Origin of the sequence: Novosphingobium sp. BW1 (genome assembly GCF_008107685.1) — a bacterium.
Lineage (GTDB): Bacteria > Pseudomonadota > Alphaproteobacteria > Sphingomonadales > Sphingomonadaceae > Novosphingobium.
The window spans coordinates 55,463-110,030 of sequence record NZ_VIRF01000089.1 but is presented as its reverse complement, the minus strand read 5'-3'; the positions used below and the strand labels follow the sequence as shown (position 1 = coordinate 110,030).

The 54,568-nt window shown below is 65.3% G+C and carries 63 protein-coding genes (2 of these 63 cut by a window edge); 32 read left to right on the top strand and 31 right to left on the bottom strand.

Features of this window, described 5'->3' with window-relative positions; translation table 11 throughout:
* Positions 1-237 carry the end of a DUF2239 family protein gene (locus FMM79_RS17480; RefSeq protein ID WP_205466717.1) on the top strand. The gene continues 276 nt to the left of window position 1, outside the view, so 237 of the gene's 513 nt are visible here — the last part of the coding sequence; the start codon falls outside the window, past its left edge; its stop codon occupies positions 235-237.
* 96 nt (positions 238-333) lie between these two features.
* On the opposite strand, the gene FMM79_RS17475 is transcribed toward FMM79_RS17480, so the two are convergent.
* Positions 334-1,578, bottom strand: coding sequence for an aspartate kinase (locus FMM79_RS17475; protein WP_205466719.1), 1,245 nt, complete (start codon positions 1,576-1,578; stop codon positions 334-336).
* Positions 1,579-1,697: 119 nt separating this feature from the next.
* On the opposite strand from FMM79_RS17475, the gene ubiG reads away from it, so the two are divergent.
* The gene (ubiG, locus tag FMM79_RS17470) at positions 1,698-2,483 is read left to right on the top strand and encodes a bifunctional 2-polyprenyl-6-hydroxyphenol methylase/3-demethylubiquinol 3-O-methyltransferase UbiG (protein ID WP_148628707.1); all 786 of its coding nucleotides are present in this window, start codon (positions 1,698-1,700) and stop codon (positions 2,481-2,483) included.
* An 11-nt stretch (positions 2,484-2,494) separates the two neighbouring features.
* Positions 2,495-3,703 carry a hypothetical protein gene (locus FMM79_RS17465; RefSeq protein ID WP_148628706.1) on the top strand — a complete coding sequence of 403 codons (1,209 nt, stop codon included), beginning with the start codon at positions 2,495-2,497 and terminating at the stop codon, positions 3,701-3,703.
* A 151-nt stretch (positions 3,704-3,854) separates the two neighbouring features.
* Here the strand turns inward: FMM79_RS17465 and FMM79_RS17460 are convergent, their stop codons facing one another.
* Together FMM79_RS17460 and FMM79_RS17455 are read right to left on the bottom strand one after the other, a co-directional pair.
* Positions 3,855-4,202 (bottom strand): arsenate reductase, encoded by a 348-nt coding sequence (locus FMM79_RS17460; RefSeq protein WP_148628705.1) that lies wholly within the window; start codon positions 4,200-4,202, stop codon positions 3,855-3,857.
* On the bottom strand, positions 4,199-4,516 hold the full coding sequence (locus FMM79_RS17455; protein ID WP_148628704.1) for an antibiotic biosynthesis monooxygenase: 318 nt from the start codon (positions 4,514-4,516) through the stop codon (positions 4,199-4,201). Before FMM79_RS17455 ends, FMM79_RS17460 begins: the two co-directional genes overlap by 4 nt.
* A gap of 83 nt (positions 4,517-4,599) precedes the next feature.
* Here FMM79_RS17455 and aroC point away from each other — a divergent pair, with 83 nt between their 5' ends.
* From aroC to FMM79_RS17440, 3 genes are all read left to right on the top strand, one after another.
* On the top strand, positions 4,600-5,712 hold the full coding sequence (gene aroC, locus FMM79_RS17450) for a chorismate synthase (RefSeq protein ID WP_148628703.1): 1,113 nt from the start codon (positions 4,600-4,602) through the stop codon (positions 5,710-5,712).
* A 13-nt stretch (positions 5,713-5,725) separates the two neighbouring features.
* Positions 5,726-6,190 (top strand): YaiI/YqxD family protein, encoded by a 465-nt coding sequence (locus FMM79_RS17445; RefSeq protein WP_148628756.1) that lies wholly within the window; start codon positions 5,726-5,728, stop codon positions 6,188-6,190.
* A gap of 100 nt (positions 6,191-6,290) precedes the next feature.
* Positions 6,291-6,707, top strand: coding sequence for a membrane protease subunit (locus tag FMM79_RS17440; protein ID WP_148628702.1), 417 nt, complete (start codon positions 6,291-6,293; stop codon positions 6,705-6,707).
* Between the two features lie 22 nt (positions 6,708-6,729).
* Here FMM79_RS17440 and acpA read toward each other — a convergent pair whose 3' ends face one another.
* Positions 6,730-8,412, bottom strand: a complete 1,683-nt coding sequence (acpA, locus tag FMM79_RS17435) for an acid phosphatase (RefSeq protein ID WP_148628701.1) — start codon at positions 8,410-8,412, stop codon at positions 6,730-6,732.
* Positions 8,413-8,681: 269 nt separating this feature from the next.
* Here acpA and ahpC point away from each other — a divergent pair, with 269 nt between their 5' ends.
* From ahpC to FMM79_RS17420, 3 genes are all read left to right on the top strand, one after another.
* Positions 8,682-9,245 (top strand): alkyl hydroperoxide reductase subunit C, encoded by a 564-nt coding sequence (ahpC, locus tag FMM79_RS17430; RefSeq protein ID WP_039388232.1) that lies wholly within the window; start codon positions 8,682-8,684, stop codon positions 9,243-9,245.
* Positions 9,246-9,444: 199 nt separating this feature from the next.
* Complete coding sequence (gene ahpF / locus FMM79_RS17425) at positions 9,445-11,058, top strand: alkyl hydroperoxide reductase subunit F (RefSeq protein ID WP_148628700.1); 1,614 nt, start codon at positions 9,445-9,447, stop codon at positions 11,056-11,058.
* A 217-nt stretch (positions 11,059-11,275) separates the two neighbouring features.
* Positions 11,276-11,461: a hypothetical protein gene (locus tag FMM79_RS17420; RefSeq protein WP_148628699.1), complete on the top strand. Its 186-nt coding sequence runs from the start codon at positions 11,276-11,278 to the stop codon at positions 11,459-11,461.
* Between the two features lie 286 nt (positions 11,462-11,747).
* Here FMM79_RS17420 and FMM79_RS17415 read toward each other — a convergent pair whose 3' ends face one another.
* The 3 genes from FMM79_RS17415 to FMM79_RS17405 all read right to left on the bottom strand — a co-directional run bounded on the left by FMM79_RS17415 (position 11,748) and on the right by FMM79_RS17405 (position 14,368).
* Entirely contained in the window at positions 11,748-12,326 is a 579-nt protein-coding gene (locus tag FMM79_RS17415; protein ID WP_148628698.1) for a Smr/MutS family protein, read from the bottom strand.
* Complete coding sequence (locus tag FMM79_RS17410; protein WP_148628755.1) at positions 12,323-13,483, bottom strand: murein transglycosylase A; 1,161 nt, start codon at positions 13,481-13,483, stop codon at positions 12,323-12,325. Before FMM79_RS17410 ends, FMM79_RS17415 begins: the two co-directional genes overlap by 4 nt.
* A 192-nt stretch (positions 13,484-13,675) precedes the next feature.
* The gene (locus tag FMM79_RS17405) at positions 13,676-14,368 is read right to left on the bottom strand and encodes a Tim44/TimA family putative adaptor protein (RefSeq protein ID WP_148628697.1); all 693 of its coding nucleotides are present in this window, start codon (positions 14,366-14,368) and stop codon (positions 13,676-13,678) included.
* Positions 14,369-14,696: 328 nt separating this feature from the next.
* On the opposite strand from FMM79_RS17405, the gene secB reads away from it, so the two are divergent.
* The 3 genes from secB to trpS all read left to right on the top strand — a co-directional run bounded on the left by secB (position 14,697) and on the right by trpS (position 18,014).
* Positions 14,697-15,212: a protein-export chaperone SecB gene (gene secB / locus FMM79_RS17400; protein WP_039388241.1), complete on the top strand. Its 516-nt coding sequence runs from the start codon at positions 14,697-14,699 to the stop codon at positions 15,210-15,212.
* 150 nt (positions 15,213-15,362) lie between these two features.
* Positions 15,363-16,976 carry a murein biosynthesis integral membrane protein MurJ gene (gene murJ, locus FMM79_RS17395; protein WP_148628696.1) on the top strand — a complete coding sequence of 538 codons (1,614 nt, stop codon included), beginning with the start codon at positions 15,363-15,365 and terminating at the stop codon, positions 16,974-16,976.
* A gap of 18 nt (positions 16,977-16,994) precedes the next feature.
* Complete coding sequence (gene trpS, locus FMM79_RS17390) at positions 16,995-18,014, top strand: tryptophan--tRNA ligase (protein WP_148628695.1); 1,020 nt, start codon at positions 16,995-16,997, stop codon at positions 18,012-18,014.
* A 68-nt stretch (positions 18,015-18,082) separates the two neighbouring features.
* Here trpS and FMM79_RS17385 read toward each other — a convergent pair whose 3' ends face one another.
* Both FMM79_RS17385 and FMM79_RS17380 read right to left on the bottom strand, forming a co-directional pair.
* Positions 18,083-19,042 carry a glycoside hydrolase family 76 protein gene (locus FMM79_RS17385; protein ID WP_240339286.1) on the bottom strand — a complete coding sequence of 320 codons (960 nt, stop codon included), beginning with the start codon at positions 19,040-19,042 and terminating at the stop codon, positions 18,083-18,085.
* Positions 19,043-19,173: 131 nt separating this feature from the next.
* Entirely contained in the window at positions 19,174-19,815 is a 642-nt protein-coding gene (locus FMM79_RS17380; protein ID WP_148628694.1) for an MOSC domain-containing protein, read from the bottom strand.
* 313 nt (positions 19,816-20,128) lie between these two features.
* On the opposite strand from FMM79_RS17380, the gene FMM79_RS17375 reads away from it, so the two are divergent.
* Entirely contained in the window at positions 20,129-20,752 is a 624-nt protein-coding gene (locus FMM79_RS17375) for a DUF4136 domain-containing protein (RefSeq protein WP_371710955.1), read from the top strand.
* Between the two features lie 169 nt (positions 20,753-20,921).
* Complete coding sequence (locus tag FMM79_RS17370) at positions 20,922-21,098, top strand: hypothetical protein (protein WP_240339285.1); 177 nt, start codon at positions 20,922-20,924, stop codon at positions 21,096-21,098.
* Positions 21,099-21,289: 191 nt separating this feature from the next.
* On the opposite strand, the gene dut is transcribed toward FMM79_RS17370, so the two are convergent.
* From dut to FMM79_RS17340, 6 genes are read right to left on the bottom strand one after another with little or no spacing between them, the layout of a single operon-like run.
* Positions 21,290-21,760 (bottom strand): dUTP diphosphatase, encoded by a 471-nt coding sequence (gene dut / locus FMM79_RS17365; RefSeq protein WP_148628691.1) that lies wholly within the window; start codon positions 21,758-21,760, stop codon positions 21,290-21,292.
* Positions 21,744-23,384 (bottom strand): phosphopantothenate--cysteine ligase family flavoprotein, encoded by a 1,641-nt coding sequence (locus FMM79_RS17360; protein ID WP_148628690.1) that lies wholly within the window; start codon positions 23,382-23,384, stop codon positions 21,744-21,746. Before FMM79_RS17360 ends, dut begins: the two co-directional genes overlap by 17 nt.
* Positions 23,385-23,413: 29 nt before the next feature.
* Positions 23,414-23,647, bottom strand: a complete 234-nt coding sequence (locus FMM79_RS17355; RefSeq protein ID WP_148628689.1) for a hypothetical protein — start codon at positions 23,645-23,647, stop codon at positions 23,414-23,416.
* The gene (gene ubiB / locus FMM79_RS17350) at positions 23,614-25,182 is read right to left on the bottom strand and encodes a 2-polyprenylphenol 6-hydroxylase (RefSeq protein WP_205466715.1); all 1,569 of its coding nucleotides are present in this window, start codon (positions 25,180-25,182) and stop codon (positions 23,614-23,616) included. Before ubiB ends, FMM79_RS17355 begins: the two co-directional genes overlap by 34 nt.
* Positions 25,183-25,192: 10 nt before the next feature.
* The gene (locus FMM79_RS17345) at positions 25,193-25,924 is read right to left on the bottom strand and encodes a class I SAM-dependent methyltransferase (protein WP_148628688.1); all 732 of its coding nucleotides are present in this window, start codon (positions 25,922-25,924) and stop codon (positions 25,193-25,195) included.
* Positions 25,925-25,935: 11 nt separating this feature from the next.
* Complete coding sequence (locus FMM79_RS17340) at positions 25,936-26,895, bottom strand: DMT family transporter (protein WP_240339284.1); 960 nt, start codon at positions 26,893-26,895, stop codon at positions 25,936-25,938.
* A gap of 157 nt (positions 26,896-27,052) precedes the next feature.
* Here FMM79_RS17340 and mutM point away from each other — a divergent pair, with 157 nt between their 5' ends.
* From mutM to FMM79_RS17310, 6 genes are all read left to right on the top strand, one after another.
* Positions 27,053-27,865: a bifunctional DNA-formamidopyrimidine glycosylase/DNA-(apurinic or apyrimidinic site) lyase gene (gene mutM, locus FMM79_RS17335; RefSeq protein WP_148628687.1), complete on the top strand. Its 813-nt coding sequence runs from the start codon at positions 27,053-27,055 to the stop codon at positions 27,863-27,865.
* A 138-nt stretch (positions 27,866-28,003) separates the two neighbouring features.
* The gene (rpsT, locus tag FMM79_RS17330) at positions 28,004-28,264 is read left to right on the top strand and encodes a 30S ribosomal protein S20 (protein WP_148628686.1); all 261 of its coding nucleotides are present in this window, start codon (positions 28,004-28,006) and stop codon (positions 28,262-28,264) included.
* 554 nt (positions 28,265-28,818) lie between these two features.
* A complete protein-coding gene (gene dnaA / locus FMM79_RS17325) occupies positions 28,819-30,258 on the top strand; it encodes a chromosomal replication initiator protein DnaA (protein ID WP_148628685.1) in 1,440 nt (479 codons plus the stop codon).
* Between the two features lie 199 nt (positions 30,259-30,457).
* Positions 30,458-31,309: a GGDEF domain-containing protein gene (locus FMM79_RS17320; protein WP_148628684.1), complete on the top strand. Its 852-nt coding sequence runs from the start codon at positions 30,458-30,460 to the stop codon at positions 31,307-31,309.
* A 64-nt stretch (positions 31,310-31,373) separates the two neighbouring features.
* Positions 31,374-31,790 (top strand): DUF983 domain-containing protein, encoded by a 417-nt coding sequence (locus FMM79_RS17315; RefSeq protein WP_148628683.1) that lies wholly within the window; start codon positions 31,374-31,376, stop codon positions 31,788-31,790.
* A complete protein-coding gene (locus tag FMM79_RS17310) occupies positions 31,787-32,554 on the top strand; it encodes a HesA/MoeB/ThiF family protein (protein WP_205466713.1) in 768 nt (255 codons plus the stop codon). The genes FMM79_RS17315 and FMM79_RS17310 overlap by 4 nt, the downstream gene beginning before the upstream one ends.
* Before the next feature lie 129 nt (positions 32,555-32,683).
* On the opposite strand, the gene FMM79_RS17305 is transcribed toward FMM79_RS17310, so the two are convergent.
* Positions 32,684-33,415 carry an NAD-dependent deacylase gene (locus FMM79_RS17305; RefSeq protein ID WP_148628682.1) on the bottom strand — a complete coding sequence of 244 codons (732 nt, stop codon included), beginning with the start codon at positions 33,413-33,415 and terminating at the stop codon, positions 32,684-32,686.
* 36 nt (positions 33,416-33,451) lie between these two features.
* Here FMM79_RS17305 and dapB point away from each other — a divergent pair, with 36 nt between their 5' ends.
* From dapB to FMM79_RS17280, 5 genes are all read left to right on the top strand, one after another.
* Positions 33,452-34,180, top strand: coding sequence for a 4-hydroxy-tetrahydrodipicolinate reductase (gene dapB / locus FMM79_RS17300; protein WP_148628681.1), 729 nt, complete (start codon positions 33,452-33,454; stop codon positions 34,178-34,180).
* Positions 34,181-34,194: 14 nt separating this feature from the next.
* Positions 34,195-34,704: a potassium channel family protein gene (locus FMM79_RS17295; protein WP_205466711.1), complete on the top strand. Its 510-nt coding sequence runs from the start codon at positions 34,195-34,197 to the stop codon at positions 34,702-34,704.
* Complete coding sequence (gene nth, locus FMM79_RS17290) at positions 34,701-35,381, top strand: endonuclease III (protein ID WP_148628680.1); 681 nt, start codon at positions 34,701-34,703, stop codon at positions 35,379-35,381. Before FMM79_RS17295 ends, nth begins: the two co-directional genes overlap by 4 nt.
* A 119-nt stretch (positions 35,382-35,500) precedes the next feature.
* On the top strand, positions 35,501-36,439 hold the full coding sequence (locus tag FMM79_RS17285; RefSeq protein ID WP_148628679.1) for an ion transporter: 939 nt from the start codon (positions 35,501-35,503) through the stop codon (positions 36,437-36,439).
* 68 nt (positions 36,440-36,507) lie between these two features.
* Positions 36,508-36,921: a hypothetical protein gene (locus FMM79_RS17280; RefSeq protein WP_240339283.1), complete on the top strand. Its 414-nt coding sequence runs from the start codon at positions 36,508-36,510 to the stop codon at positions 36,919-36,921.
* 36 nt (positions 36,922-36,957) lie between these two features.
* Here the strand turns inward: FMM79_RS17280 and FMM79_RS17275 are convergent, their stop codons facing one another.
* Together FMM79_RS17275 and dapE are read right to left on the bottom strand one after the other, a co-directional pair.
* Positions 36,958-38,196: a dicarboxylate/amino acid:cation symporter gene (locus FMM79_RS17275; RefSeq protein WP_148628748.1), complete on the bottom strand. Its 1,239-nt coding sequence runs from the start codon at positions 38,194-38,196 to the stop codon at positions 36,958-36,960.
* Between the two features lie 81 nt (positions 38,197-38,277).
* On the bottom strand, positions 38,278-39,423 hold the full coding sequence (gene dapE, locus FMM79_RS17270; RefSeq protein WP_148628678.1) for a succinyl-diaminopimelate desuccinylase: 1,146 nt from the start codon (positions 39,421-39,423) through the stop codon (positions 38,278-38,280).
* A gap of 60 nt (positions 39,424-39,483) precedes the next feature.
* Here dapE and FMM79_RS17265 point away from each other — a divergent pair, with 60 nt between their 5' ends.
* Both FMM79_RS17265 and FMM79_RS17260 read left to right on the top strand, forming a co-directional pair.
* The gene (locus FMM79_RS17265) at positions 39,484-39,957 is read left to right on the top strand and encodes a cupin domain-containing protein (RefSeq protein ID WP_148628677.1); all 474 of its coding nucleotides are present in this window, start codon (positions 39,484-39,486) and stop codon (positions 39,955-39,957) included.
* 17 nt (positions 39,958-39,974) lie between these two features.
* Positions 39,975-40,856, top strand: a complete 882-nt coding sequence (locus tag FMM79_RS17260; protein WP_148628676.1) for a PhzF family phenazine biosynthesis protein — start codon at positions 39,975-39,977, stop codon at positions 40,854-40,856.
* On the opposite strand, the gene FMM79_RS17255 is transcribed toward FMM79_RS17260, so the two are convergent.
* The 10 genes from FMM79_RS17255 to rpmH form a co-directional block, all read right to left on the bottom strand.
* Positions 40,825-41,142 carry a glycine zipper 2TM domain-containing protein gene (locus tag FMM79_RS17255; RefSeq protein WP_240339282.1) on the bottom strand — a complete coding sequence of 106 codons (318 nt, stop codon included), beginning with the start codon at positions 41,140-41,142 and terminating at the stop codon, positions 40,825-40,827. The two genes, FMM79_RS17260 and FMM79_RS17255, sit on opposite strands and share 32 nt — an antisense overlap.
* Before the next feature lie 147 nt (positions 41,143-41,289).
* Positions 41,290-42,156 carry a S1/P1 nuclease gene (locus FMM79_RS17250; protein ID WP_371710954.1) on the bottom strand — a complete coding sequence of 289 codons (867 nt, stop codon included), beginning with the start codon at positions 42,154-42,156 and terminating at the stop codon, positions 41,290-41,292.
* On the bottom strand, positions 42,153-42,821 hold the full coding sequence (locus FMM79_RS17245; protein WP_148628674.1) for a glutathione S-transferase family protein: 669 nt from the start codon (positions 42,819-42,821) through the stop codon (positions 42,153-42,155). Before FMM79_RS17245 ends, FMM79_RS17250 begins: the two co-directional genes overlap by 4 nt.
* A gap of 87 nt (positions 42,822-42,908) precedes the next feature.
* Positions 42,909-43,910: an inorganic phosphate transporter gene (locus FMM79_RS17240; RefSeq protein WP_148628673.1), complete on the bottom strand. Its 1,002-nt coding sequence runs from the start codon at positions 43,908-43,910 to the stop codon at positions 42,909-42,911.
* 16 nt (positions 43,911-43,926) lie between these two features.
* On the bottom strand, positions 43,927-45,051 hold the full coding sequence (locus tag FMM79_RS17235; RefSeq protein WP_148628672.1) for a DUF47 family protein: 1,125 nt from the start codon (positions 45,049-45,051) through the stop codon (positions 43,927-43,929).
* Positions 45,052-45,206: 155 nt separating this feature from the next.
* Entirely contained in the window at positions 45,207-45,875 is a 669-nt protein-coding gene (yihA, locus tag FMM79_RS17230) for a ribosome biogenesis GTP-binding protein YihA/YsxC (RefSeq protein WP_148628671.1), read from the bottom strand.
* Positions 45,876-47,648: a membrane protein insertase YidC gene (yidC, locus tag FMM79_RS17225; protein ID WP_148628670.1), complete on the bottom strand. Its 1,773-nt coding sequence runs from the start codon at positions 47,646-47,648 to the stop codon at positions 45,876-45,878. It abuts the gene before it with no gap.
* Between the two features lie 24 nt (positions 47,649-47,672).
* Entirely contained in the window at positions 47,673-47,969 is a 297-nt protein-coding gene (gene yidD, locus FMM79_RS17220) for a membrane protein insertion efficiency factor YidD (RefSeq protein ID WP_371710953.1), read from the bottom strand.
* Complete coding sequence (gene rnpA, locus FMM79_RS17215) at positions 47,966-48,433, bottom strand: ribonuclease P protein component (RefSeq protein WP_148628669.1); 468 nt, start codon at positions 48,431-48,433, stop codon at positions 47,966-47,968. Before rnpA ends, yidD begins: the two co-directional genes overlap by 4 nt.
* Positions 48,434-48,655: 222 nt before the next feature.
* Positions 48,656-48,790: a 50S ribosomal protein L34 gene (gene rpmH, locus FMM79_RS17210; RefSeq protein WP_039388288.1), complete on the bottom strand. Its 135-nt coding sequence runs from the start codon at positions 48,788-48,790 to the stop codon at positions 48,656-48,658.
* Positions 48,791-49,048: 258 nt separating this feature from the next.
* On the opposite strand from rpmH, the gene FMM79_RS17205 reads away from it, so the two are divergent.
* Positions 49,049-49,384: a hypothetical protein gene (locus FMM79_RS17205; protein ID WP_148628668.1), complete on the top strand. Its 336-nt coding sequence runs from the start codon at positions 49,049-49,051 to the stop codon at positions 49,382-49,384.
* 7 nt (positions 49,385-49,391) lie between these two features.
* Here FMM79_RS17205 and FMM79_RS17200 read toward each other — a convergent pair whose 3' ends face one another.
* On the bottom strand, positions 49,392-50,156 hold the full coding sequence (locus FMM79_RS17200; protein WP_148628667.1) for an alpha/beta hydrolase: 765 nt from the start codon (positions 50,154-50,156) through the stop codon (positions 49,392-49,394).
* A gap of 166 nt (positions 50,157-50,322) precedes the next feature.
* On the opposite strand from FMM79_RS17200, the gene FMM79_RS17195 reads away from it, so the two are divergent.
* Positions 50,323-51,831 carry a YifB family Mg chelatase-like AAA ATPase gene (locus tag FMM79_RS17195; RefSeq protein ID WP_148628745.1) on the top strand — a complete coding sequence of 503 codons (1,509 nt, stop codon included), beginning with the start codon at positions 50,323-50,325 and terminating at the stop codon, positions 51,829-51,831.
* 3 nt (positions 51,832-51,834) lie between these two features.
* Here FMM79_RS17195 and FMM79_RS17190 read toward each other — a convergent pair whose 3' ends face one another.
* A complete protein-coding gene (locus FMM79_RS17190; RefSeq protein WP_148628666.1) occupies positions 51,835-52,395 on the bottom strand; it encodes an alpha/beta hydrolase in 561 nt (186 codons plus the stop codon).
* 191 nt (positions 52,396-52,586) lie between these two features.
* Between FMM79_RS17190 and FMM79_RS17185 the strand changes: the two genes are divergently transcribed.
* Genes FMM79_RS17185 through FMM79_RS17175 form a run of 3 tightly spaced genes read left to right on the top strand, consistent with a single transcriptional unit; the run spans position 52,587 to position 54,162 of the window.
* Positions 52,587-53,255 (top strand): hypothetical protein, encoded by a 669-nt coding sequence (locus FMM79_RS17185; RefSeq protein WP_148628665.1) that lies wholly within the window; start codon positions 52,587-52,589, stop codon positions 53,253-53,255.
* A 22-nt stretch (positions 53,256-53,277) separates the two neighbouring features.
* A complete protein-coding gene (locus tag FMM79_RS17180) occupies positions 53,278-53,490 on the top strand; it encodes a hypothetical protein (RefSeq protein ID WP_148628664.1) in 213 nt (70 codons plus the stop codon).
* A gap of 3 nt (positions 53,491-53,493) precedes the next feature.
* Positions 53,494-54,162 (top strand): DMT family transporter, encoded by a 669-nt coding sequence (locus FMM79_RS17175; protein ID WP_148628663.1) that lies wholly within the window; start codon positions 53,494-53,496, stop codon positions 54,160-54,162.
* On the opposite strand, the gene FMM79_RS17170 is transcribed toward FMM79_RS17175, so the two are convergent.
* Positions 54,159-54,568, bottom strand: partial view of a triacylglycerol lipase gene (locus FMM79_RS17170; RefSeq protein WP_148628744.1) — the 3' portion only. 331 nt of this gene lie beyond the right edge of the window; the window shows 410 of its 741 coding nt (coding positions 332-741); its start codon lies beyond the right edge, outside the window; the stop codon is at positions 54,159-54,161. The genes FMM79_RS17175 and FMM79_RS17170 overlap by 4 nt on opposite strands.

The following is a 54,568-nucleotide window of genomic DNA, read 5'->3' as shown; positions in this document are numbered from 1 at the left end:
CTTGTCGATGAGGCGCGGTGGGCCGATTGCGGGCGCACGGCCCTGCGCACCGCGCAGGAACGCTGTTACCGCGCGATGGCAGCCCTTGCCGGGGACTACCCGGGGTTCGAGGACGCGGCGCGCCAACTTTTTTCAGGCGACATGGGGGCCTTCGGCGAGGCCCTGGCGCGATGGCCGGTGGACGTGCGCACCTACCTCGTCGCTCTCGCCCAGGTCTGTGAGGAGGATTTTGCCTGAGGCTCACACGCCAACGGCTCGGAAAATCCCCTTCAAGGGTTTTTCCGAGCCGCTTGAAATGCGATGCCACTCCGGTCGCAGCCGGAGGCCCCGAGATCAGCCCTTGGCGTCGAGCCCGTAGGCCGAGTGCAGCACGCGCACGGCCAGTTCGGTTTCGTCAGCGTCGATCAGCACCGAGACCTTGATCTCGCTCGTGGTGATCGCCTGGATGTTGATGCCCCGGTCAGCCAGGGTCTTGAACATGGTCGCCGCAACGCCTGCATGGCTGCGCATGCCCACGCCCACGACCGAGATCTTGGCGACGCTGTCGTTCGAGATCAGGCGGTAGAAGCCGATCTGCTCCTTGCGCTCTTCGAGCATGGCCAGCGTACGCGCGAGATCGGCCATCGGCGCGGTGAAGGTGACGTCGGTCTCGCCCTTTTCCTTCGCCACGTTCTGGATGATCATGTCGACGTTGATGTTCGCCTCGGCAAGCGGGGTGAAGATCGAGGCCACCGCGCCCGGACGGTCGGGCACGCGGGTAAGGGTGACCTTCGCCTCGTTCTTGTCGGCGGCGATACCGGTGATCAGCTGGCGTTCCATGTCGCTTTCTTCCAATTCTTCATCGCTGACAATCATCGTGCCGGGCAGGTCGTCCGCCGAGGGGGCGTTCTCGTCGATGAACGAGGAGAGCACCTGCACGCGCACGTTTTCTTTCATGGCGAGCGAGACCGAGCGGGTCTGCAGCACCTTCGAGCCGACAGAGGCGAGTTCAAGCATTTCCTCGTAGGTCACGAGCGGCAGCTTCTGGGCCTTGGCAACGATGCGCGGGTCGGTGGTGTAGACGCCGTCAACGTCGGTGTAGATATCGCAGCGATCCGCGCCAATCGCCGCCGCAACCGCCACCGCCGAGGTGTCCGAGCCCCCGCGGCCAAGCGTGGTCACGCGCCCATCGGGGGAAACGCCCTGGAAGCCGGGAAATACGGCAATCTCGCCCGAGGCCATCGAGGCGAGCACACCTTCGGGGTCGATGTCCTCAATGCGGGCCTTGGCGTGGGCATCGTCGGTTTTGATCGGCGCCTGCCAGCCCAGCCACGAACGCGCCTTGCAGCCCATCGACTGCAGCGTCAGCGCGAGGAGACCCGAAGTCACCTGCTCGCCGGAGGAAACGACCACGTCGTACTCGGCCGGATCATAAAGCGCGTTGGCTTCGCGGCAGAAGTTCACCAGCCGGTCGGTCTCGCCCGCCATGGCAGAGACAACCACGGCCACTTCGTGTCCGGCTTCCTGCTGGCGTTTGACAATACCCGCCACGCGCCGGATTCGCTCGGTCCCAGCCATGGAGGTGCCGCCGAATTTCATCACGATACGGGCCAAGGTGTCAGTGCTCCCGTCAAAAAAGGGGATCGCGCGGCGGTTTGCGAAAATTTCAATCGACGCGCAATATGGATAAGGTTCGGGCGCGCTGTTAGGGGGGTCTTATGAACAATGCAACTCCCCGTGCGTCCGAGCAGGCAAAGCCGGACGCGACCACCCCGGCCACGATCCGCCCCGAGGAAGCCGCCCACTTCGGCGCCATGGCGGCGGAATGGTGGGATCCCAAGGGGTCCTCAGCCATGTTGCACAAGCTCAATCCGGTGCGCCTAGGCTTCATCCGCAAGGCGATCGATGCGCATTTCGGAGGTGATTCGCGCGCGCTCAAGCCTCTGACCGGACGCCGCGTGCTCGACGCTGGATGCGGAGCGGGCCTGCTGTGCGAGCCACTCGCGCGCCTTGGCGGCGAGGTCACTGGCGTCGACGCCGCGCCCGAGAATATCGCGGCCGCCTCCGCCCACGCCGAGGCTTCGGGCCTTGCCATCGACTACCGCTGCGGAGAGCTCTCCGGCCTGGGCCTTGCTGGCTACGACCTTGTCTGCTCGCTCGAAGTGATCGAGCACGTTGCCGACAAGGCTGCCTTCCTAAATGGGCTTGCCACCACCCTTGCCGAGGACGGCCTGATGATCCTTTCGGCCCCCAACCGCAGCGCGCTCTCGCGCCTTCTGCTGGTCGAGGGTGCCGAGCGGCTTGGCATGGTCCCGCGCGGCACGCACGACTGGTCGGCCTTTCCGACTTTCGAGGAACTGACCGAGCTTGCCCAAGAGGCGGGCCTCGAACTGGGCGAGCCCACCGGAATCTCATGGTCACCGGCGCGCGGGCTCCATCTCTCCGAGGATCTCTCGCTCAACTTCATCGTCACCGCGCGCCGCGCGGGCGTACCCGAGGGTTGAACCCGGCACCCATGGGCCAGCTTGGCATCGAGATCGCCCTCGCGCTTGCGGGGCTCGGCACCGCTGCGCTGCTCGCCTGGCCGCGCCTGTCGCGCGCCCGGCTGTGGCGCGCCGGGATCACCCCGCTGGCCTCGATCATCGGCAGCGGGTTCCTGATCCTCGGGCCGATCCTGACCGACAGCTTCGGCACTTGGGGCATCGCTGCGATGGCGCTTCTGTGCCTTGCCGGCTACCTTTTTGGCGCCGCGATCCGCACCAACATCGCCCGGCTAGAGGATGGCGCGCACGAGACGCGGCTCTCGAATGGGCTGGAGCGCATTTCCAGCTGGGCACTCGCGGCCGCCTATGTGATCTCGGTCGCCTACTACCTCAACCTGTTCGGTGTCTTTGCCGCACGCATCTTCGGCGCCCCTTCCGACACGCTCGCGCGGCTCATCACCACGGGGGCCTATGCATTGATCCTGGTGGCGGGCCTCACCAAGGGCTTCTCTCTTCTCGAGCGGCTCGAACAGCTAACCGTGTCGGTCAAGCTCATCATTATCGCCGCCCTTATCGGTGCGCTGGCGGTCCACGCCGGGATCGAATGGGAGACTGGCACGGTCATGCGCAGCGGCATGACGCTCTCGCCCTGGCCCGCCCTGCAGCTAATGTTCGGCCTCATCGTTACGGTGCAGGGCTTCGAGACCTCGCGCTACCTCGGCGATCACTATACCGCAGCCGAGCGCCAGCGTTCGATGAAGCTGGCCCAATGGATCGCCAGCGCCATCTACATGGCCTACGTCGTGCTCCTGGCCATCAGCTTTCGCAGTGGCAGCTTCGAACTCAGTGAAACCGCGATCATCGACATGATGCGCACCGTCTCGGCAATTCTGGGGCCGCTGCTCATCCTCGCAGCGCTCAGCGCCCAGTTCAGCGCTGCGGTGGCCGACACCAACGGCTCAGGCGGGCTTGTCAGCGAACTCACACACCAGCGCTTTGGCATGAAGCCGACCTATGTCCTGCTGATCGCGGCGGGCATCGCCCTCACCTGGCTGGCCGATGTCTTCGAGATCGTCAGCTTCGCCAGCCGCGCCTTTGCCTTCTACTATGCCATCCAGTCCGCGCTCGCCGCGATCCGCTCGCGCACGGCGGATGCTGGGCCTTTGCGCGTTGCCGGGTTCGGAGCGTTGACTGTGCTTGGCCTTGCCGCTGCGCTGTTCGGGACTTCGGTAGAAAGCTGAAAAAGCCAACAGAAAAAAGGATTTTCAAGGAGCCATCGCCCCTTGCCCCCGCAATCGGCGACTTTACCTTTCTCGACCACTGCAGCGCGACACTGGTGCGCCCGAGGGCGCTGGCCCTCGGATCTTAATCCTTCCGACTGGTAAACTTCATTCACTTCAGAACGGCTTCCCATTGCATCTGGTTGAAGCCGACCAGAATACCCTTGGAGTGCTCGACGACCGGGCGCTTGATGGTGCTAGTGTGCTCCGCCATGATCCGCACCGCCTTGGCCGCATCAATGTCGGCCTTGTCCTCATCCGACAGCTTGCGGAAGGTGGTACCCCGCTTGTTGAGGACCGTCTCCACGCCCTCGGCCTCGACCCAGGCTGCCAGCTTCTGCGGATCCGCGCCTTCCTTCTTGTAGTCGTGGAAGGTGTATTCGATGTCCCGAGCCTCAAGCCACTTGCGGGCTTTCTTCACGGTGTCGCAGTTGGGAATGCCGTAGACTTCAAGGCTCACGAAGAGGCCTCCTTGTTCTCAAATTCATGGATCCGCGGCGAATCGCACGCGAAGAGGGTATAGCTCTGATAGTAACGATGGCGTCCTTCGCCCTGCACGCGTGCATGTTCGGCCTGCCGGCCCCAGGCGCGTGCAGCCGCTTCGTCCGCCCATTCGGAGAGGGCAACGACCTCCCCGTCCTGCGCGGTGTAACTCTTGAAAGCGAGGAAGCCGGGTTGACGGCGCGCAAGGTCCTCCATCGCGGCGGCATCGCGCGCGTAGGCCGCACCGTCGATATCGGCGCGTTTGCGGTTGCGGAAGACGACGAGAAACATCGCGGCCCGAGATGGGGCCCGCAACAATCGTATGCAAGCGCTAATACTGGACAAACGATGCGTTGCGCGACAAAGCGCCCGCTATGTCCGTAAACACGTTTGGCCGCCTGTTCCGATTCACCACCTGGGGCGAAAGCCACGGGCCCGCCATCGGCGCCGTTGTCGACGGGTGCCCCCCGGGCCTCGCGCTCGACGAAAGCGTGGTGCAGCCCTTCCTCGACGCGCGCCGCCCGGGTACGAGCAAGTTCACCACGCAGCGGAAGGAACCGGACGCGGTCCGCATTCTCTCGGGCGTGTTCGAAGCACCGGACGGCGTGCAGCGCACCACCGGCACCCCGATCAGCCTGATGATCGAGAACATGGACCAGCGCTCGAAGGACTATTCGGACGTGGCCCGCGCCTATCGCCCGGGCCACGCAGACTACGCCTATGACGCCAAGTACGGCTTTCGCGACTATCGGGGCGGCGGACGTTCCTCGGCGCGCGAGACCGCCAGCCGCGTGGCGGCCGGTGCGGTCGCCCGCCTCGTCATTCCCGAAGTCACTATCGTCGCCTATGTCTCGGAGATCGGCGGCGACCTCATCGACCCGGCGAACTTCGACCTGGAAGAAATCGGCCACAACCCCTTCTTCTGCCCGGACCCGGCCGCCGCGAAGCGCTGGGAAGCGATCGTCGATGATGCCCGCAAGAGCGGATCGTCGGTTGGTGCGGTGGTTGAATGCTACGCCAGCGGCGTGCCCGCAGGCTGGGGCGCCCCGCTCTACGGCAAGCTCGATGCCGACCTTGCCGCCGCGATGATGGGCATCAACGCAGTGAAGGGTGTGGAGATCGGCGATGGCTTTGCCGCCGCGCGTCTGACTGGAGAAGGCAACGCCGACCCGATGCGCCCGAACACCGAGACCGGCCCCGACGGCGCGCCCGAGTTCCTTGCAAACCATGCAGGCGGCATCGCGGGCGGCATCTCGACCGGCCAGCCGGTCACCTGCCGCGTCGCTTTCAAGCCGACCAGCTCGATCCTCACCCCCCAGCCCACCGTCACCCGCCCCAACGACAAGGGCGAGCGCGAGGCGATGGAACTGTTCACCAAGGGCCGCCATGACCCGTGCGTGGGCATCCGTGGCGTGCCCGTAGTCGAAGCGATGATGGCGCTGGTGCTGGCCGACCACAAGCTGCTCCAGCGCGGGCAGTGCGGCTGACGACTTGCCCCAGATCCGGATCCTGATCGACGCCGACGCCTGCCCGGTAAAGGAAGAGACCTACAAGGTTTCGGCCCGCTACAAGGTGCCGGTCGTCGTCGTTTCGAACCAGATCATCCGCATTCCGCAAAGCCCCCTCATCTCACGCCAGATCGTGAGCGATGCCTTCGATGCGGCCGATGACTGGATTGCCGAGAACTGCGACAAGGGCTCGATCGTCATCACCGCCGACATCCTGCTGGCGGATAGGTGCCTCAAGGCGGGCTCCGAGGTGCTGGCGCCCAACGGCAAGCCCTTCACCCCGGCCTCCATCGGAGGCGCCATCGCCACCCGCGCGATCATGGCCGACCTTCGCGCCGGGGGGGATCAGATCGGAGGGCCACCGCCCTTTTCCAAGCAGGACCGCTCGCGCTACCTTTCCGCGCTCGACCAGGTAGTCACCCGCCTCGTCCGCGCGGCGCAGACCGGCCAACTATAAAGAATACAAGCTGAATACCGCACGCCCCTGATGCGCTTCCGCTTGTGTAGCGGGCCCATCCGGCTAGAGATGGCGCTAACAGCAACTGAGGGGTTCACACATGGGGCATACGTCCGACAGTCTGGTCAGGGTCGGTCTGGCACTTATCCTTCTGATTGTCGTGCTCGTCGGCGGAGGCCTCGGATCGTGCGCCGCCTACAATGGTCTGCGTGTCTGGAACGCGCAGGTCGCAGGTGAAGCGCAACTGGCTCAGGCAACACAGAACCGCCGGATCGCCGTACTCGAAGCGCAGGCCGCGCTCGACAGCGCCAAACTGAAAGCCGCCGCCGAAGTCGAGCGCGCCAAGGGCCTGGCCGAAGCCAACCGCATTGTCGCAGACAGCCCGGGCGGCCCCGAAGGCTACCTGCGCTATCTCTATATCCAGAACCTTGAGCAGTCCCGCGGGCAGATCATCTACGTGCCGACCGAAGGTGGCCTGCCGATCCTGGAGGCCGGGCGGCTCAATCCGTCCAACTGAGCCCACGCGTCCCTCCGGCGCATCACCCGAAGCGCAGGGCGCCCGTGAGATCGCCCGGCGGCGGGCCTCCGGCCGCGATCATTGCCTGCTCGCGCTCGGCAAGGCCGGGCAGCTTGCGCAGACCGAAGCGGCGGGTGAGGAAGCGCGCGATCGAGCCGGTGTCGTAGATCGTGTGATCAACCTCGCCCTTCTTCGCATGAGGGCTGACGACCAGCGCGGGAATGCGTGTGCCCGGCCCCCAGCGGTCGCCCTTGGGCGGCGCCACGTGGTCCCACCAGCCGCCGTTCTCGTCGAAGGTGATGACGACCAGCATCTTGTCCCACTGCGGCGAGGCTTTCAGCGCCTCGACGATGCCCGCGATGTGGCGATCCCCGGCGTCGACGTCGGAATAGCCCGCGTGCATGTTGAGGTTACCCTGCGGCTTGTAGAACGTGACGCTGGGCAGCGAGCCCGCCTTGGCATCCGCGAGGAAGCGGTTGGTCCGCGCCGTCTCGCCCGTACCAGCGTCGCGCAGGTGCGCCGCGCGCGCCTCGGTGCCCGGCGCGAACTGCGTGTAGTAATTCAGCGGCTGGTGGTGCGGCTGAAAGTTCGGGCGCGAGGGGAAGTCCCCGGAATTGAGGTGGCCCTCCAGCGCCTGAGCCCAGCCGCCCGCGTACCAGGCCCAGTCCACGCCCTTCTCGGAGAGCACATCGCCAATGGTGTCGTGGCTCTGGGGAACCAGCGTGTGGCTGCTTTGCGCATTGGCATAGCCCGGACGTTCGGGGTCCAGTTCATAAGTGGGGGCAAAGGGCGGCAGCATCGTATTGACCGCATAGAAATCGGGCGAGAGGCTGTTGGGCACGAAACGCACCGGGCCATCCATCGCGCTGGCCGGAGACTGCGCGGTCTGCTTCGGCACGATGCCCTTCGGATCCTCGCCTTCGAGCTGCGTTATCCGTCCCTTGGCCGGGCTTGCATCAGCCTCCGGATAGAACGGCGGGCGCGCGGCGATCAGGTACTGGTGGTTGAGGAATGAGCCCCCGAAAGCGCCCATGAAGAAGTTGTCGCACAGCGTGAAATCGCGCGCGATCTGCCACAGCCGCAGGTTCGCCGCGTTGTCGCCGTAATACCCCATGGGCAGCGCGCCCGCATCGCTCCAGGCGACGAACCCGTCGTTACGCCCGCCGTTGATCTGGAGCTGGTTATTGTAGAAGGCATGAACCAGATCGCGCGTTACCACGCCGTGGGGCAGCGGATCGCCGTCGGGGGTGGAGAGAACGAACGGCGCGTTCGCAAGCGGCGCCAGATCGTCGGGACCGATGGCGATGGCCTGATGCTCGACCACCTGTTCGTTGGGGACCATGCCTTCCCAGATCGGGGGCAGGGCTTCCAGGACCGAGCCGTCGCGGTCGCGCTGGCGCGCACGCTCGGTCGAAACCTCGGACAGCGGCTGCTCCAGCCCCGGAAAATCGCCGAAGAGATTGTTGAAGCTGCGGTTCTCGGCATAGATCACCACTACCGTATCGATATGCGCAGCCAGCTGGGCATCGCTAGGCGGCGGGGATGCCATGCCTTGTTGCGCTACGCTGCGCGCCGCAGCGTCTTCCGGCGTCAGCCCGCTGAGGGCAGCCGCGCCAGCCGCAGTGGCCATGCCGGTCAGCAGGCGGCGGCGGTCAGGATTGGCGGGTGCGCCGGGGCGCGGCTCGTCGCGGTGATTGTCTGCCATGGCGAAGGACTTAGCCGCCCCGAGCCCCAAGCTCAACGCGGCAATGACACGTGCAGTCGCACATTGTGGGCCCACCCCGCCGCGCGCTTGACCCAATGATGCCGGCACAAACCGCAGACCTCCGCCGATAATCGACTAATTCGCTAAATCGATCACCCGGTAATCGCGTAAATCGATCAACCCAATCGGATCATCCCGCTACAAAATGTGACCCGGTCCGCCTATCTCAGCCTCGTCAGTTCAACACACCCAAGCGAGGGAGATTTCTCATGGGTATCATCGGCAGCAAGATCCAGCCGTTCACCAACACCGCGTTCCAGCAGGGCAAGGACTTCTTCGACGTCTCCGAAGGCGACATTGCCGGCAAGTGGGCCGTGTTCTTCTTCTACCCCGCCGACTTCACCTTCGTTTGCCCGACCGAGCTCGAAGACCTCGGCGACCAGTACGAAACCCTGCAGGGCATGGGCGTGGAAGTGTTCGGCGTTTCGACCGACACGCACTTCAGCCACAAGGCCTGGCACGACACTTCGGAGAAGATCGGCAAGCTCAAGTTCGCCTTCCTCGGCGACCAGAACCACGAGCTGTCGAACAAGTTCGGCGTTCTGCGTGAAGCCGGCCTTGCCGATCGCGCCACCTTCGTCGTCGATCCCGACGGTGTCATCCAGATCATGGAAATCACCTGCGAAGGCGTCGGCCGTAACGCGGTCGAACTCGTCCGCAAGATCAAGGCTGCACAGTACGTGCGCAACAACCCCGGCCAGGTCTGCCCGGCCAAGTGGGAAGAAGGTTCGGAAACCCTCGCTCCCTCGCTCGACCTCGTCGGCAAGATCTAAGCCCGACGCGACAACGTATCGCCGGGCGGCCTGAGCGCCGCCCGCGATATCCGGGTCGCGTGCGGACGGTGCGCGGCCCGGGATCTCCCTTCCCCGGAAGCGCCCCCGTGCGCGGCCGGAAGCGAAGCGGCAGACCCCGGACCGCCACCTTCTCCTCCCTCACGCATTTTCTTTCTTCTCTCCCCGAAAGGACCCCGACATGCTTGACGCCAATCTGAAGCAACAGCTCTCCCAGTACCTCGGCATGCTGCGCGAACCGATCGAGCTCGTCGCCTCGCTTGGCGAGGATGCGAAGTCGGCGGAAACCCGCGAGCTGCTCTCGACCATCTCCGAACCGTCCGACAAGGTCTCGGTCAGCTTCGATGGCGATGATGCCCGCAAGCCCAGTTTCGAAATCCGCCGCGCGTCGAACCCGCAAGCCTGTGTGCGCTTCGCCGGTGTTCCGCTCGGCCACGAGTTCACCTCGCTTGTCCTTGCCCTTCTGTGGGCAGGTGGCCACCCGCCTAAGGTCGAAGAGGACGTGCTCACCCAGATCCGCGAGCTCGAGGGCGACTACGAATTCGAGATGTACTTCTCGCTCTCGTGCCACAATTGCCCCGACGTGGTGCAGGCGCTCACGCTGATGGCGCTCAACAACCCGGGCGTAAAGGCCACCCTGATCGAGGGCGGTGCCTTCCAGACCGAGGTTGAGGATCGCGGCGTCATGGCCGTCCCGGCCGTCTTCCTGGACGGCGCCATGTGGGGCTCGGGCAAGATGGACGTGGCCGAGATCCTCGCCAGGCTCGACACCAAGGCGGGCGAAAAGGCTGCGGCCAAGCTCGCCGAAAAGAAGCCTTTTGAGGCACTGGTGATCGGTGGCGGCCCGGCTGGCGCAGGCGCAGCGATCTACACGGCGCGCAAGGGCTTCTCGACCGGCATCGCCGCGGAACGTATGGGCGGCCAGGTGCAGGATACCATGGGCATCGAGAACTTCATCTCGGTTCCCTACACCGAAGGTCCCAAGCTCGCCTCCGCCCTCGACGCGCACATCGCCGAGTACGACATCGACACGATGCCGCTGCTGCGAGCCAAAAAGCTCATCCCGTCCAAGGACGTGGGCGGCTACCACGAGGTCGTCTTCGAGAACGGCGCCTCGCTCAAGGCCCGCTCGCTCATCCTCACCACCGGTGCGCGCTGGCGCCAACTGGGCGTGCCCGGTGAGGCCGAGTATCAGACCAAGGGCGTGGCCTACTGCCCGCACTGCGACGGCCCCCTTTTCAAGGGCAAGCGCGTCGCGGTCATCGGCGGCGGCAACTCGGGCGTCGAAGCGGCGATCGATCTTGCCAACATCGTGGGCAGTGTCACCCTTATCGAATTCGACACCCAGCTGCGCGCCGACCAGGTGCTGGTCGACAAGCTGAAGTCGATGAAGAACGTGACGATCCTCACCAACGCCCAGACCACCGAGGTCACCGGCGATGGCTCGAAGGTCAATGGCCTCAAGTACAAAGACCGCGCGAGTGACGAGGAAAAGACCATCGAGCTCGAAGGCATCTTCGTGCAGATTGGCCTGGTCCCGAACACCGAATGGCTGAAGGACAGCGGCGTCGAACTGTCGAACCGCGGCGAGATCGTGATCGACCATAAGGCGGCGACCAACATTCCGGGCATCTTCGCCGCAGGCGACGCCACCACGGTGCCCTACAAGCAAATCATCATCGCGATGGGCGAAGGCGCCAAGGCCGCCCTTTCGGCCTTCGACTTCCTGATCCGCAACGAGGCTCCGGCCGAAATCGCCCAGGGTGCACAGGAAGCGGCCGAAGCCGTCGCATGAGACCACACCGAACCCAGCGGACGTGAACAGGGGCGGGAGCGCGCAAGCGCTTTTCCGCTCCTTTTCCGTCGCAGGCCAAACCCGCAAGAATGCTGCACCTGCGAATGCAGCGAACCGAACCGCCTCTCAGGCCCGCCTGTAATCTGCAGGAAACCGGAAAAAAGTGCTCAGATTGCGGCGGGTTGAAATTTTCAGCTTCTGCGTGTATATCAGGCCCATGACCAACAATATTTCAGAATTCTCCCGCTTCACCTACCTAGACGAAAACTTTCAGGATCTGCGCGACTACTGCGAAGACAAGGGCATCTGGATTTGCCAGTCTTTGCGCCGTAAAGGCCCTCTTACTTTTGCGCTCGCAAGAAACGAGGAAGTAGCCTCCGAACTGAGCACCCGTTTCAGCTGATCCATTCAAAAGCCGCGCCCAAAAGGACGCGGCTTTTTCATTGCCCGCGTCTTGTCGATGCACACGCGGCAGGCATTTCCCAGAAAAACGAAGAACTTCCCGCAACTTCCCCTTCGGGGCAGAGATAAAGGCTGGAAGAATGATTCCGCAGGCCCTGCCCCTCGCCCCCCCCAAAAAAAAGCTGTTCACCGCACCTTGCGCGCGCCAGGCCGATTTACAACGGCGAAGCAGCCGATTGCGGCGTCAAAGGGGTGCTGCCCCCCTGCATCATCTCTTTCTTGGACCTTCAGCGACGCCGTTTGAGCACGATGTAGAGCGCGCCCAGCCCGCCATGCCGCCGATGCGCACCGCGAATGGCGACGATGTCACTCGCGTGCTCGCTTACCATCAGCCAATCCTTGATCTTGGCACGGATAGCGCCGCGCCGCTCGCCGCGATCCATGGCGTCGACCGGACGCGGCTTACCGGTGACGACCAGCACCACCCGCGCGCCCATGGCCTTGCCCTGCGACAGTCCATCCATGAGCCGCCGATACGCATAGTCCAGGTTCGATCCGTGGAGGTCGAGGCTGAAATCGGGAACGAGCGTACCCTTGGCAATCCGTCGCTCCCAGGAGCCGTCAAGATGCAACTGGGTCTCGCCCTTGGGCACTTTCACCGGAGCGGGCTTGGGCATCAACGGGGGCGGAACACGCCCCTTTACCTTGTTTGCGGCGACCGGCGGGGCGGGTTTCCCCTTCTCGGCAGGCACAGCTGCGTTAGAATACGGGCGCCGCATCGCAGGTTCAAGCGGCTTGACGGTGCGCGCGACCTCGCCCCAGAGGCGCGCCTCATCCTCACTCAGGCGGCGTCCCGGCCGTCTCACAGCGCGCCCAGACGCGCCAGGGTGCCCTTGGGCAGCAGGAGCAGTGCGCTCCCGCGCCCCGTCATGTCGCCTGCCGTCACACGCGCCTCCTCACCGTTGCCCCAGAACGTATCGAAGCGATTGGCCCCCTTGATCGCCCCGCCGGTGTCCTGCGCAACCCATAGGCCATCGGCCTCATGCCGGTCGAGATCGAGGAATACCGGGGCGCCCAGAGGCACGAACTTGGGATCGGTCGCGACCGAGACGTGCGCGCGGACCGTCACGCCGAGCGCACCCACGGGCCCGTCGCCGGTTAGTTCGCGGAAGAACACGAAGGAGCGGTTCTCACGCATCAGCGCGGCGCCCTCTTCCGGGTTCTCGCGGATGTACTGCATGATGCCCTGCATCGAGGCAGCATATTGCCCCGGCCCATCGCCCAGCAGCCCGCGCTGGCGCATCAGGCTGCCGATGGCGGTATACCCGTGGCCGTTCTGCCCTGCATAGCCGATGCGCATGACCTCGCCTTCCGGCGGGCGCAGCATGCCCGAACCCTGGACCTGGAGGAAGAAGACCTCGACCGGATCGCACGCCCAGGCGATGACAGGAGCACGGCCCTGAAGCGCCCCGTCTTCGATCGCGGCGCGGTCGTAATACCGGATGAAGTGCTCGTCCTCGTCATAGCGCCCGACCGGCATGCGCCCGTTGTCGAGCCGCTCCGCATCGCCCTCGCGTGCGCGCACGAGATCGTCTGGCATGCCGTAGACCGGCACGTCATAACCCGGAATATGATCGCGCGAACCCGCGATATCGGGCTCGTAGTACCCCGTCGCGAAGGCCGTACCTTCGCCTACGCGGACTGTCTCAAAGTAGGTCGCAAAGAAGCGCGACGCGTCCCCTTGGGACCAGGTTGCCGAAGCCGCGCAGGCCGGCTGCCAATCTTGGGGGCGGGTCAGGCCGCTCACATCCTCACGGACAAGGAGCTTGGCGCAGCTTTCGGCGAAACCGGCAAGCGCAGCGCCCGCATCCATCGCCCCTACCGGGAGCGAGGCGAAGGCTGGTCCCGGACGCAGGCCCGCCGCCAACGCATTGGTCGGCGCCGGGGCGGTCACGGAGCCCGGAGTTTCCATACGCCCCGCGCAAGAGGCCAGCAATACGGCAAGCCCACCCAGGAGCGCCATGCGGCCGAGCGCGGCATGCGAAGAGGCGAGGCAGCGCTCGAACAGGGACGCTGACAGGCGCTCTCGGACCACGGGGCAGACACTCCAGAAACATTCACATGAGACCCCGGATCTGCGGGGCCGACAAACGAAACGGGCAGTGAAGCGTTGCACCGCTTCCTGCCCGTTACCTGCGCACTCGCGCGGGAAAGATCAACCGGCGTCGGTTTCTTCGAGAATCCAGTCCGGATCGCTTGAACGCACCTGACGCGTGAAGGTCCAGACATCGACCGCCTCGATCGCATCGTCGAGCGAACCAGCCACGACATTGCCCTCGGCGTCGCGGGTCACAGCCGCAATGTCCGAACGAAAGCGCAGCGTGATGCGCGCCGTGCCGTCTTCCACGCCAGCCGCGACGATCTTGACGTCCTCGATCCGTACGAGACGGTTATCAAGGGTCTCGCCCGCCTCGATGCGCGCATCGATGGCGCTCTCAAAGCTTTCGTAGACCGGCGTATCGCACAAGGCACGCAGCTCGGCCTTGTCGCCCTTCCAGAACGACTCTAGCACGAGGCGGTAGGCGCCGCGGGCACCTTCGATGAAGGCCAGCGCATCGAAACGACGGTCCGCAGCAGCAATGGCAGCAAGGCCACGTTCGGCGGTGGGCGAGGTTACCGGCACTTGCTGGATGCGCGAGTCCTGCCCAGCCCTCTGGGACTGGTCGTCCGAGCGGAGTTCGGGGCGGCGAGGCGCTTGGGGCCGCGGCGCACCGGGCTGTCCCTGCTGCCCCTCGAAGCGTCCGGCAATGGGCTCTTCCTCATGCTCGGCTCGGCGGCCCAGCACGGAATAGAGCCGCAGGCCGAGAAACGCTGCGATCATGGCCAGGATGACGATTTCCGGTGTCACGTTCGTGTACCCATTCCTTCCTTCGGCCCCGCTACCAGGTACTTTGCGCCTGCGTTTGCTGGGACCGTAATCTTCGTAACATAACCCCATGTAGGTAGCATTGACAAATGAACAACGCGTGTGCGGCCGGATCGGGGCATTTTTTCGACATAGCGGGCCAAACCCGGGGCGAGAATGCACCTGCAGCCGTCTAACCGCACAACGGGCCCGCAACTGGGGTGTTCCACGAAGCGCAAAAATGCTCTAGCGCGCGAGAATCGCTTCCTTGCGGCGCCCTATCGCCCGAGGCAGCCGGACGATCAATGGATTAAAGCGGGAAATCACCACCATGGCCGATGAAGGCAACGTCATCTCCGATCTCAACCTCGGCAACGGGGGCGATGCAGGCCCCAGCGCCGGGATCATCTCGCAGTACATCAAGGATCTCTCGGTCGAGAATCCAAACGCGCCCCAGTCGTTCCAGTGGCAGGACACGCCCGCGATCGACGTGCAGTTCAACATTGCGGCCAAGGCCATCGAAGGCGAAGTCCACGAAGTCGAACTGAAAATCACCTGCGCGTCCAAGTGCGAAGCGGGCACGGCCTTCGTCGTCGACCTCAGCTATTGCGCACTCGTGGGCATGCGCGGCCTCGACGATGGCCAGGCCCATGCCTTCCTCTTCGCCGAAGCTCCGCGCATCCTCTTCCCCTTCGCGCGCCGTGTCGTGGCCGATGCCGTGCGCGACGCCGGTTTCCAGCCGCTCATGCTCGAGCCGATCGACTTCAACGGCCTCTACATCCAGCAGCTCCAGGCGCAGCAGCAGCAGGGCGCAACCGCGGGCGATCCGCCGATGGGCAACGCCTGATCGAAGACCCAAGCTGCGTACACATTGCGCAGACCTGATCTTTCGGGGGAGAGGACCATCCCTCCCCCGACGTTCCCCCGTGATGGAGGCCGGCCGGTCCGACAACGGGGTCACTCCGGCACCGGCGTGTAAAAGAGGGCATCTGAGGCCATGAGTCTTGTCCGCAACGTCGGCACCATCGGCGGGCTCACACTGCTGAGCCGCATCTTCGGGTTCGCGCGCGATATCCTCCTCGCCCGCGTCCTGGGCGCAGGGCTTGCCGCCGACGCCTTCCAGCTTGCTTTTGTCCTTCCCAACACCTTTCGGCGCCTCTTCGCCGAGGGCGCCTTCTCAGTCGCCTTCGTGCCGATGTACACACGCACACTGGCCGCGGATCCGTCCGAGGGCGGCGGCGAGGATGCCGCCAATCGCTTTGCCAGCGATGTCCTTTCGGTTTTTGTGTGGGTCCTGCTCGGGTTCTCGGCGATCGCGATGATCGCGATGCCCGCAATCGTCTGGCTGCTGGCGGGCGAATACCAAGCGGTCCCCGGCAAGTTCGAACTGGCCGTTGCGCTCAGCCGTACGACCTTTCCCTATCTCGGCCTTGTCAGCCTCGTTGCAATGCTTTCGGGCGTGCTCAACGCCCATTCGAAATTCGCGCCCGGCGCTTTCGTGCCGGTGCTCCTCAACGTGGTCCTCATCACCGGCATCGTCACCGGCTATTTTCTCGGCAAGGCAAGCGGTTCGGACCAGATCATCGCCTGGTGCGTCGCCATTGCGGTGAGCGCGTCCGGCGTCGCGCAGCTGGTCTACATGGCCTGGGCCACGCGCAAGGCGGGCGTGAAGCTTCAAGTCCGGGCCCCGCGTTTCACCAAGGACGTGCGCAAGCTGGGCATGCTGATCCTGCCCGCCACCTTTGGCGCGGGCGTTTACCAGATCAGCCAGTTTGTCGACACGTTCTTCGCAACGTCGCTCGAGCAGGGCTCGCTCACCCTCTTGAAATACGCCGACCGCCTGAACCAGATGCCGCTGGGCATCGTGGGCATTGCGCTGGGCACCGCTATCCTGCCCATGCTGGCGCGGCACATCCAGTCGAACGACGATGCCGGCGCGCAGCGTCTTCAGGCCAACGCGGTAGAGATCGCCTGCCTGCTAACCCTGCCTGCCGCCGTCGCGCTTTCCATCTGCGCTCCCGCCTTCGTCACCGCCTTCTTCGTAGGTGGCAAGATGACCCAGGCCCATGGCGACACGATGGCCGCCATCGTCGTGGCCCTGGTCTGCGGTTTGCCCTCCTACGTGCTGGTCAAGGTCTTCCAGCCCGCCTTCTTCAGCCGCGAGGACACCCGCACGCCAGTGTGGATCGCGGCCGGGACGCTGATCGTGAACATCGGCGTCAACATCGCGGTTGTCCCGCGCTTCGGCATCGTCGGCCTGGCTGGTGCTACTGCCTTCACGTCCACGCTCAACGTGGCAACGCTCTACACCATCCTGCAGCTGCGCGGCTGGTTTCACTTCACCGTTCGGCTCGGTTCGCGCATCGCGCGCCAGATCCTGGCCAGTGCGGTCATGGGCGCCGTGCTCTGGGTGCTGATGCCGCTGATGGCTGGGCGCTATGGCGGCAACGTCTTCGAGAAGGTCTGGTCCCTCGCCGCCCTGTGTGTCTCGGGCATAATCGTCTTTTTCGTGATCGCCTATCTCGTCGGCGCCCTCGACAAGGACCTCCTTGCCCAGCTACGGCGGCGCCGACCGGCCGCCAAAACCGAACCGGTCACTCCTACGGAATAACCACAGGCACGAAAATCCATGCGTATCGTCTCCGGCATCCAGCCCACGGGCAACCTTCACCTTGGCAACTACCTGGGCGCCATCACGAACTGGGTGAAGATGCAGGACGACATCGCCGCCGAGGGTGGGCAGAGCCTCTACTTTCTCGCCGACCTGCATGCGATATCAATGCCGCATGACCCCAGGACGCTTTCGGCCAACACCCGCGAGATGACCGCCGCACTCGTCGCCTGCGGGATCGACCCCGACCGCTCGATCCTGTTCAACCAAACCCAGGTCCCGCAGCACGCCGAGCTGCAATGGCTGCTGAACGGCACCGCGCGCATGGGCTGGCTCAGTCGCATGACCCAGTTCAAGGACAAGTCGGGCAAGAACCGCGAAGGCGCGTCGGTCGCGCTGTTCACCTACCCGGTGCTCCAGGCTGCCGACGTGCTGCTCTACCAGGCCACCCACGTTCCTGTGGGCGAGGACCAGAAGCAGCACCTCGAGCTCGCCCGCGATATCGCGCAGAAGTTCAACAATGACTTCGCGAGCGAGGACGCGCCGGTCTTCACCCTGCCCGACCCGATCATTCCCCCCGAGGCCGCGCGCATCATGTCTCTGCGCGACGGTTCGGCCAAAATGAGCAAGTCCGACCCCTCCGACATGGCCCGCATCAACCTCACCGATGATGCCGACACGATCATGAAGAAGGTCAAGAAGGCCAAGAGCGACGCGGAACCGCTCCCCAGCGAAAAGGCGGGCCTGGAAGGTCGGGCAGAGGCCAACAACCTCGTCGGCATCTACTCGGCCATGACCGGGCAGAGCGTGGAGCAAATCCTCGCAGATTTCGGTGGCGAAGGCTTTGGCAAGTTCAAGCCCGCGCTGGGCGAAGTGCTGGTGGAGAAGCTAGCCCCCATCAACGAGCGCTTCAACGAACTGCGCAAGGACTACTCTGCCCTCGACGCGATCCTCGCCACGGGCGCAGAAAAGGCTCGCACGCTGGCGCTGCCGACGCTGCACGCGGCCTATGATGCGCTGGGCCTCGTACGCGGCTAAGTGACGCACAAGGGATGGGTGCGAGAGCTACTGGCCTCGCCCCCTCTTCCTGTTCGTCTCCCAGACGCTCAACGCCCTGCCGCCAGCAGCATCGCGGCGCCGGACATCTGAGCGGCCGCGCCGTACTGGCCCTTGGCCCCAGTCCAGTCGGAATCGATGGGCCCTTCCCCCTGTGAACTGGTGCGCCAGATCGCCTGCGCATTGCGGCGGGCGGCCTCGCGCAAGGCCTCCTTGTCCGAGCCCTCGGGCAGGGCATCCATCAAGTAGGCAAGGTGGAAGGCAAAGATGCCCTTGAAGGCCAGCCCATCCGCGCCGATCTGCTCCACCGGCTCGCGCAGGGTGCCATTCGGATGGGTTAAGGTGGCAAGGGCACTACGGGCCGTTGCCACCGCCCGGGCGCGGTAGATCGGCGCGCCGGTTATCTCGGTGAGGTCGGAGAGACCCGAAAGTAGCACGCCCTGATTGTAGGTCCAGCGCGGCTGGCCATTGTTGCGGCAGATCCCGGTCCTCGCATCGATGACGAGCCCGTCGTTCACCAGCCCGTCTTCACCGATCATGCCCGAGGCCCCCAGCCACCCCCAAGTGCGCAGCGCCCAGGCGCGGTACTCCTCCTGCCCCGTTGCCCCGTAGAGGCGTGTCGCGGCGGTCAGCAGAAGCTCATTGGTGATCGCGTTCTTGTAGGTGCGCCGCGGGTTCCACCACATGCCGCCGCCGCAAGTATCATCCCAGTAGGTCCGCACCAGGCTGGCAAACGTGCGTGCGGCGTAGTCCAGCAGGGCCGGATCGCTCTCCATCTGCCAGCCATCGACACTCGCGATCACCGCCCAGAGCGCGTCGTCGTTGAGCGCAAGGCGGCTGTGGTTGCGCAGCGCCGCGTGGATGCGCGTGTCCCAGCGGGTATCGCCGGTGCGCGCGCGATAGGCCATGAGCACTTCGGCCAACACGAAGCGCTGCCAGCCGCCTGCGCGCTCCCAGTCACCTTCCGTCCCAAGGTCCTCACGCCACCAGCGCGCATCAAGGGTGCTCAAAGCCTGCCCCGCGCGCGCGTGCCACACCGCAGCCGTACCTGACGCTTCCTTCGGAGTCTGCGCGGCCCCGGCAAGCGGCACAAGCGAAAGTGCAGCACCAAGCGCCAAAGCGGCCCACCATCGCATCACCTTCACCCGAGCAGCTTCACGCGGCGTTTTGCCCAGGCCTCGGCCAGCGGCGTCACCTCACCCAGCGCGTCGAGCGCGGCACGGTTCTTCTTGTGATCTCCGGCGACAAGCAAACCAAAGACGCGCGCCACGCTCCAACCCGGATAAGGTCTCTCGACAAGCTCCAGCGCATCGCCAGCCGCAACCTCGCCCTCTTCCAGCACGCGGTAGTACCAGCCCGAACGCCGCGTCTCGACGACACCGGCCATAACCTTTGCGCCATCGAAGCGGTGATCGAGCTTCCAGCAGGGCTGGCGCCCCTGCGCCACTTCGACCAGCGCGCTGCCCATCCGGAAGCGATCCCCGATGCAGACCTCCCCTTCGCTCAAGCCCCGGGTTGAGATGTTCTCCCCGAAGGCCCCTTCGCCCTCGAGCAGCGGATGGCCGCCGAGTACTTCGCGCCAGTAGGCATAGTGATCGTGGGGATAGTGATGGATCGCCTTTTCCGGGCCGCCATGGACCGAGAGGTCGGCCTGCCGATCTCCTTCCAGCCCCAGCCAGCCGACCTTCACCGGCCCTTCCACGGCCCGCTTGGCGATGGCGCTATGTTCATCGGGCCCGCGAAAACGCGCCACCGAACCGCGATTGACCGAAAGAATACGCATGAACCGGACTCGCTTTCCCCGTGCAAAGTGCCTATATCACAGGGTGTTGCCTAACCCCTGTTCGACGTGCGGAAAATGGAAAATCGCGCAGGTCTGCCCGATTTACGCGTTTGCAGTTCACCGCAAGCCCGGCGCCATTCAACCGCTATTCAGACCCGGAACGGCAATGTCGTTAAGAGCCTCATCGGTTTGCCCCTTGCGCGGGGCCGGGAATTCAACCCTGCCGATTGCCCAGACAGAGGCCAGTGGAGTGAATAGGATGACCCAGAATTACGGCCAACCGGGACGCACCCCGCTCGCCGCGCACCTGCGCATGGCGCTGGCCGCGCTTATGCTCGTGGCGGTCAGCGCCTGCGCCACGCCTTTCAAGGCGGACGTCTCGCGCTTCCAGTCGCAGCTTCCCGCACCGGCAGGACAGACCTTCGCGGTCGTCGCCGACGACGAGAAGCTCGAAGGCGGCCTCGAATTCGCACAGTACGCAGGGCTCGTTGCCAAGCAGATGGCCGAGCTCGGCTACACGCCGACGCGCGATCGCGCGAACGCGGACATGATCGTGCGCTTCGACTACGGCATCGACACCGGCCGTGAACGCGTGCGCTCGCGCATGTCCCCCTACTACGACCCCTGGTATGGCTATGGCCGTTTCGGTGGCTACGGCCGCTTCGGGGGCTTCTACGGTGGTCCGTGGCGCTATGGTTTCTACGATCCCTACTTCGATGGCGGCGTGAATTCGTATACCGTGTTCACCAGCGGCATCGAAGTGAAGATCGACCGTGCCGCCGATGGCCAGCGCCTCTTCGAAGGCAAGGCCCAGGCGCTCTCCACCTCGAACAGCCTGCAATATCTGGTCCCCAATCTCGTCGAAGCGATGTTTACCGATTTTCCCGGGAACTCGGGCGAGACCGTCCGCATTACAGTGGCACCTGAAGACAAGTAACCTTGGATCTTCCACGATATTGACGGGCTCCCTACTGGGAGGCACCGAGGGGCGGGTCCGTCGCAAGGCGGGCTCGCCCTAAGTTTTTGGGCCCTTACTTCGGCCCTCTTCCCATCTCAGACTGGTCCGGACACGCCGCTTGGGAGAACCCGCGAGGATGAACACCTTCATGGCGATCATGTCCCAACTCTTCTGGGGCGTCACCGTGGGCGCGCTGGAAGCGGCCTTCGCGACCGTCGCGCGCGGCGCCTTTGCGGTGTTCGGGCTCGGCGGCGCAGGCTGGTGGATGGTGAAGCGTCGGCGTGAGCGGCAGGAAGGCCGCAGCAACGCCAAAAACGAAGACTGAGGGCAACCAGGCCCGATGACGCCTTCGGGAAATTCATCAGCGATATCACCCAGCCTACCGCCGCATACGCTAGCGAGGAAATGCAGAAGCGCTGGGGCCGGCGCGGATGCGTGCTTGGTCTAATCGGCCATGGAGCGGGCATTGCCGTCCTCGCCTGGTGGCTCACCCGCTAGGACGAACCCTGGCCGGTCTCAGTTGCCGAGCGCAGCCACTCCGCCGGTCGAGCCGAAGCCGCCCTCGCCGCGTATGGTCTCATCCAGTTCCTCGACCTCGAGCCAGCTTGCCTGGGTGACGGGCGCGAGCACGAGCTGCGCAATACGGTCACCCCGCACGATCGAAAAGTCCTCCTCCCCGTGGTTGATGAGGATGATCCTAAGTTCGCCGCGATAGTCCGAATCGATGGTGCCGGGCGTGTTCGGCACGGTGATCGCGTGCTTGAGTGCGAGCCCTGAACGCGGACGCACCTGGATTTCGAAGCCTTCCGGGATCGCCATGGCAAGCCCGGTTGCGACCGCATGGCGCCCGCCAGGTGCAATCGTCACGTCCTCGGCCGAGACCACGTCCATCCCGGACGCCCCCGCGGTCGCGTAGACCGGAAGCGGCAGCCCCTTGCCGTGGGGCAGGACCTTGAGCGGCACGGGAACATTAGCTGGCGAATGCATCTATCATCCTTTCAACGAGGAGGTGGGCGACCTCCTCCTTGGGCATTTCGGGAAGCGAGATCACGTCCTCGCCGCGCACGATGTGGACCGCGTTGGCGTCACCGCCCATGACATCGCCCGAAACGTCGTTGGCGATGATCCAGTCCGCGCCCTTACGCTTGCGCTTGTCGGTGGCGTACTTGATCACGTCGTTGGTCTCGGCGGCAAAGCCGATGAGGAGCGGCGGACGGTCCGGGCGTGAAGCCACAGTCGCCAGGATGTCCGGGTTTTCGGTCAGGAGCAAGGCGGGCGGGGCGGACCCGCGCTTCTTGAGCTTCTGGCCCGCGACGCTCACCGGGCGCCAGTCGGCCACGGCCGCAACCATCACACCGATGTCGGCGGGCAGCGCCTGCTTGACCGCCTCGGCCATGTCGAGCGCGCTTTCCACGTCGATCCGGTCGACGCCGGGCGGTGTGGGCAGATAGACCGGCCCGGCCACCAGCGTGACCCGCGCACCGGCCCGTGCGGCGGCAGCCGCGATGGCAAAGCCCTGCTTGCCCGAGGACCGGTTGGCGATGTAGCGGACCGGATCGATCGGCTCCCACGTGGGGCCCGCGGTCACCAGCACGTGGCGCCCCGAAAGCGGCCCCTCGCCCTGAATGAAGGGAGTCATATCGTACCCCCCACCGGCCAGCATAGTGGGATGGGCATAGGGCTCCTCGCCCGCAAGCGGCTGGGCGCGCATGAAGTCCCCATGCGCGGAGGTCAGGTGGTTCATCGCCTCGGGGTCGGTCGGCGGAGCGGCGCGGGCAGCGCCCTTCTTGGCCATGAGCGGTGAATTCGCGAGATCGGCAGGCACCACATCAGACGTACTCTCGCCAGCGCCAAGGTCCACCGCCTTCTTGGCCTTGCCCGCACCACCGCGCAGGATCATCCCGCCCGACAGGCCGCCAAGACCCATGCCGCCCTCGTCCTGTTCCTCCGGCTCTGGGTCATCGAACTCGGGCTGCCAGGCATGGCCGTCGTCGCCCGTCGCGGGAGGCAGGCCGGGGTAGCTCTGATCATAGGACATTTCGCCCGGAAGCGGGGCCACCTCGACCGGGCCAAGGCCCAGCCCCCAGGCAATGCGCTGCCAGATCGCGACCGGGTCGGGCAGACGGCCAGGGCCGTATTCACCACAGGCCATGGTGCCCTCGTCGGGCTCCATCACGTCCACGCCCGCATCGCGCAGGACCTGCACGTTGCGTGCGGTCGCCGAATGCTGCCACATGCGCACGTTCATCGCCGGAACCGCCATCACCGGCGCATCGGTGGCAAGCAGCATCGTGGTGGCCAGATCGTCGGCAATGCCCGAGGCCATCTTGGCGAGAAGATTGGCGGTCGCCGGACAGATGACGATGAGGTCGGCCGCGCGGCTCAGCTCGATATGCCCCATCTCGACCTCATCCTTGAGATCGAAGAGCGAGGTGTAGACCGGGTTTCCCGACAGCGCGGCCAGCGCCATGGGCGTGACGAACTGCGCGCCGCCCTCGGTCAGGACGCAGGTCACCTCGCCGCCTTCCTTGCGGATGTGGCGGACAAGCTCGCAGGCCTTATAGGCCGCGATGCCGCCGCCGATAACCAGAAGAATACGCGGTCCGTTCATGGTTCTGGCTTCTGCAACAGCACTCATCATCACGCAATCGGTTTGGAGGAAAAGAACGCAAGTACGCTGCCGCCCGTGGCGCGGGCCAGGCCGCTGCCGGGCGCGCTACGGCCTTCGGACAAGCGCCCTGTCGAATGCAAGGTTCCGACAAGGCCGCGCGGGACAGGCAAGTCCTCCTGCTCCACAGCAAAGCGCAGCGCGAACTCCCACAGGCCCCAGGCCCTGCGCGTTACAGCATCAAGTTCCAGTGCGTTACCGCCCATACGGCCATGCCCCCCGCAATTGCGGCGAGAATATAACCACCAAGGTGGTTATTATCGGGTTTACGCTTGCGCTCCCAGAGCAGATCGATCTCGGGAAGAGGAGCCTGTTCGGGCGCGCCGCCCTTGGGGGGGAAGCGCTCCTCGATCCGGCGCACCAGCGCGGGCAGGCGCGCGACTGTCGCCAGGTCCTCGCGCAGGCGGTCGGCGATGACGGCCTCCGGCCCCAGTTCGTCGCGGATCCAATCCTTCACGAAGGGCGCGGCCACGTCCCACATGTTGATCTGCGGGTCAAGCGCGGTCGCCAGCCCCTCGACCATGACCATGGTCTTCTGCAGCAGCAGCAGGTGCGGCTGCACCGCCATGTCAAAGTCACGGGTGATGGCAAAGAGCCCGTCGAGCATCTGCCCGACCGAAAGCTCGGACACCGGCTTGCCACGCATGGGCTCGCCCACCGCGCGCAGCGCCGTCGCGAAGTCCTCGACCGAATGGTAGCTCGGCACGTACTGCGCCTCGAAGTGAATTTCGGCGACGCGCTTGTAGTTGCCAGTGGTCAGGCCATAGAGGATCTCGGCCAGCCACAGCCGCGCCTGGCGGTTGATGCGCCCCATGATGCCAAAATCGATGGCCACGATCGTGGCGTCCTCGGGCGTGCCCTGCACGAACAAGTTGCCCTGGTGCATGTCGGCGTGGAAGAAACCGGCCGAGATCGCCTGCTTGAGGAAAGTGAGCACCAGCCGGTGGGCAAGTTCGGGCAGGTCGTAACCCGCCGCCTTCATCGCCACCAGGTTGCTCATCTTGATGCCGTCGATCCACTCCAGCGTCAGGACCTGGCCGTTGGTACGCTCCCAGTCGATGGAGGGGATGCGGTAGCCCTCGACCGCCTTCATCCCGTCGGCGAGCTCCGAGGCCGAGGCGGCCTCGCGTCTGAGGTCGAGTTCGCGCACGGTCCAGCGCTTGAGATTGGCGATCACCGCACGCGGGCGCAAGCGCGCGGCCTCGCCCCCGAAAGCTTCCAGGTGCGCGGCGGCCCACTCGTAGGTCTCGACATCGCGGTTGAACTGCTCGCGAATGCCAGGACGCAGAACCTTGACTGCCACCTTGCGCCCATCGAGCGTGGTCGCGGCGTGGACCTGCGCGATCGAGGCCGCGCCGATGGGCTGCTCCTCGAAGGTCGCGAAGACCTCTTCCAGGGGGCGCTCGAAGCTTTCCTCGACACGCTTGCGAATGAGCGCGAAGTCAACCGGCGGCAGGCTGTCCTGCAAGGTCAGCAGATTGCGCGCGGGTCCCTCGCCGACAAGGTCGGGCCGCGTCGCAAGCGCCTGGCCCAGCTTGATCGCGGCCGGGCCGATCGAACCGAAGGCGCCGGCGTAGTCGGGCTCGTCCCCCTGCTTGGCACCAAAGCGTGCGACGCGACACAGGCGCTTGACCGGTGCGGGCGCGTTGCGATCGTTCTCGATCCCGCGCAGCGCGCCATGGCGAGCGAGGACCCGGCCCCATTTCAGGAGCCTGCGAATATGCGTCAGTCGGGAGGTCACGATGCCTGTCTCAGACCTTCCAGCCCGAGTGGATCGCGACAAGACCGCCCAGAATCGGCTCGACCCTGGTGTGCTTGAAACCGGCCGCGCGGATCATCCCCTCGAACTCGGGCATGGGCGGGAAGCGGCGGATCGATTCGATGAGGTAGCGGTAGGAGTCCGCATCGCCCGCGATCATCTTGCCCAGCTTGGGGACCAGCTTGTGCGAGTAGGCGTCATAGACTTCCTTGAAGCCGGGCCATTCGGTGGTCGAAAATTCGAGGCAGAAGAAGCGCCCGCCATACTTGAGCACGCGGTGCGCCTCGAGCAGCGCCTTGTCGATGTGGGTGACGTTGCGGATGCCAAAAGCGATGGTGTAGGCGTCGAAGTGGCGATCCGGGAACGTCAGCTCCTCGGCGTTCTGGCGCGACCACACCAGCGTATCGATGCCGCGTTCCATCGCGCGTTCGATGCCGACATCGAGCATGTCCTGGTTGATGTCGGAGACGGTGACGACGGCGCCCTTGGCCTCCATGCGGAAGGCGATGTCGCCCGTGCCGCCCGCCATGTCGAGGATCTGCTCGCCCGCGCGGGGTTTTACCCGGCGCACGAAGTCGTCCTTCCACACCCGGTGCATGCCGGCCGACATGGCATCGTTCATGATGTCGTACTTGCGCGCGACGTTCGAGAAGATGGCACCGACCTTGCCGGCCTTCTCCTCGGCAGCGACCTCTTCGTACCCGAAGGAAACCGTTTCACTCATGACTCAGTCCTCTAGCCCCGTGGTGCGCGGAGCGCCACTGGTGATTTTGCACCTGCACGCAAGGCCCATGCACCCAGCACGATGCCCACGAGGATGAGACCCATGCCGATGCCATGGAAGAGCGCGATATCCTCGCCCAGCAGCAGCGCGGACAGCAGTGCACCGAAGAGCGGCATCAGCGTGATGCCTTGCCCCGCGCGCGCCGGGCCCAGCTGCATGGTCGCGGCGATGTAGATGAAATAGGCGAGTACCGAGGGAAACAGCCCGACGTAGACGAAAGCTCCTACCACCGGCCAGGACCAGGCGACGGCAAGCCCGCGAGATGCCTCGAAGGCGGCGAGCGGGGCCAGCGCGATGGCGCCCAGAAGGAAGGTCAGGAATACGAAGACCGGCGCATCGACCGCGGGCTTCTTGCGCAGGAGCACCGTGTAGAAAGCCCAGCACACCACTCCGCACAGGATCAACGCGTCGCCCAGCCCTCCGATAGCGAGCGCCTCCACCGCTGCCCAATCGCCGCGAAAGACGATGAAGAGTACGCCCAGCGTCGACACCGCCACGCCTGCGACCTGCAAAGCCGCCGGGCGCGCCCGGAAAAGCAGAAAGTCGAACAATAGCACGCAGGTCGGCACCGCAGCCTGGAGCAGCAGAGCGTTCGTCGCGCTGGTGTAGTGGAGCCCGGAGTAGACGAAGGAATTGAAGCAGACGACGCCCAGGAAGCCGAGCAGCACCAACCACCCTGCCCGCGCCCGGACCTGCGGCCACTGCGCACGCAGCTTGGGGAGCGCCAGCGGGGCCACGAACAGGACCGCGATCACCCAGCGCCCGAATGCCAGCGTGAAAGGCGGAATATCCTCGCGCACCGCACGCCCGACAATGGAATTGCCTGCCCAGAACAGCATGACAAGGCCCAGCATCAGGAAGGGACGCAGCGCGGAGGGAGACGAGGGCAGGGATGGGGAAGAATCGGCCATGGCGGGGGACTTACCTTGCCCGCACCGCTCTGGCGACGGCAAAGCGCCGGCCTCTTGGAAGAGCCTCTAGGAGATGCCCCTTACAAATTTGCAAGAGATAGCCCTCGCCTTCGCACCTCTCGCATCCTTCGCCAATCGTACCTACACAGGCAGAACCATGCCTGAACTCCCTGAAGTCGAAACGACCGTGCGCGGCCTTGCCCGCTTTCTCAATGGCGAGCGGATTGCCCGCGTTGCCGTAAACCGCCCGGACCTGCGCCGCCCCTTCCCGCCCGATCTCGTCCAGACGCTGACCGGCACGCGCGTGACCGGCATGGGACGACGCGCCAAGTACGGCCTTGTCCATACCGACCGCGAGGTCACCCTGGTCTTTCACCTGGGCATGTCAGGCCGCTGGAGGATCGAGCCCGAGCGCCCCGAGAAGCACGACCACCTCGTCCTCACCACAAGTGCCGGCCACACGCTCGCCCTCAACGACGCACGCCGCTTCGGCTCGGTCGATCTCGTGCCCAGCGCGGGTCTCGAAAGCTGGGGGCCGTTTGCGAAGATGGGTCCCGAGCCGCTTGGCCCAGACCTCACGCCCACCCATCTCAAGGCGGCGTTCCGGGATCGAATCGCGCCGGTGAAACTGCTCCTCCTCGATCAGGGGATCGTCGCGGGGCTCGGTAACATCTACGTGTGCGAAGCGCTGTTCCGTTCTGGCATCCGGCCCGACAAGGCGGCGGGCAAAGTCACCCTCCCCGCGCTCAAACGACTCGTCCCCGCGATTCGCGACGTGCTCACCGAATCGATCGCAGCGGGCGGCTCGACAATCCGCGACTACGCCCAGCCCACAGGAGAACTGGGCTATTTTGCGACTTCCTGGCAGGTCTATGGACGCGAAGGCGAAGCTTGCCTATGTGGCGGGCCGGTCCTGCGCTTCGTGCAGGGCGGGCGCAGCACCTTCTGGTGCCGGAAATGCCAGAAGTGAGCCATTCCCGACACGCGCTGTATCTTGACGAAATCGGGTCCCACCGCTATGGGGCGCGCTTTCCGGCGAATCCGTTCGCCAAATTTTCGAGATTCGACCAGGCAAGGGGCCGCGAGGCGGCCAGACAGAGGAACGTTAATGGCCAATACGCCGCAAGCCCGTAAGCGCATCCGTCGCAATGAGCGTCGTGCACTCATCAACACCAACCGCATGAGCCGCATCCGCACCTTCGTGAAGAAGGTCGAGAGCGCGATTGCCGGTGGTGACAAGTCCGCCGCTTCGGCCGCGCTCAAGGAAGCCCAGCCCGAGCTCGCCCGTGGCGTTGCCCGCGGTGTGCTCCACAAGAACACCGCAGCGCGCAAGATGTCGCGTCTGACGAAGCGCGTTTCGGCGCTCTGATCCTTTCCTGATTCGCCCGGAACGGACCTCCGATCCGGGCCGAAATCAGTACGAAAGTGGAACAAGGCCGGGGAGGCGATCCCCGGCCTTGTTGCGTTCCGAGCAGGTGTTTCCATCTCGTTTGACGAAAGCCTAGGAAACACCGCGATTCGCCGCAGCGAAATCTGCAAACCCTTGGAAATACGTCACAAAACACCTTTGTTACGGCGTTTCCCGCAGACTTACGTGAGTCAACTGCCTTAAATTTTTTTATTTTGGGATGGCCGTCTTGCCTGTGGGCCAAAGCCCTCCCTAAAAGGACTTCCGGCCGTTGCGGAACTGGCCGGGCAAATCGCGATAGAGTGGAACGAGCGGCTGCAAAAGAGCTTTTGCAGCGCGGGGAGGTTTTGTCCCCAGCGCGGTCCTCTTTCGTCGCATTTGCCGCATTCGCATTCAGTGTTTTTCAGGTGTGCCACGTTGGTTTTGGCAGCGAACCAGGGGAGTTCGGTAAGGTGTCAGTATCGTCAACGGGTCAGGGCGCAGGCAGCGCAAGCAAGAAGGTCAAGGCAGTCAAAGTGACAACGGAAGAGGAGCGTGAAGCGGTGAACCTCGCAGCGGACTGGGCTGACATCAGCCAGGGCCTGCGCAAGGACCTTGGCCACCAGGCGCACAGCCAGTGGATCAAGCCGATTCAGCCGGGCAACTATTGCAAGGAAACCGGCACGCTCGATCTCTATCTCCCCACCGAATTTTCGGCCAACTGGGTAAACGATCGCTTTGCCGACCGCCTCTCGCTGGCCTGGAAGATCGCCCGTCCCGACGTGCGCCACGTGCGCATCCTGGTGCAGCCCGGCCGTCGCCAACTCCCCGAGCTACGCCTTGGCAGCAGCGGCCGCCCCAGCCGCGCGCCCGCGAATGATTCGGCACACGCTGCTGGCGCCCCCCTCTCCGCCGCTCTCTCGGGCGAAGCCTTCACTGCACTGGGCCAGGGCCCGGCCGGCATCGACGCGTCGCAGACCTTTTCCTCGTTCGTGACCGGCGAGAGCAACGTCCTCGCCTGCAACGCTGCGCAGCGCATGGCCGCGACCGAAACCCCGCAGTTCTCGCCGCTTTACCTCAAGGCCTCGACCGGCCAGGGCAAGACGCACCTGCTGCACGCGATCGGCCACGCCTACCTCACGAATCACCCGCACGCCCGGATCTTCTATTGCTCGGCCGAACGCTTCATGGTCGAGTTCGTACAGGCGCTGCGCCAGAACCAGATGATCGAGTTCAAGGCCCGCCTGCGCGGCTTCGACCTCCTTCTGGTCGACGATATCCAGTTCATCATCGGCAAGGCCTCGGCCCAGGAAGAGCTGCTCTACACGATCGATGCGCTGCTCCAGGAAGGCAAACGCCTGGTCTTCGCCGCCGACCGTGCGCCCCAGGCGCTCGACGGCGTCGAGCCGCGCCTTCTCTCACGCCTCTCGATGGGCCTCGTCGCGGACATCCAGCCCGCCGATATCGAACTGCGCCGCGCGATCCTGGAGAACCGCCTGCAGCGTTTCGCTTCGATCGACGTCCCCACCGACGTCGTGGAATTCCTTGCACGCACCATCAACCGTAACGTGCGTGAACTGGTCGGCGGTCTCAACAAGCTGATTGCCTACGCCCAGCTCACCGGCCAGCAGGTCTCGCTGCAGCTGGCCGAGGAACAGCTCACCGACATCCTTTCGGCCAACCGCCGCCGCATCACGATCGACGAGATCCAGCGCACGGTCTGCCAGTTCTACCGCATCGACCGCACCGAGATGAGCTCGAAGCGCCGCGCCCGCGCCGTGGTGCGGCCGCGCCAGGTCGCGATGTACCTCGCCAAGGTGCTGACCCCGCGTTCGTACCCCGAGATCGGCCGCAAGTTCGGTGGCCGCGACCACTCGACGGTGATTCACGCGGTGCGCCTCATCGAGGAACTCCGCACGCGCGATGCCGACATGGATGGCGACGTACGCAGCCTGCTGCGCCAGCTCGAAAGCTGATCTGCGCGACCAGAGCGGCAACACGTCAGATTACACAAAGGGGCGCTCGGGCAACCGGGCGCCCCTTTTGCATGTGCGCAGAAACACCGTGGTCGCGCAAAACAACGTTAACCCGTGTACACCCTTGGCGAAAATATTTGAGTTAAACCTACAAAAGAGATTCAATACACAGACACGAAGAGCCGCAGGAGCCCCCATCATGCGCTTTTACAACGCCACGACTTTCCTGTTCCGCCGCCATTACGAATGGCGCATCCTCTTCATCTGTTTTTTCGCCGTCCATGTCCCGCTTCTGGCAACACTCGCCTTTCAGGCGTTCTGGGGCGGCTGGTCGGTGCCGACACTCGTCGTTGTTCTGGCTGCAACATTGGCTGGCACGATCTTCGGAGTCCTGGCAATCCATGGCCTGCTCTCCCCAATCCGCAAGGCCACCAACCTCTTGCGCGCGATCCAGGCAGGGGAACAGCCCGGCGGCATCCCCACCGGCAGCGACGATCTGGTGGGCCGCCTGCTGGACGGGGTCATCGTCGCAGCGCAGGAATCCTCGACCCGCCTGGCCAGGCTGGAGACGCTGAGCGAGCACGATCCGCTGACCGGTCTCCTCAACCGCCGGGGGTTCAAGAAGGCCGCCGAGCGCGCCCTGTCCCGCCAGGGCAACGCCGTCTTCGCCCTGATCGACCTCGACCACTTCAAGCTCGTCAACGACCGCTTCGGCCACGATGCCGGCGACACGCTGCTGCGCAACCTGGCCCAGGCGCTCGAAGCGGATCTGCGCCGAAGCGACGTGTGCTGCCGCTGGGGCGGCGAGGAATTCGCCCTGCTCTTTCCCGACACGCTGGTCGACGAGGCCCGACTCGTGATGGAGCGCCTGCGCGCCTCTATCGCGCTCGATACCGCGCTCCTCGACGAGGCCTGGCCGGTTACTTTGTCCTGCGGACTTGCCCCTTTGCGCTCGGTCGCGGAACTGGAGGAGGCCAGCCGACGCGCCGACACCGCGCTCTACGAGGCGAAGGAGGCCGGCCGCAACCGCGTGCGCATCGCCCGCTCCTGAGCCCCCCTGCCCCCGCCCGCATCCGCGCTTGATAGAGTCCCCCCGCCTGCTCTAGGGCATGGCCATGCGCGCAGCTCACGAGATCGCCCTTCCCGCCACCTTCCCCGAGGCTGCCTTGCGCGCCGGGCGCGGGCGTTGCCCCCGCTGCGGGGAGGCCCGCCTCTTTCGCAAGTGGCTGAAGCCCAACGATAGTTGTGCCGCCTGCCGGGTCGACCTCACGCACCAGCGCGCGGACGATTTCCCCGCCTACATCGCGATGATTGTGACCGGGCACCTGATGGCCCCGATCGTCATCGCGCTGTCCAAGGACTTCGCGCTGGAACCGCTCGCGATCTTCCTCATCGTCATTCCGCTCGCACTGGCGATGATGCTCGGCATGCTCCAGCCGGTGAAAGGCGCAGTGATCGCGGCGCAGTGGTGGTTCGGCCTGCACGGGTTCGTGCGCGAGAGGCCGCTTGCCAGCGAGGGCGATGCCCCATGAGCTTGGCGCCCGAACGCCTCGCGCGCTTTGCGCGCCATATCGTGCTGCCCGAAATCGGCGGAGCGGGCCAGGCGGCGCTCGCCAATTCCCACGTGGTCCTGATCGGCTGCGGCGGCATTGGCAGTCCAGTCCTGCAGTACCTTGCCGCAGCCGGTATAGGACGCCTCACGCTGGTCGACGACGACGTCGTGGACGTCAGCAACCTCCAGCGCCAGACGATTTTCACGCCGTCGGATGTCGGCACGCCCAAGGCGGAAGCGGCGGCCGAATGGGTGCGGCGGTTTGATCTTGGTCTGGAAGTGACGGCCGTGGTCGAACGGCTGGGCGGAGACAACGCGGACCGGATTCTTCCCGACGCGGATCTGGTATTGGACGGGTGTGACAATTTCGCGACTCGCCTCGCGGTGTCAGATGCCTGTGTTGCGCGTGCCATACCACTGACAAGCGCGGCGATCGGACGCTTCCAGGGGCAGGTCGCAAACTTCGCCGGGCATCGCGAGGATCAGCCCTGTTACCGCTGCTTCGTGGGCGATGCCTTCGATGCGCAGGACTGCGACACCTGCGCCGCCGACGGCGTCCTGGGCGCGATGGTGGGCATGGTCGGCACCTTCGCGGCCATGCACGCAATCCGCGTCCTGGTCGACGGCCACGCGGCCTTTGGCGATCCCAGGTACGGATCGCTTACCCTCATTGACGGGATGAACCCGGGGATGCGCTCGATCCGCATTGCCAAGGACCCCGCCTGCTCGGCATGCGGGGCCTAGAAGACGAAGATTCTTCAAGGGGTCATCGCCCCTTGCCTCCAAAATCGGCGACCTCGCCTTACTCGACCCAGGCTGCGCACGGAAGGTAAGCCAGCCAAGTTAGGGAGCGCGAGGGCGATGGCCCTCGCATCAGTCCTGATTTTGGAGCATCTCCTCCACCCAGACCGGGACCGTCTGGGTCGCCGGCCCATGGCGCGCCTCGTCGAACCAGTCGGTCCCCTGCGAGGGTTCGAGGTTCAGCTCCAGCGTATGCGCGCCCATGTCCGCGGCCGTGCGTACGAAGCCCGCCGCAGGGTACACCGCGCCCGAGGTGCCGATTGAGACGAAGAGGTCCGCGTCTTCAAGCGCCGCGAAAATTTCATCCATGCGGTAAGGCATCTCTCCGAACCACACGATATCGGGCCGCAGCGCCGCCGCGCCGCAGGACGGGCACGGCGGGCTGTCGATCAGGCTTGCCGTCCAGCGCGTCCGACCATCGCAGGCCGTGCACCAGGCCGAGAAATGCTGGCCGTGCATATGGATCACCTCCACCCCATCCGCAACGTCCAGCGCTCGGTCGTGGAGATCATCGACGTTCTGCGTGACGAGCATAACCGAACCTCCGGTTCGGGCGGGCCATTCACGCTGCAGGCGGGCCAGTGCGTGGTGCGCCGCATTGGGCTCGACCTGCAGCACCTGCTCCCGGCGCATGTCATAGAAACGAAAGACCAGATCCGGGTCGCGCGCGAAGGCCTCAGGCGTGGCGACGTCTTCGACGCGGTGGTTCTCCCAGAGCCCTCCTGCATCACGGAAGGTACCAATGCCCGATTCGGCGGATACGCCGGCGCCGGTCAGGATGACGATGTTGCGAACTTGTTCCATTCCGCCCATGAGACCAGCCTTGAATGGAGACGGCAAGTGGTACGAATCGGAATTATCGGCAGTAACGGACGCATGGGACAGGCCATTGCGCAGGCGATCGCGGACGCTGGGCTCGACCTTGCGGGCGGCGTGGACCGCGATGGAGACGTCGCTGGCCTTGCCGCAAAGGCCGACGTGCTGATCGACTTCTCAAGCCCAGCCGCGCTGGAGGGAAACCTTGACGCGGCCGTGGCGGCCAAGGTGTCGATGGTGATCGGCACGACGGGTCTTGAAGAACGCCACCACTGGCTGATCGACGAGGCCGCTGCCGAGATCGCAGTGCTCCAGACCGGCAATACGTCACTCGGTGTCACACTCCTTGCCCACCTCGTGCGCGAGGCTGCCGCGCGCCTCGGCAGCGACTGGGACATCGAGATCGTCGAAACCCACCACCGCATGAAGGTCGACGCACCCTCGGGCACCGCCCTCCTTCTGGGCGAGGCTGCCGCCAAGGGGCGCGACGTCACGCTCGGTGACGTGTCCGACCGGGGGCGCGACGGCATCACCGGTACGCGCGAGGAAGGCCACATCGGATTTGCCGCACTGCGCGGCGGCACGGTCGCAGGTGATCATACCGTTCACTTCCTCGCCGACAACGAGCGCCTGGCGCTCTCGCACATGGCCGAGAACCGGGGAATCTTTGCCAAGGGCGCGGTCAAGGCCGCGCAGTGGGTTCGCGAGAAGGACGCAGGCCGCTACACTATGCCCGAGGTACTTGGGCTCTAAGGAGCAAGTCAGGCTTGCGTCGCTACGTTCACGACCAGCTGTTCATCCATTCCGAGGCCGCGCAATTGCGCCGTGGCCTTTCGTGGATGAACCGGCTGCTCCGGCTTGCCGCCCTCATCAAGTTCAGTCACTTCTCGATCGCGCTGCGCGAATTGATGCATGCGCTTGCCGACCGCCGCTACGAACTGCTCGTGACGCTGGCGCTGGGCGGCGGACTGCTTCTCCTGGGCGCCACCGCGCTCTATTGGGCCGAACGCGAGGTTCAGCCCGAGGCCTTCGGCTCAATCCCGCGCGCACTCTACTGGGCGGTCATCACCCTGACGGCGGTGGGCTACGGCGATGTCTCTCCGGTCACGCCGCTCGGCAAGATCCTCGCCTCGCTCGTCGCAATGAGCGGCATCGGCCTCGTCGCGATGCCGACCGGCATTATGGCGGCAGCCTTCAGTGACGCAATGCAGCGCCGCCGCGCGCTCAACGCCCCCACCCTCGCCCGCCGCGAGGATGACGAAATGGACCCGACGTGAAAAAAGACGATATCTTCGAATTCTTCCGCCGCCTAGCCGAGCTCAACCCCGATCCGGTGACCGAGTTGGAATTCGGCAATGTCTACCAGCTCCTCGTCGCGGTGACCCTGTCGGCGCAGTCGACCGACGTTGGCGTCAACAAGGCCACGCGCCGCCTCTTTCAGGAGGTAAAGACCCCCGCCGAGATGGTCGCGCTGGGGGAAGAGGGGCTGAAGGAGCACATCAAAACCATCGGCCTGTTCAATTCCAAGGCGAAGAACGTGATCGCGCTCTCGCAGATGCTGGTCGAAAGGCATGGCGGCGAGGTACCCGCCGACCGCGATGCGCTGGTCGAACTGCCTGGCGTCGGTCGCAAGACCGCCAATGTCGTTCTCAACTGCGCCTTCGGGGCCGAGACCTTCGCAGTCGACACCCATATCTTCCGCGTCGCCAACCGCACCGGCATGGCCAAGGGTAAGACTCCGCTTGCCGTGGAAAAGGGGCTGGAGAAGAAGGTGCCCCACCCTTTTCGGGTCGGCTCGCACCACTGGATGATCCTGCACGGGCGCTACATCTGCAAGGCGCGCACGCCCGAATGCTGGCGCTGCCCCGTCGTGGACCTGTGCGGCTTCAAGTCGAAGGTGCTGGAGAAAGGCGCCAAGCCCGTGCTTGCCAGGAAGCCCGCCGCACGCAAGTAAGCCGTGCGCAAGCCTGCCCCCAATGCCTGAACCACAGCTCGGGTCGCGTCTGGTCAAGGCAACCCCCAAGCGTCTAGGCTAGGTTCTTGAGGGACCACGCAAAGCAGCCAGGAGGGGGCATGGCGGACGCGCAGACTTTCGAACACGAAACACGAGCCCGCCCGCTCTGGGGCGGTCCACCGCCGGGTTGGCGCGCGCGGATCTACCGCATTGCCTTCGAGGCCGACACGCCGGCGGGCCGCCTCTTCGACAAGGTGGTGATTGCCGCAATCCTGCTGTCCGTATGCATCGTTTTCGCCGATTCGATCCCCCGCCTCCACGCTCGCTGGGCCCGCCATTTCCTCTTCGCCGAGTGGGGCTTTACCGCGCTGTTCACCGCCGAGTACGCGCTGCGCCTCGTGTGCCTGCGTCAGCCCTGGCGCTACGCGAAGAGCTTCTACGGCATCATCGACCTGCTTGCGGTGGTGCCCACCTATCTTGCACTACTGTTTCCAGCGATCCACGTCCTGATCGACGTGCGGGTGCTGAGGCTGCTGCGCGTCTTTCGTATCTTCAAACTCACCGCTTACATCGCCGAGTACCAGCAACTGGCTGTCGCTCTGGTTGCAAGCCGCCGCAAGATCGCGGTCTTCCTCGCCTCTGTCGTACTTATCGTCGTCGTGCTCGGCTCGCTCATGTACGTGATCGAGGGGCCTACCCACGGCTTCACCTCGATCCCCGTCTCAATCTACTGGGCGATCACCACGATGACGACGGTGGGTTATGGCGACATCATCCCGCAGACGCCCGTGGGCCGATTTGTGACCGCGCTGATGATGCTGCTGGGCTGGGGCACATTGGCGGTGCCGACCGGCATCGTCACCAGCGAAATCGCGCTGCAACGGGGACGTGGGCCGGAATCGCTCGACCGCGCCACGCGCGGGGCCATCGGCCTCTCTCCGACGCCGCCCTGCACCGCCTGCGGCGAGGTCGAGCATCTGCCCCGCGCACGCCATTGCCACGCCTGCGGCGCACGCCTGCCGCGTGCCGCCGAGGCCCAGCCCGAGCCTACGCGCTGACACGCAGGCGGGAACATGGCACAATGCCACTTCGTTGCAGGAGTTCGAGACGCCATGGGAGAGCACCGATGACATTTCACGCCGCGACCAGGAGCCTCGTTCGCCTTCTGCCGCTTACCGCACCGCTGGCCCTTGCAGCCTGCACACAAGGGGAGACCCGCCCGCTATCGCCGCCCGAGCCCGCTGCCGAAGTGATCGGCGAGGCGCGCGATTGCCTCCCGCTCAACAGTTTCTCGACGACCGAGATCCGCGATGACTACACGATCGACTTCATGAGCGCGGGCCGCAGGAACGTGTGGCGCGTGACGCTGCCCAACCGCTGTTCGGGGCTGCGCGCGGCGGACACTTTCACCTACGAAACCTCGCTGACGCGCCTTTGTCGCAACGACATCATCTATCCGCTACAGCGCATCGGCAATGGATTCCAGCGCGCAGGCGGTTGCGGCCTTGCGCCCTTCGTGCCGGTCAAGCTCGAGAAGTAGAAGCCACAGGGCAGGCTCAAGCCCTGCCCTGCGCGATCAGACGTCGTCCGCGCTGATCATTTCCGCGCGGTCGATCTCGCCGGTCATCACCGCGACGGTGGTTGCGACTGCCGCATCACCCGAGACGTTGGTGGTCGTGCGCATCATGTCCATGATGCGGTCGACACCCGCGACAAGCGCGATAGTCTCAAGCGGCACGCCGACGGCGCCAAAGACCAGCGCCATCATGATGAGGCCCGCCCCCGGAATACCTGCGGCCCCCACTGCGCCCAGCGTGGAGAGGATGGAAATCAGGAAGTAGGCGCCCCAGTCGAGCTCGACCCCGAAGACCTGCGCGCCGAACAGCGTCGCCAGCCCAAGGTACATCGCGGTGCCGTTCATGTTGATCGTGGCGCCAAGCGAGACGACGAAGCTCGCCACCGCGTTCGAGACGCCCAGGTTGCGCTCGGTACAGCGCATGGTAACAGGCAGCGTCGCGTTCGAGGAGGCGGTGGAATAGCTGACCGCCATGGCATCGACGATGCCGCGGAAGAAGTCGTGCACCGGCAGACGCGCCAGGAAATGGATCATCGCCCCGTAGATACCAGCGATGATGAGAATGCAGCCGAGATAATTGAGGCCGACCAGCTTGGCGAGCGCGATCAGCGCGTCCTGCCCCAGCGTGCCCGCCACCCAGGCCATCAGCGCGAAGACGCCGAACGGGGTCAGCTCCATCACGATCATGGTGACCTTCTGCATGACGACCGAGCCCGCATCGAAGATCTTGATGAGCGGGTGGCCCTCTTCCTTGGCCATGAGGATGCCCACGCCGATCAGCATGGCAAAGACGATGAGCGGGAGAACCTGCGCATCGGCCATGACCTTGACCGGGCTTTCGGGGATCATCGAGAGGATCATGTCGACCGCAGTGGTCTCGTTGGGCGGGGGCACCGTGCCCAGCTCCAACCGGCTGGTATCAAGGCCCTCACCCGGCTTGAGCATGGTTCCCAGGAACAGGCCCAGCCACACCGCGATCTGCCCGGTGACGATGAAGAGCAGCATGGCGCGGCCACCCACCGCCCCCAGCTTGCGCAAGTCACCAATGGCGGTCACGCCCGAGACCAGCGAGAAGAAGATCAGCGGGACGACCAGCATCTTCACCGACTTGATGAAGAAATCACCGATCCACTTGATCGAGGCGGCCTCCGGCCCCCACCAGATCCCGACCGCGATGCCCAGCACCAGCGCGGCAATCACCCGCTGCCACAGGGGCACCTTGAACCAGAAACGCACCATCGCTTTAGAACCCTTATCCCCCGGGCTCACGCGTGGTGGCGGCCCCTCATCCTGCCACGCTCGCAAGTGCGAGCGGTTTTTTCAAGCCCGCAGAGCCGCTTGGGTTACCCGGGTGTAGATCCGCGCGAGCGTTTCCAAGTCCGCGATGGCCACCGCCTCGTCACGCTTGTGCATGGTTGCGTTGCACAGGCCAAACTCGATGACAGGCGCAATGTCCTTGAGAAAGCGCGCATCCGAGGTACCGCCCCCGGTCGAAAGTTCCGGTTCCACCCCGGTCTCGGCGCGGATTGCCTCGGCCAGCAGGTTGGAGAATTCACCCGGCTGGGTCAGGAAGGATTCGCCCGAGATAACGGGCCGCGCGGTACCGCCGTGCTTCTCGGCAATTGCGCAGACCCGTTCGCCCAGTTCCGCTCCAGTATGCAGGTCGTTGAAGCGGATCGAGATGCGTGCTTCGGCCCTGGCGGGAATGACGTTGTGCGCCGGATTGCCCACGGTGAGGTCGGTGATTTCCAGGTTCGAGGCCTGGAACCAGTCGGTGCCCTCGTCAAGCACGAGCGCGTCGAGTTCGGCCAGCATCGCGACCAGCTTGGTGATCGGGTTATCGGCAAGGTGCGGGTAAGCGACGTGGCCCTGCACCCCCTCTACCGAGAGGAAGATGTTGACCGAGCCGCGGCGGCCGATCTTCATCATGTCGCCCAGACGATGAACCGAGGTCGGCTCGCCCACGAGGATGAGATCCGGCTTCTCGTCATGGGCCGCCATCCAGTCCATCAACGCACGTGTGCCATAGGTCGCGGGACCTTCCTCGTCGCCGGTGACGATGAAACTGATCGTGCCCGCCTCAACCGGAATCTCGGCCGAGGCTGCGATCATCGAGGCGACCGAGCCCTTCATGTCGACCGCACCGCGCCCATACAGAAGTTCGCCGCGCCGCTCCGGCAGGAATGGGCCCGAGGTCCAGCCCTCGCCGGGCGGGACCACATCGACGTGGCCGGCAAAGCTGAAATGGCGGCTGCCTTCCGGGCCGCGGCGCACCGCATAGAGGTTCTCGACCGGACCATCGGGCGCCTCGCCCGCCACAAAGCGGTGGACCTCGAAGCCGAGCGGGGCCAGCTGCTCTTCCAGACAGTCGAACACCATGCCGGTGGCCGGGGTGACACTGGGGCAGGCGATCAGCGCTTCGGCACGTTCGAGGGCGCTTGCGGTAAGGGGCAGGGTCTGGGACATAGAAATGCGCCATCGCACAGCCCTTGCGTCTTGGCCATAGCCTCGTGAGGAGAGAGTACCATGCCCCGCATCGATCTCGACGCCCTGCCACGCTCGAACGCCACCGGATACCCTGCGCCTTTCGATGTGGCCGTGTCCGGACGCTGGTGGGCGCGGCTCGCAGGTCCTGGCGGTCTCACGCAGATGGGCGCCAGCCACGTCAGGCTTGAACCCGGCGCCTGGTCAAGTCAGCGCCATTGGCACGAAGGGCAGGACGAGCTCCTCGTGATGCTGGCGGGCGAAGCCGTGCTGGTCGAAGACGAGGGGCGCACCCTGCTGTCCGCAGGCGACATCTGCGCCTGGCCCGCCGGCGCGCCCAATGGCCATTGTCTCATCAACGAGAGCGCTGCACCCTGCACCTTCATAGCTGTCAGCGCTGGCCCTGAACGCGGCGGCTGCTATTCCGATATCGACATGGCCTGGGACGAGCGCGGCTTCGTTCACAAGGACGGTACGCCCTACCCCGGCGCCCTTCCTGCCTCTGCCACCACCTGAACCACGGACCTTCCCCGATGCCTCTCCCACGCGCCTATACGGTCGTCGATGTCTTTTCCCGCGAGCCTTTCTGTGGAAACCCCGTCGCCGTTGTTCTTGATGCACAGGGTCTATCCGACGCCGAGATGCAGACTATCGCGCGCTGGACGAACCTGTCCGAGACGACCTTCGTGCTACCGCCGAGCGACCCGCGCGCCGACTATCGCCTGCGCATCTTCACGCCGGCCAGTGAGCTGCCCTTCGCCGGACACCCCACGCTGGGAAGCGCGCATGCGATGATCACGGCGGGCCGGGTCACGCCCGGCCCCAAAGGGCTTGTTCAGGAGTGCGCGCGCGGGCTTGTACCGATCCGCGTCGAGGAGGCCAAGGGTATGCGCTACCTCGTCTTCACCCTGCCCGAAGCGCAGGTCACCCCGCTCGGGGATACCGCCATTGCCGAGCTTGAAGCCTATCTCGGTGCTCCCATCGACCGGGCCCTCGAACCGGTGCGCGTGGACGTCGGTGCGGTCTGGGTGGTAGCACGGCTGAAAAGCGCGCAGGACGTCCTCGCGCTCGAGCCCGATCTCACGCGCGGCGCAGCCTTCGAGCGCCGCGTGAAGGCCACCGGTACCAGCGTTTATGGCCCTCATGAAGATGGTGCTCCGGCGGATATCGAGGTCCGCTCGTTTTGCCCCGCCGACGGCATCCCCGAGGACCCGATCTGCGGGAGCGGCAACGGCGCGGTGGCGGTCGTGCGCAAGCGCGCGGACGAGCTCGGTCTGGGCGAGGCGCGCTACAGCGCGGCCCAGGGAAGCCGGGTTGGACGGGCAGGCCAGATTGCGCTTCGCGTCGCCACGGACGGCGCGGTCGAGGTCGGCGGGCTCTGCGTCACTTGCGCGAGCGGCCACCTCCACGCCTGACCTGCACGAACACGAAACGCGAAACGGCCCGGCAAGGGGATACCTGCCGGGCCGTTTCAATCCAGACAGGCACGACAGTCCGCCTGCCCTTGTCATCCCATCGATGGCACTTCAGGTCGCCCCGGTCGATCGAACGGCCGATGGCGCCGCCTAGCGCCCCGCCAACGAGCGAGCCGATGGTCCTGTCCTGCCCTCCGGCAAGGGCATTGCCTGCAAGCGCCCCCAGGCCGGGACCGACCAGCAGCAGGCCCAGGCCCAGCGCGACGACGATCTTCCCGTACAGCATCCTGTCCTCCATCGCATGGATGGAACGGGATGGAACCGGACTACGCCCGCCCAGGATCAGTTACAAGGCGCGGACCACATTTCTCGCTGTAGCGAGGGATTTCCCCCATCCGATCTCAGGGTCAGCCCCTAGGCAATCGACTATAGCTCAGCCTGCCAGCACGGCATCCAGGATCTTCGCAAGCCGCAGGCCAGCCTGCTCGATTCGCCGGTCGACGATGGGTATCGCTTTTTCGATCGCCGCGTTGTCCCAGACGACCTTGCCCACCTCCTTGGTCTCGCACGGCAGCGTCCCACCAAACGCGGCCGGATAGAGGAAGTCGCGCGAAACCTCATAGCTTTCGCGGGCCCAGTCTTCGACCTTGCCGGTTGCCAGCTCGGCCTTCTCCTCAGCGCTGTAGGCGCGCACCAGCGGTGGGCGCGCGGAAGTAATCGCGCGCTCGGCCAGCACCCCATCCCAGATCGAGTGAAGGTTGCGTCCCGGCGCAATGCCATAGTCGGCCTTCACGCGGTTGCCCCCAAGGTCATGGTTCTCGCCCACGTGAAGGGGCTGGTGCACGTCGCCCAAGAAGTGGACGAGGAAGGCCAAAGCTTCCAGGCGCAGGACCGGTGCCAATTTGCGGTTGGCGAGCAACTTCGCATTGCGGTCGATCTGCGCGGTGACGCAGTTGCCGTCACGGCAGGCAGCCTTGAAGTCGAACGGCTCACAGATCGGGATGTTCTGGTAGTGCCACGACGAGGCATAAGCAAAGCGCCAGCGCTCGCCCTTGACGCAATCGGGCCACACCGCGGCATCCTCCAGCGTCTTCATCGAACACCGGGGCGTGTCCATCTCGCTCTGATGGGCGAGCAGGCGTGCCATCGACACGCGCGTGGCCGGCTTCACGTTCTTCCAGGCGATGGCGCCAACGGTGCGGTGCCCCAGCGCGCCCCAGGCCTGCGCGGGCACGCTCGACAGCGCGAACCCTGCAAGCGCGGTAAGGCTCGCCACGAGACTGAGCAGATGACGCATCATGACTTCTCCGGGATCTCGTACTGTTCGATGACCCATTCCTCGGCTTCGGCCGCCGCGATCCAGGCCTGCATCCAGTCGTGTTCCCATACCGCCTGCATGTAGGCCTGCGCGAAGCCGGGCACGCCGATGCCGTATGTCAGAAAACGGCTGACGACGGGCGCGTAGATCAAATCGGCCGCCCCGAAGGTGCCGAACAGGAACGGCCCGCCCTTGCCGAAGCGCGCGCGTGCCTCGGCCCAGAGCGTGAGGATGCGCACGATGTCGGCGCGCACCTCGTCCGTCATCGGGGCATCGGGAATGCGCTTGCGCACGTTCATCGGCAAGGTGCGGCGCAGGGGCAAGTAGCTGGAGTGCATTTCCGCCACCATCGAGCGCGCCATCGCGCGCGCGGCCTCGTCCTTGGGCCAGAAGCGGTCACGCCCGACCTTGTCGGCGAGGTAGTCGATGATCGCGAGGCTATCCCAGACCACCGCATCGCCATCCCACAGGATCGGCACCTTGCCATGGCTGGGGGCGAGTTCCTCGCTACTTGTCTGGACGTGCTGCCAGTCCTCGCCCAGCATCGGCACGGTCAGTTCCTCGAAATGTAGTCCCGACTGCTTGCAGGCCAGCCAGGCGCGCAGCGACCAGCTGGAATAATTCTTGTTGCCAATGATGAGCTTCACGGCGCCGACACCCCCTCTGGCTGTGCCCGGCTGGCCTAGGGCCTCTCCCCTGGGATGTCGAGGGGGAGGCACGTCACCGGGCCCCGGTCAGAAGGCGCGGGTGATGAGATAGAAGATGGCGCCGACGATGGCGCTGGCCGGAATAGTGATGAACCAGGCCACGATCACGCGGCTCGCAACCGACCAGCGCACCGCACTTGCCCGGCGCGCCGCACCCGTCCCCACGACCGAGCCAGTGATGGCGTGCGTGGTGGACACCGGAATGCCCATTGCGCTCGCGCCAAAGACGACGATGGAACCGGCCGTCGAAGCGCAGAAACCGGAGTGGTGGTTGAGCTTGGTGAGCTTGGAGCCCATTGTCTTGATGATCTTCCAGCCCCCCGACAGCGTGCCCAGCGCGATCGCGGTGTAGCAGGAGAGCACAACCCATTCGGGCACGTGGAAACCACCTTCGAGGTGTCCGGTCGAGTAGAGCAGAACCGCGATGATGCCCATGGTCTTCTGCGCGTCGTTACCGCCATGGCTGATCGAATAGGCCGCCGAGGAAAACAGGTGCAGCGCCTTGAAGACAGTGGTCGAGCCGCGCGGACTGGTGCCCTTGAACAGCCAGCTCGTCAGCAGCATCAGCAACATGGCGATGCCAAAACCGATCATCGGCGAGAGGAAGATCGCAACCACCGTCTTGGTGGTGCCCGAACTCTCGACGACGCCAAAGCCACCGTGCATCATGCCCGCGCCCAGAAGGCCACCGATCAGCGCGTGACTGGAACTGGAGGGAATACCCTTGAGCCAGGTGACGACGTTCCAGAACATCGCGCCCACCAGCGCCCCAAAGACCACAGCCGGGGTGATCGCATCGGCATCGACAATGCCCTTGCCCACCGTCTCGGCGACGTGAAGCCCCACGAACCAGTAGGCGATGAAGTTGCCGCTCGCGGCGAAGAGCACGGCGACCACCGGCGACAGGAGGCGTGTGGCTACCACGGTCGCAATGGCGTTGGCAGCATCGTGCAGGCCGTTCAGAAAGTCGAAGGCCAGCGCAAGGCCGACGAGGCCAATCAGCAGCGGCAGGGCAAGCGTGTGATCCATGGGATAAGGCTACGGCTCAGGCGTGGTCGATGACGAGACCGTCGATCTCGTTGGCGAGATCCTCGAAACGGTCGACGACGCGCTCGAGGCGCTTGAACATTTCCTGGCGCACGATGAAGTGCAGCGGCTCGCTCTGCTGGCTTGCCTTGTAGACGCGCTTGAGACCCGCGGCGTGGATGTCGTCGGCATGGCCTTCCATGCGCACGAGGCGCTCGGTCAGCTCGTGCAAGCGGTGGCCATTGTCCGCAATCTTGCGCAGGAGCGGCATGATCTCGGCCGTGAGGCGCGCGGCATCAACGATGATCGCGGCCATGTCGACCATCTCGGGCTCGAATTCGGCGACTTCATAAAGGCTCACCGCGCCGGCAACCTGCTGCATCTCGTCGATGGCATCGTCCATCGTGGTGATGAGGCTGGTGATCGCCGAGCGGTCGAACGGGGTCAGGAAGGTGCGGCGCACCGACTGGAGCACCTCGCGGGTGATCTCGTCGGCGTCATGCTCCCGCTCCTCGATCTCGCGGATGTGCTGGTTGCGGCCCGGCCCGCCCTGCGCGAGGCGCGCCAGCGCATCGGCACCAGCGACGAGCGTTGCGGCCTGCTTTTCGAAAAGGTCGAAGAACTCACCCTGCTGGGGGAGAAGCTTCTGAAACCAGGCGAACATTGCATTGACTCCTGTCCTGTCGGCCATGGCCGAGAACACCCGTGCGGGGCTGGCGGCGGCGCGGAACTCGCTCGCACCGAAAGAGCGGATAAGCGCCCTCAGATCTTCCTCGTCGACCGCCTCGGCCGCCTCGGTCAGCGAGAACCAGCGCCGGTCACGCTGGTGCTGCTCGTCCCAGGTGTCGAGCATTTCGGTGACGGCGAAGGGAAAGACATCGACATCGGCCCACACCCGTGCGCCCGAGGCGCGCCGCTTGCGGTAGCGGAACGAGCCGAGCGGAATTGGGCAGACCGCGCCGAGCACGCCCGCTTCTTCCTCGGCTTCCTGCGCAGCCGCTGCGTGCGGGCTCTTGCCCTTCATCAGCCCGCCCTTGGGGATCACCCAGCGGCGCGTTTCACGCGAGGTGATGAGGAGGATCTGGACAGGGGCGTCGATCGCCGGGCTTTCGCTGCGGTATGGGAGAACGGCAATCTGACGCACGGTGTGTCCCTTGGCTCCTGGGTTTGAGGAAGGCGGCCCGGGGTCGGCCGATTCGGGCCGGGGCCGCCGCCCGATACCTGCCCGCAGGCCGTCACGCAATCGTCACAGTCCCGGATTTGCGGGGCGCGGCGCATTTGCGCCACACTCTGCAGCTGTCAGAGACGCGAATCCCCAAGCACGGCAGCACGCAACTCCGCGATCCCCAAGCCTTTCTCCGAACTGGTGACATGCACGAAGGGAAACGCGGCCGGGTGCTTGCGCGCTTCGGCCAGCGTTTCGGCGTGAACCTTCTCCAGTTCGGTCGCCTTGATCTTGTCGGCCTTGGTGAGGACGATGCGGTAGCCCACGGCGGCCTCGTCCAGCATCTTCATCATCTCGGCATCCACCGCCTTCACGCCGTGGCGCGAATCCACGAGGAGCAAGTTACGCTTGAGCACGACGCGGCCACGCAGGTAATCGCGTACCAGGCGGCGCCACTTCTCGACGACGGCCAGCGGGGCCTTGGCAAAGCCATAGCCGGGCATGTCGACGAGCCGGAAGTTGAGCGGTTCGCCCACCTCGAAGAAGTTGAGTTCCTGCGTGCGCCCCGGCGTCACCGATGTGCGCGCAATGGCCTTACGCCCGGTGAGCGCGTTCAGAAGCGAGGACTTGCCCACGTTCGAGCGACCGCAGAACGCGATCTCCGGCGCGGTCGGATCGGGCAGGAACTTGAGGTCCGGCGCGCTCTTGAGGAACGTGACTGGACCCGAGAAGAGCTTGCGCGCCTCCTCGATCAGCGCCTCGTCGCGCTCTTCCTTGCCGCCGAGATAATCCTGTGCGTCCACTTAGGCCTTACCCTTCTTTTCACGCGCCTTGGCACGAGCACTATCCTCGGCAACCTTCTCGGTCTGTGACTTGAGCTGGGGATGGCGCGAGTAGAGATACTTCTGCTGCGCAATCGTGAGCAGGTTCGAGGTGATCCAGTACAGGAGCAGACCCGAGGCGAACGGCGCCATCACGAACATCATGAACCAGGGCATGATCATGAAGATCTGCTGCTGGGTCGGATCCATCTGCGCCGGGTTCAGGCGGAACTGCAGGAACATTGTCACACCCAGCAGCAGCGCCAGCACACCGATCCCCAGGAAGCTCGGCGGATCAAACGGGATCAGGCCGAAGAGGTTGAGGATGTGCAGCGGATCGGGCGCGGACAGATCCTTGATCCACAGGATGAAGGGCTGGTGACGCATCTCGATCGCGAGGATCAGCGTCTTGTAGAGCGCGAAGAACACCGGGATCTGAAGCAGCATGGGAAGACAGCCCGCGAGCGGGTTCACGCCTTCCTCCTTGTACAGCTTCATGACCTCCTGCTGCTGCTTCTGCTTGTCGTCCTTGTAACGTTCCTGGATCGCCTTCATCTTGGGCTGGACGGCGCGCATGGCGGCCATCGAGGCGAAGCCGCGCTGGGCAATCGGGAACATGATGCCGCGCACGATGGCTGTCAGCAGGATGATCGCGACGCCGAAGTTGCCGACAAGGCTGAAGAGCTTCACGAGCAGCCAGAAGATCGGCTTCTCGAACCACCGGAACCAACCCCAGTCGATGGCAAGGCCAAAGTTGGTGATCCCTTGCGCTTCGTAAGCGTCGAGTACGTTGTGCTCCTTGGCGCCCGCGAACAGCTTGGTCCTCCGGCTCAGCTTCTCGCCGGGCTGGAGGGCCTGCTGCGGGTACATGAGGTCAGCGCGGAACAGGTCGTTGCCAAGCGCACGGTAGGTGCCGTCGGCCTTGGCGCCCACGGGGGCAAGCGTCGACATCCAGTAGACGTCGGTGAAGCCGATCCAGTCCGCGTTGCCCGCAGTCTCGATGGTCTTTTCCTCGGCGATGTCATCGTAGTCGGTGCCGAACGAAACCGAACCGTCGAACGCACCGACCGGGCCCGAATGGACCTGGAAGCTGTCGAGGCTGGCGGTCTTGCTGGTGCGGTTGATGAGCGCGAAGGGCTGGACGACAACCGGCGCGCCGCCGGTGTTCGCCACCGACTGCTCAACCGAAATCATGTAGTTGTCATCGACCTCGTAGGTCAGTGCGAAGGTCTGGCCCTTGCCGTTGTCCCAGGTCAGCGTGACCGGCGTGGAGGGGGTCAGCTTTGCACCGTCCTGCACCTTCCAGACCGTGGACGCATTGGGCGTCGCCGCGCCCTGCCCGACCCAGCCGAACTGGGCGAACTGCTGCGCGGGCGTGCCCGAGGGAGAGTAAAGACGGACCGGACCGGAATCCTTGTCCACCGTCTCGCGGTGTTCGTTGAGGACGAGATCATCGACGATGCCGCCGATAAGGTTGATCGAGCCCGACACTGCCGGGGCTTTGATCGCCACGCGCTCGCCAGCGGCCAGCGCGCTCTTGAGGTCCTTCTTTTCCAGCGCCACGGCGGCGGCGTCGCGAAGGCCGCCTTCACGGGTCGGCTTGCCGGGTTCGGTCGCTTCCTCGGCCCCGCCGGCCTCGACCGTCTTCGTGGGCGTCTTGGCCTGCGGGTAGAAGTAGCCGACACCGGCCTCCCACCCGAAAAGCACAAGCGCCGTCAGCACGACCGCTAGAATGATATTACGCTGGTTTTGCACGAAGGCTTTCCTGTCGTCGTCTCGTCAGTGGCAACAGCGGTCCGCCGATGCGGTCTCGCTCTTGGATTGGTTTTGCGTTCCGGGCACCGGATCGTAGCCGTGCCCGCCCCACGGGTTGCAGCGCAATAGACGCCATATCGCATAGCATCCACCCTTAATCGCACCGTGCGCACGCACCGCCTCGATGGCGTACTGCGAGCAGGACGGTGCAAAGCGGCAGGTGGGCGGCAGCACTGCTGATGGGCCGAGCTGCCAGGCCCGCGCAAGGGCAATCAGCAGCAGGCCGGGCAGCCGCGCAATGGGGGCCACGAGCCGCTTCACGGCCTCGCAGGCTCCGGCGCCGAAGAACGGGCCTGTCCGCCCTTGGCCTGGCCCTTACTCCGGTCCGCGCTTGAATGCTTGCGGGGAGGCCGTTTGCCCCGGCGAGGTCCACGCGGGGGATCGCCCTTCCCGTCACGCGCACGCCCGAGCGCAGCGACAAGCTCTTCGCGCAGAAGCGAAAAGTCGCGCTCGATGCCGTTTTCCCGGCCGATCAGTACGTGGTCGGTATCGGGCAGGCCGTGCTCGGGCAGAAGCTCGCGCAGAAGCGCCCGGAAGCGACGTTTCATGCGATTGCGGACAACGGCATTCCCGATTCGCTTGGTCACCGTGATCCCTGCGCGCACACCCTTGCCCGCATTGCGATTCGCAAGCAGGACAAAGCCCGCACGCGCCACCCGCGTACCCTTGTTGGCCGCGAGGAAGTCGGAGCGCTGGCTCAGGATCTGGTAGGGTGTCTGGGTCATGGCAAGCCGGAGCCTACCGCGGCGCGGCAGGCGGGCAAGCTCTCATCGGGCGAATCGCCAACCTGCCTCGACCGACAGGCCAAAGCGGAGGCAGATTCCCAAACGACGGCGGCCCGCGCAATCACCGAAAACCTCCCGAAGGAGACCCTGGTGCCTGCGCGGGCCGCGACGTTCATTTCCACCTTCCGGACGCGCGCCCGGAAAGCAGGAATGCCAATAAGATCAGGCCGAAAGCTTCTTGCGGCCGCGAGCGCGGCGCGCGCGAAGCACCTTGCGGCCACCGACGGTCGCCGTGCGTGCGCGGAAGCCGTGACGGCGGGCGCGGACAAGGCGGCTGGGCTGGAAAGTGCGCTTCATGTCAGTCCTCGAATAGTTCAATTGGCCCGTTCAAGGACCGAACAAAAAGGCCGCCTGCTGCGAGACGACCCCAAATCAGATGCGCGCCGATACGTGAGCCGAGAAAGAGAGTCAAGTTGAGGCCGGCGATTCATTGTCCTCTTGGCCGATTTCTTGCGCTTCTGGCTCAGCCGTGCTCTTCCTTGTGGGCACGAGCGAAAACCGCCGCCCTGCCGATCAGCCGACGAGGGGGCCACCCAGCACCAACGGAGCCCATAGATGAGCCTCATTGTAACCGGACTTTTCGTGAGCTTCCTAGCCCTCTTCGTAGTCGCTAGCCTGCTAGAGCAGCTGGTCTTCAAGCACCTCCTTCGCCGCGCAACCACCATCAAACTGCTTTCAACGCTGGGAGCATGGCTGATCGGCGCCGTTACCGTTGCGGGCTTCGCAGGTGAGATGCAATCCGACCTTTATGCCGGCTTTCTGGGCACGATGCTCGTCGGCCTTCTCGCCCTGGCTTTGCCTGCGGGCATTCTTGCGGTGATTGGTTACATGGGCGCGCGCCAGCGCGCCAAAACCGACTTGCCCGAAGATATCGAGAAAACCTTCACCTGACGCCCCGTCAGGAGCGCACATCCGGGGCCAGCGGCGCAGCCGCACCGTCGAACGGAACCCACAGGCTCATCACGCCCGCGCCGAACCAGCGCGCTTGGGTGAAGGGGACCGAATTGGTCATGGCGTAGAAGGCCTCGGCCTCGAGCGGGCTCATACCCATGTGCCTGTAGTAGTCGACATAACGGCGGTTCACCGGCGCGCTGAGCGCGTAGTCTCCCGGCTGCAGCCCATCCTCGTCAATCCAGGAATGGACCGCGAACTCCGCGCCGGGATCGGCGAGGCGGCGGGCACCCGCCAGGAACAGCTCCACCCCGCCAGAACGGACCGAGCCGCCCGAGGGTACATGCGTGGCAACCCCGCGCGCCCGGATCAGGCGCCCGAGTTCCAGATTGGCAAGGTCATCGCGCGTACCGGGGCATTCGACCATCTCCAGGACATTGATGCCCGGATAGTCGCGCAGCATCGCGGAGAACTGGGCCGGACTGCGCGGTCCGGTCGCATCGACAAGTGCCGCCCGCGCACCATCCAGCACGCGAAACGGGCCATAAGCCGCTTCACGCCCGGTCAGCTCGGGCAGGGAGACGTCGAGAACGGCGCCACCCGAAACCATCAGACGCGACCTGCGCGCACCTGGCCCGGAAAGGGACGTGTCATCCAGATCGAGCGTTTCATAGGCCAGACGCTGCGCCGCGGCCGGAGCAGCCCCGCACAGGGTGCCAAGACCCAGGGTGGAGGCTAAAATCGGCAATAGAGCGGCGGTGAATGAGCGCATGGGCAGAGAATGCCTCCCGGAGCCTTACCCAATCCGCGAGAGATGCGGTTAAAATGCTGTAAACTTTCACTCTCGCAACGCATTGTGGCTCGACAGGCAGCACCCTCGATGCAAATACTGCACGAAATACGGATTAATACTTATTCTATTCGTGGCAGGTACCTTTGTGGTCGCACTCATTTCGACGGTAGCTTACCTGGGCCTCGAAGCCCGTGCCGTCGAAGTCCAATGCCAGGTCGCGCCGGGAATGCCCGGCTTCGCGCTGGTCGGCCTACCCGACAAGGCCGTTGGGGAAAGCCGCCAGCGTGTCAGCGCCGCTCTCACCGCGATGGGCCTTGCCCTTCCGCCCAAGCGGATCACCATCAATCTCTCGCCCGCCGACCTCCCAAAGGAAGGCTCGCACTACGATCTCCCGATTGCACTCGCCCTGCTGACTGCGATGGGCCTGCTCGATGCCGAACAGATGGCCGAGGTCATTGCGGTGGGTGAACTCGCGCTCGACGGACGGATCATCCCTTCCCCCGGCGTCCTGCTCGCCGCCCTCCATGCCAGTGCGGCCGAGAAGACACTGATCTGCCCCGCCGCCCAGGGAACCGAGGCAAGCTGGGCAAACGGGGTCCCAGTTACTGCCGCGCCCGACCTCGTCAGCCTGATCAACCACATGAAGGGTACGCAAGTCCTCCCGCGCCCCATGCCCGGCCGCGTAGAAGCCTGTGCCCCAGGCCCGGACATGAAGCAGGTGAAGGGTCAGGAAACCGCGCGGCGCGCGCTGGAGATCGCCGCGGCGGGCGGGCATAACCTTCTCATGTGCGGGCCGCCGGGTGCGGGCAAGTCGCTGCTGGCCGCCTGCCTGCCCGGCATTCTACCCGAACTGACGCCTGGCGAAGCGCTCGAAGTCTCGATGGTTGCCTCGGTCGCAGGCACACTGGAGGAAGGGCGCATCAGCCGCGCGCGGCCCTATCGCAGCCCGCACCACTCCGCCTCGATGGCCGCGCTGACGGGTGGAGGGCTCAAGGTCCGGCCCGGCGAAGTCTCCCTTGCGCACCTGGGTGTCCTGTTCCTCGACGAGCTTCCCGAATTCCAGCGCGCGGTGCTCGATTCGCTGCGCCAGCCACTCGAAACCGGCGAGATCAGCGTCGCGCGGGCCAACGCCCATGTCACCTTCCCGGCCCGGGTCCAACTGGTGGCCGCGATGAACCCGTGCCGTTGCGGACACCTGGGCGATCCCGCACTTGCCTGTTCCCGCGCTCCCAAATGCGCAGCCGATTACCAGAGCAAGGTCTCCGGCCCGCTTCTGGATCGCATCGATTTGCACGTCGATGTTGACCCGGTGCGCGCGATTGACCTCGCCCGGCCCGGTTCTTCGGAAGACAGCGCCACCGTAGGTGCGCGCGTGCGCCGCGCCCGCGCGCTCCAGACCGACCGGCTTGCAGGCACCGGCGCGCGCAGCAACGCCGAACTGCAGGGCGAAGCACTGGAGACCCACGCGAGCCCCGACGAGGCAGGCCAGAAGCTCCTCCTCCAGGCGGCCGAGAGCCTCCACCTCACCGCGCGCGGCTACACCCGGATCCTGCGCACCAGCCGCACCATCGCGGATCTCGCCGGAGCCGAGACGATCGGACGCGCCCACATCGCCGAGGCGCTGAGCTACCGCCGCCAGCCGCCCCGCGCGTAAAACTCAGACACAGACGCGCGGCTGGCCGCATCCGGCGACGAAGGCCGCCAGAAGGCGCCGCCCTTCGTCCCAATCTCCAAGTCCACTTTCGGCGTTGATATGTCCACACGGGCCGATGTCGAGGAAGCCGGCACCACGGGCCTGCGCAAAATCCTGCGCGAAAGCGAGCGAGGCGTAAGGGTCATTGCTGGAGGCCAGGACGAGCGCGGGGAACGGAAACGCGACGCGCGGCACGTCGCGAAAACCTGCCGAGGCTTCGCGCGGGAACGCAAAGCCTTGCGGATCGGGCGGGGCGACCAGGAGCGCGGCGGCAATGCGCCCGGCCTCACCATGCCGCCCGGCCCAATGCGCCGTCAGCAGGCAGGCGAGCGAATGGGCGACGAGCACCACCGGACTCTCGGCCTGCTCCAGCCCCCGTTCGAGCGCTGAAAGCCAGTCTTCAAGATCGGGCCTATCCCAGCTGGCGGGCGTGAACCTTGTGGCGTCCTCCATCCGCGCTTCCCAGCGCGATTGCCAATGCGCAGCGCCAGACCCGCCGAAACCGGGAACAATAAGAAAGGACATGCGAACCTACCTGCCGTCTGATGAGGGGTCGGGGCGTGGATCGCCCGATGCACCCGGCACAGGCGCCTGAACAGGCACTTTCTCTGTCGCCCCCAACAGATAAGCTACCATCTTGGCAATTGCGCCCGCCCGAGCGAGCAGGCACAGCGAATACACAAGACGGCATTCCCGCCAAGCTGAGGATATTTTCGATGGGCAACGTCTGGAACCGGCGCCAGGTGCTGGCAAAGGCCGCTCTTGCGCCCGCGGCTGTTTCCACGCTGGCCCTGTCCACGCTGACGATGCCCGCGCACGCGCGGACCATCGACACCGGCTTCGAAGGACTGGTCGGCGAGCGGGCCGAAGGCACGCTCGATCTCCTGCGCGCCTCGCGCCAAGTCAGCTTCGGCGCAGGCAAGAACGTGTGGATCTGGATCTCCTCGCTCTGCCCCTACTGCCAGAAGTATTTCCGGGAATTTCCGGACCTCACGGTGCCAGGCTTTCGCGTCCACTATATCCCCTTCATCCTGGGCGAAGGCGAGACAGGCGCGGTTCTGAAAGTCCTTGACGACCCGAGCCAGGCCACCTTCCTGAAGTTCATGCGGCGCGAACTGAACGACACGCCGAGCATCGCCTACAACCCGTTCTACTCAGGACCGCTCAATTACACGGGAAGCGCCACCACGCTCCTGTCGCGCCACCACGCGCATATCCGTCTCGTCCAGAGCGCCTACGACGCCGATGCCGGTTTCCCGGTCGAGACCGGCCTCAACCGCCAGCTGTCCACCCCGCGCACGTTCTTCCGCACGCAGAAGGGCGCCTTGCTGATGTGGGGCGGAGGCTTTGGCAAGGCCCAGTTCGAGCGGCTGCGCGCACTGTGACACGCCCCTGCCGGACGCGGCGATGAGCCGCCGCGACGCGCCGTCCCTGGGCGCGGTTGGCGCGATCCTCGCCGCGCAGGTCTCGATCCACGTCGGCGCGGCTCTAGCCAAGGACCTCATCGGCGAACTTGGCGCCGAGACACTGGCGGCCATGCGCACCCTCCTCGCCGCCGCGATCCTGCTTCTCCTCGTGCGTCCGCGCCTCTCCCGGCTCTCTGGACGTCGGCCTGTGTGAATCATGCTCTACGGCTTCGCGCTGGGCGGCATGAATCTCCTCATCTACGAGGCCTTCGCGCGCCTTCCGCTGGGCGTTGCGGTGGGAGTGGAGATCTGCGGGCCTCTGGCGATTGCGCTCGGAGGCGCGCGCGGCCGCAAGGAACTTGCCTGGCCCGGTCTCGCCGCACTTGGCCTCATTGTCCTCATCCCCTGGCCGGGGCGTGCCCATGCACTCGATACCGTGGGCCTCCTTGCGGCGCTGGGCGCGGCCACCTGCTGGGCGCTCTACATTCTGCTTGGTCGTCGCGCGGCACAGGCCGGGAGCGGCACCGCGGTTGCGTTGGGCATGGTCGCGGCCTGCCTCGTCACCGTGCCCAGCGCGCTTGCAAGCGGGGCGCACGCTCTGCCCTCACTGCCTCTCTGGGGCCTCGCCCTGGTGGTGGCGGTGCTGTCGAGCGCACTGCCCTATGCACTGGAGATGCACGCCATGGCCGCCCTTCCCGCCCATATTGTCGGTCTTGTCGCGAGTACCACGCCCGCCATGGCCGCGCTTTCCGGCGACCTTCTCTTGGGCGAGGCGCTGACGGTCTGGCAGATGGTGGCCATTGCGCTGCTGATCGTCGCGGCGGCTGGCTGCACGCTGACCGCACGTCCACCCGTCGCGGGCCTGAGCGACGAGGCGCTGACCTAATCGGCGCAGGCGGCCTCCTCGTGGTCGATCTGGCGCAGGACTTCCCCGATTACGCGCGCGTCGCTGGCAAAGCCCAGGTGCGAGCAGCGGATCGCGACCGCGCGGTCACGTTCGACGGGCCAGCCCTTGGCCGAGCGGGGATGGATCACCCCGTCGCGCGGGCTCCATAAGGCGATCGTGGGCACCGGCGGCTTCTCGCCCAGCACGCATTCGATGGGCGGTGCATCGACCGCGTGGCCGGTGATGACCTGGTAGGCGCGCCAGGCATTATTGGCCCGCGGGTTGCCCGAAAAGGGCGTGCCCATGGTGATGACCTTGGCGACCGCCTCGGGCTGGCGCCGTGCAATCTCGCGCGCAAAGAGGCCGCCCAGGCTCCAGCCGACCAGCACAACCGGACGACGATGGG

Coding starts and splice junctions, on each gene's coding strand:
- FMM79_RS17345 (WP_148628688.1), bottom strand. CDS start 25,924: ATGAGTGAAACGGTTTCCTTCGGGTACGAAGAGGTCGCTGCCGAGGAG.
- dapE (WP_148628678.1), bottom strand. CDS start 39,423: ATGTCCCAGACCCTGCCCCTTACCGCAAGCGCCCTCGAACGTGCCGAA.
- rpmH (WP_039388288.1), bottom strand. CDS start 48,790: ATGAAGCGCACTTTCCAGCCCAGCCGCCTTGTCCGCGCCCGCCGTCAC.
- ubiG (WP_148628707.1), top strand. CDS start 1,698: ATGAACAATGCAACTCCCCGTGCGTCCGAGCAGGCAAAGCCGGACGCG.
- dut (WP_148628691.1), bottom strand. CDS start 21,760: ATGCATTCGCCAGCTAATGTTCCCGTGCCGCTCAAGGTCCTGCCCCAC.
- FMM79_RS17320 (WP_148628684.1), top strand. CDS start 30,458: ATGCGCTTTTACAACGCCACGACTTTCCTGTTCCGCCGCCATTACGAA.
- FMM79_RS17455 (WP_148628704.1), bottom strand. CDS start 4,516: ATGTTTCTCGTCGTCTTCCGCAACCGCAAACGCGCCGATATCGACGGT.
- murJ (WP_148628696.1), top strand. CDS start 15,363: ATGAGTCTTGTCCGCAACGTCGGCACCATCGGCGGGCTCACACTGCTG.
- aroC (WP_148628703.1), top strand. CDS start 4,600: ATGTCCGTAAACACGTTTGGCCGCCTGTTCCGATTCACCACCTGGGGC.
- FMM79_RS17255 (WP_240339282.1), bottom strand. CDS start 41,142: ATGCTGTACGGGAAGATCGTCGTCGCGCTGGGCCTGGGCCTGCTGCTG.
- FMM79_RS17260 (WP_148628676.1), top strand. CDS start 39,975: ATGCCTCTCCCACGCGCCTATACGGTCGTCGATGTCTTTTCCCGCGAG.
- FMM79_RS17410 (WP_148628755.1), bottom strand. CDS start 13,483: ATGGCGCTCCTGGGTGGGCTTGCCGTATTGCTGGCCTCTTGCGCGGGG.
- FMM79_RS17475 (WP_205466719.1), bottom strand. CDS start 1,578: ATGAAATTCGGCGGCACCTCCATGGCTGGGACCGAGCGAATCCGGCGC.
- FMM79_RS17465 (WP_148628706.1), top strand. CDS start 2,495: ATGGGCCAGCTTGGCATCGAGATCGCCCTCGCGCTTGCGGGGCTCGGC.
- trpS (WP_148628695.1), top strand. CDS start 16,995: ATGCGTATCGTCTCCGGCATCCAGCCCACGGGCAACCTTCACCTTGGC.
- FMM79_RS17265 (WP_148628677.1), top strand. CDS start 39,484: ATGCCCCGCATCGATCTCGACGCCCTGCCACGCTCGAACGCCACCGGA.
- FMM79_RS17305 (WP_148628682.1), bottom strand. CDS start 33,415: ATGGAACAAGTTCGCAACATCGTCATCCTGACCGGCGCCGGCGTATCC.
- rnpA (WP_148628669.1), bottom strand. CDS start 48,433: ATGACCCAGACACCCTACCAGATCCTGAGCCAGCGCTCCGACTTCCTC.
- FMM79_RS17275 (WP_148628748.1), bottom strand. CDS start 38,196: ATGGTGCGTTTCTGGTTCAAGGTGCCCCTGTGGCAGCGGGTGATTGCC.
- FMM79_RS17180 (WP_148628664.1), top strand. CDS start 53,278: ATGAGCCGCCGCGACGCGCCGTCCCTGGGCGCGGTTGGCGCGATCCTC.
- FMM79_RS17240 (WP_148628673.1), bottom strand. CDS start 43,910: ATGGATCACACGCTTGCCCTGCCGCTGCTGATTGGCCTCGTCGGCCTT.
- secB (WP_039388241.1), top strand. CDS start 14,697: ATGGCCGATGAAGGCAACGTCATCTCCGATCTCAACCTCGGCAACGGG.
- FMM79_RS17285 (WP_148628679.1), top strand. CDS start 35,501: ATGGCGGACGCGCAGACTTTCGAACACGAAACACGAGCCCGCCCGCTC.
- rpsT (WP_148628686.1), top strand. CDS start 28,004: ATGGCCAATACGCCGCAAGCCCGTAAGCGCATCCGTCGCAATGAGCGT.
- acpA (WP_148628701.1), bottom strand. CDS start 8,412: ATGGCAGACAATCACCGCGACGAGCCGCGCCCCGGCGCACCCGCCAAT.
- FMM79_RS17205 (WP_148628668.1), top strand. CDS start 49,049: ATGAGCCTCATTGTAACCGGACTTTTCGTGAGCTTCCTAGCCCTCTTC.
- FMM79_RS17200 (WP_148628667.1), bottom strand. CDS start 50,156: ATGCGCTCATTCACCGCCGCTCTATTGCCGATTTTAGCCTCCACCCTG.
- FMM79_RS17380 (WP_148628694.1), bottom strand. CDS start 19,815: ATGCGTATTCTTTCGGTCAATCGCGGTTCGGTGGCGCGTTTTCGCGGG.
- FMM79_RS17175 (WP_148628663.1), top strand. CDS start 53,494: ATGCTCTACGGCTTCGCGCTGGGCGGCATGAATCTCCTCATCTACGAG.
- ahpC (WP_039388232.1), top strand. CDS start 8,682: ATGGGTATCATCGGCAGCAAGATCCAGCCGTTCACCAACACCGCGTTC.
- FMM79_RS17420 (WP_148628699.1), top strand. CDS start 11,276: ATGACCAACAATATTTCAGAATTCTCCCGCTTCACCTACCTAGACGAA.
- FMM79_RS17185 (WP_148628665.1), top strand. CDS start 52,587: ATGGGCAACGTCTGGAACCGGCGCCAGGTGCTGGCAAAGGCCGCTCTT.
- FMM79_RS17360 (WP_148628690.1), bottom strand. CDS start 23,384: ATGAACGGACCGCGTATTCTTCTGGTTATCGGCGGCGGCATCGCGGCC.
- FMM79_RS17280 (WP_240339283.1), top strand. CDS start 36,508: ATGACATTTCACGCCGCGACCAGGAGCCTCGTTCGCCTTCTGCCGCTT.
- FMM79_RS17250 (WP_371710954.1), bottom strand. CDS start 42,156: ATGATGCGTCATCTGCTCAGTCTCGTGGCGAGCCTTACCGCGCTTGCA.
- FMM79_RS17440 (WP_148628702.1), top strand. CDS start 6,291: ATGGGGCATACGTCCGACAGTCTGGTCAGGGTCGGTCTGGCACTTATC.
- FMM79_RS17190 (WP_148628666.1), bottom strand. CDS start 52,395: ATGTCCTTTCTTATTGTTCCCGGTTTCGGCGGGTCTGGCGCTGCGCAT.
- mutM (WP_148628687.1), top strand. CDS start 27,053: ATGCCTGAACTCCCTGAAGTCGAAACGACCGTGCGCGGCCTTGCCCGC.
- FMM79_RS17315 (WP_148628683.1), top strand. CDS start 31,374: ATGCGCGCAGCTCACGAGATCGCCCTTCCCGCCACCTTCCCCGAGGCT.
- FMM79_RS17310 (WP_205466713.1), top strand. CDS start 31,787: ATGAGCTTGGCGCCCGAACGCCTCGCGCGCTTTGCGCGCCATATCGTG.
- FMM79_RS17375 (WP_371710955.1), top strand. CDS start 20,129: ATGGCGCTGGCCGCGCTTATGCTCGTGGCGGTCAGCGCCTGCGCCACG.
- ahpF (WP_148628700.1), top strand. CDS start 9,445: ATGCTTGACGCCAATCTGAAGCAACAGCTCTCCCAGTACCTCGGCATG.
- FMM79_RS17370 (WP_240339285.1), top strand. CDS start 20,922: ATGGCGATCATGTCCCAACTCTTCTGGGGCGTCACCGTGGGCGCGCTG.
- FMM79_RS17355 (WP_148628689.1), bottom strand. CDS start 23,647: ATGGGCGGTAACGCACTGGAACTTGATGCTGTAACGCGCAGGGCCTGG.
- FMM79_RS17340 (WP_240339284.1), bottom strand. CDS start 26,895: ATGGCCGATTCTTCCCCATCCCTGCCCTCGTCTCCCTCCGCGCTGCGT.